This is a genomic window from Bradyrhizobium sp. UFLA06-24 (assembly GCF_054967145.1).
The window spans coordinates 1-46,155 of record NZ_JADFUE010000051.1 but is presented as its reverse complement, the minus strand read 5'-3'; the positions used below and the strand labels follow the sequence as shown (position 1 = coordinate 46,155).

General features: G+C 61.2%; 39 protein-coding genes and 1 pseudogene. 18 read left to right on the top strand and 22 right to left on the bottom strand.

Annotated elements, in window-relative coordinates:
• Window position 1: 1 nt before the first annotated feature.
• A complete protein-coding gene (locus tag IF809_RS29455) occupies window positions 2-841 on the bottom strand; it encodes a universal stress protein (RefSeq protein WP_462839311.1) in 840 nt (279 codons plus the stop codon).
• A 173-nt stretch (window positions 842-1,014) separates the two neighbouring features.
• On the opposite strand from IF809_RS29455, the gene IF809_RS29450 reads away from it, so the two are divergent.
• From IF809_RS29450 to IF809_RS29440, 3 genes are read left to right on the top strand one after another with little or no spacing between them, the layout of a single operon-like run.
• Window positions 1,015-1,998 (top strand): zinc-dependent alcohol dehydrogenase family protein, encoded by a 984-nt coding sequence (locus IF809_RS29450; protein WP_462839310.1) that lies wholly within the window; start codon window positions 1,015-1,017, stop codon window positions 1,996-1,998.
• Window positions 1,999-2,009: 11 nt separating this feature from the next.
• Entirely contained in the window at window positions 2,010-3,542 is a 1,533-nt protein-coding gene (locus IF809_RS29445) for a bifunctional aminoglycoside phosphotransferase/ATP-binding protein (RefSeq protein ID WP_462839309.1), read from the top strand.
• A 25-nt stretch (window positions 3,543-3,567) separates the two neighbouring features.
• Window positions 3,568-4,527, top strand: a complete 960-nt coding sequence (locus tag IF809_RS29440) for a CHAD domain-containing protein (protein WP_462839308.1) — start codon at window positions 3,568-3,570, stop codon at window positions 4,525-4,527.
• Here IF809_RS29440 and IF809_RS29435 read toward each other — a convergent pair.
• Window positions 4,524-6,359 carry a PHA/PHB synthase family protein gene (locus IF809_RS29435; RefSeq protein WP_462839307.1) on the bottom strand — a complete coding sequence of 612 codons (1,836 nt, stop codon included), beginning with the start codon at window positions 6,357-6,359 and terminating at the stop codon, window positions 4,524-4,526. The genes IF809_RS29440 and IF809_RS29435 overlap by 4 nt on opposite strands.
• A gap of 204 nt (window positions 6,360-6,563) precedes the next feature.
• Here IF809_RS29435 and IF809_RS29430 point away from each other — a divergent pair, with 204 nt between their 5' ends.
• Window positions 6,564-7,292 (top strand): CBS domain-containing protein, encoded by a 729-nt coding sequence (locus tag IF809_RS29430; RefSeq protein WP_128965064.1) that lies wholly within the window; start codon window positions 6,564-6,566, stop codon window positions 7,290-7,292.
• 14 nt (window positions 7,293-7,306) lie between these two features.
• Here IF809_RS29430 and IF809_RS29425 read toward each other — a convergent pair whose 3' ends face one another.
• The 3 genes from IF809_RS29425 to IF809_RS29415 form a co-directional block, all read right to left on the bottom strand.
• Window positions 7,307-7,771 carry a RidA family protein gene (locus tag IF809_RS29425; protein ID WP_128965063.1) on the bottom strand — a complete coding sequence of 155 codons (465 nt, stop codon included), beginning with the start codon at window positions 7,769-7,771 and terminating at the stop codon, window positions 7,307-7,309.
• A 15-nt stretch (window positions 7,772-7,786) separates the two neighbouring features.
• On the bottom strand, window positions 7,787-9,478 hold the full coding sequence (locus IF809_RS29420; protein WP_462839306.1) for a benzoate-CoA ligase family protein: 1,692 nt from the start codon (window positions 9,476-9,478) through the stop codon (window positions 7,787-7,789).
• Window positions 9,479-9,613: 135 nt separating this feature from the next.
• A complete protein-coding gene (locus tag IF809_RS29415; RefSeq protein ID WP_164938539.1) occupies window positions 9,614-10,132 on the bottom strand; it encodes a MarR family winged helix-turn-helix transcriptional regulator in 519 nt (172 codons plus the stop codon).
• Window positions 10,133-10,380: 248 nt separating this feature from the next.
• On the opposite strand from IF809_RS29415, the gene IF809_RS29410 reads away from it, so the two are divergent.
• Complete coding sequence (locus IF809_RS29410; protein ID WP_462839305.1) at window positions 10,381-11,553, top strand: ABC transporter substrate-binding protein; 1,173 nt, start codon at window positions 10,381-10,383, stop codon at window positions 11,551-11,553.
• Between the two features lie 30 nt (window positions 11,554-11,583).
• On the top strand, window positions 11,584-12,042 hold the full coding sequence (locus IF809_RS29405) for a cupin domain-containing protein (protein WP_128965060.1): 459 nt from the start codon (window positions 11,584-11,586) through the stop codon (window positions 12,040-12,042).
• 9 nt (window positions 12,043-12,051) lie between these two features.
• On the opposite strand, the gene IF809_RS29400 is transcribed toward IF809_RS29405, so the two are convergent.
• From IF809_RS29400 to IF809_RS29385, 4 genes are all read right to left on the bottom strand, one after another.
• The gene (locus IF809_RS29400; RefSeq protein ID WP_462839304.1) at window positions 12,052-13,302 is read right to left on the bottom strand and encodes a flavin-dependent oxidoreductase; all 1,251 of its coding nucleotides are present in this window, start codon (window positions 13,300-13,302) and stop codon (window positions 12,052-12,054) included.
• A 55-nt stretch (window positions 13,303-13,357) separates the two neighbouring features.
• A complete protein-coding gene (locus IF809_RS29395) occupies window positions 13,358-15,709 on the bottom strand; it encodes a bifunctional salicylyl-CoA 5-hydroxylase/oxidoreductase (protein ID WP_462839303.1) in 2,352 nt (783 codons plus the stop codon).
• 98 nt (window positions 15,710-15,807) lie between these two features.
• Window positions 15,808-16,644: an enoyl-CoA hydratase family protein gene (locus IF809_RS29390; RefSeq protein WP_462839302.1), complete on the bottom strand. Its 837-nt coding sequence runs from the start codon at window positions 16,642-16,644 to the stop codon at window positions 15,808-15,810.
• 41 nt (window positions 16,645-16,685) lie between these two features.
• Window positions 16,686-17,447: an SDR family NAD(P)-dependent oxidoreductase gene (locus tag IF809_RS29385; protein WP_462839313.1), complete on the bottom strand. Its 762-nt coding sequence runs from the start codon at window positions 17,445-17,447 to the stop codon at window positions 16,686-16,688.
• A gap of 212 nt (window positions 17,448-17,659) precedes the next feature.
• Here IF809_RS29385 and IF809_RS29380 point away from each other — a divergent pair, with 212 nt between their 5' ends.
• Genes IF809_RS29380 through IF809_RS29360 form a run of 5 tightly spaced genes read left to right on the top strand, consistent with a single transcriptional unit; the run spans window position 17,660 to window position 23,367 of the window.
• Window positions 17,660-18,460, top strand: coding sequence for an alpha/beta fold hydrolase (locus tag IF809_RS29380; protein ID WP_462839301.1), 801 nt, complete (start codon window positions 17,660-17,662; stop codon window positions 18,458-18,460).
• Between the two features lie 7 nt (window positions 18,461-18,467).
• The gene (locus IF809_RS29375) at window positions 18,468-19,757 is read left to right on the top strand and encodes an acyl-CoA dehydrogenase family protein (protein ID WP_462839300.1); all 1,290 of its coding nucleotides are present in this window, start codon (window positions 18,468-18,470) and stop codon (window positions 19,755-19,757) included.
• Between the two features lie 2 nt (window positions 19,758-19,759).
• Window positions 19,760-21,286 (top strand): class I adenylate-forming enzyme family protein, encoded by a 1,527-nt coding sequence (locus IF809_RS29370; RefSeq protein ID WP_462839299.1) that lies wholly within the window; start codon window positions 19,760-19,762, stop codon window positions 21,284-21,286.
• Window positions 21,283-22,371 (top strand): NAD/NADP octopine/nopaline dehydrogenase family protein, encoded by a 1,089-nt coding sequence (locus IF809_RS29365; protein ID WP_462839298.1) that lies wholly within the window; start codon window positions 21,283-21,285, stop codon window positions 22,369-22,371. Before IF809_RS29370 ends, IF809_RS29365 begins: the two co-directional genes overlap by 4 nt.
• A gap of 3 nt (window positions 22,372-22,374) precedes the next feature.
• The gene (locus IF809_RS29360) at window positions 22,375-23,367 is read left to right on the top strand and encodes a 3-hydroxybutyryl-CoA dehydrogenase (RefSeq protein ID WP_462839297.1); all 993 of its coding nucleotides are present in this window, start codon (window positions 22,375-22,377) and stop codon (window positions 23,365-23,367) included.
• Here IF809_RS29360 and IF809_RS29355 read toward each other — a convergent pair.
• The 6 genes from IF809_RS29355 to IF809_RS29330 form a co-directional block, all read right to left on the bottom strand.
• Entirely contained in the window at window positions 23,364-24,410 is a 1,047-nt protein-coding gene (locus tag IF809_RS29355; RefSeq protein WP_462839296.1) for a M29 family metallopeptidase, read from the bottom strand. The two genes, IF809_RS29360 and IF809_RS29355, sit on opposite strands and share 4 nt — an antisense overlap.
• Before the next feature lie 38 nt (window positions 24,411-24,448).
• Window positions 24,449-25,216, bottom strand: a complete 768-nt coding sequence (locus IF809_RS29350) for an ABC transporter permease (RefSeq protein WP_128965049.1) — start codon at window positions 25,214-25,216, stop codon at window positions 24,449-24,451.
• Entirely contained in the window at window positions 25,213-25,980 is a 768-nt protein-coding gene (locus IF809_RS29345; RefSeq protein ID WP_462839295.1) for an ABC transporter permease, read from the bottom strand. Before IF809_RS29345 ends, IF809_RS29350 begins: the two co-directional genes overlap by 4 nt.
• A 14-nt stretch (window positions 25,981-25,994) precedes the next feature.
• Window positions 25,995-26,840 carry an ABC transporter ATP-binding protein gene (locus IF809_RS29340; protein WP_453982718.1) on the bottom strand — a complete coding sequence of 282 codons (846 nt, stop codon included), beginning with the start codon at window positions 26,838-26,840 and terminating at the stop codon, window positions 25,995-25,997.
• 125 nt (window positions 26,841-26,965) lie between these two features.
• Complete coding sequence (gene ilvD, locus IF809_RS29335; protein ID WP_462839294.1) at window positions 26,966-28,660, bottom strand: dihydroxy-acid dehydratase; 1,695 nt, start codon at window positions 28,658-28,660, stop codon at window positions 26,966-26,968.
• Between the two features lie 77 nt (window positions 28,661-28,737).
• Window positions 28,738-29,721: an ABC transporter substrate-binding protein gene (locus IF809_RS29330; protein ID WP_164938997.1), complete on the bottom strand. Its 984-nt coding sequence runs from the start codon at window positions 29,719-29,721 to the stop codon at window positions 28,738-28,740.
• Window positions 29,722-29,898: 177 nt separating this feature from the next.
• On the opposite strand from IF809_RS29330, the gene IF809_RS29325 reads away from it, so the two are divergent.
• Window positions 29,899-30,807: an NAD(P)-dependent oxidoreductase gene (locus IF809_RS29325; protein ID WP_462839312.1), complete on the top strand. Its 909-nt coding sequence runs from the start codon at window positions 29,899-29,901 to the stop codon at window positions 30,805-30,807.
• A gap of 31 nt (window positions 30,808-30,838) precedes the next feature.
• On the opposite strand, the gene IF809_RS29320 is transcribed toward IF809_RS29325, so the two are convergent.
• The 4 genes from IF809_RS29320 to IF809_RS29305 all read right to left on the bottom strand — a co-directional run bounded on the left by IF809_RS29320 (window position 30,839) and on the right by IF809_RS29305 (window position 34,792).
• Complete coding sequence (locus IF809_RS29320) at window positions 30,839-31,396, bottom strand: flavin reductase family protein (protein WP_453982716.1); 558 nt, start codon at window positions 31,394-31,396, stop codon at window positions 30,839-30,841.
• Between the two features lie 9 nt (window positions 31,397-31,405).
• Complete coding sequence (locus tag IF809_RS29315; protein ID WP_453997599.1) at window positions 31,406-32,635, bottom strand: acyl-CoA dehydrogenase family protein; 1,230 nt, start codon at window positions 32,633-32,635, stop codon at window positions 31,406-31,408.
• A 64-nt stretch (window positions 32,636-32,699) separates the two neighbouring features.
• The gene (locus tag IF809_RS29310) at window positions 32,700-33,968 is read right to left on the bottom strand and encodes a CaiB/BaiF CoA transferase family protein (RefSeq protein ID WP_462839293.1); all 1,269 of its coding nucleotides are present in this window, start codon (window positions 33,966-33,968) and stop codon (window positions 32,700-32,702) included.
• Between the two features lie 524 nt (window positions 33,969-34,492).
• On the bottom strand, window positions 34,493-34,792 hold the full coding sequence (locus tag IF809_RS29305; RefSeq protein ID WP_453982714.1) for a hypothetical protein: 300 nt from the start codon (window positions 34,790-34,792) through the stop codon (window positions 34,493-34,495).
• 757 nt (window positions 34,793-35,549) lie between these two features.
• Here IF809_RS29305 and IF809_RS29300 point away from each other — a divergent pair.
• Window positions 35,550-35,735, top strand: coding sequence for a hypothetical protein (locus IF809_RS29300; protein ID WP_462839292.1), 186 nt, complete (start codon window positions 35,550-35,552; stop codon window positions 35,733-35,735).
• A gap of 1,323 nt (window positions 35,736-37,058) precedes the next feature.
• On the opposite strand, the gene IF809_RS29295 is transcribed toward IF809_RS29300, so the two are convergent.
• Window positions 37,059-37,673 carry a PEPxxWA-CTERM sorting domain-containing protein gene (locus IF809_RS29295; protein WP_462839291.1) on the bottom strand — a complete coding sequence of 205 codons (615 nt, stop codon included), beginning with the start codon at window positions 37,671-37,673 and terminating at the stop codon, window positions 37,059-37,061.
• A 194-nt stretch (window positions 37,674-37,867) separates the two neighbouring features.
• Here IF809_RS29295 and IF809_RS29290 point away from each other — a divergent pair, with 194 nt between their 5' ends.
• Entirely contained in the window at window positions 37,868-38,467 is a 600-nt protein-coding gene (locus IF809_RS29290) for a response regulator transcription factor (protein ID WP_462839290.1), read from the top strand.
• 146 nt (window positions 38,468-38,613) lie between these two features.
• Window positions 38,614-40,242: an ATP-binding response regulator gene (locus IF809_RS29285; RefSeq protein ID WP_462839289.1), complete on the top strand. Its 1,629-nt coding sequence runs from the start codon at window positions 38,614-38,616 to the stop codon at window positions 40,240-40,242.
• 271 nt (window positions 40,243-40,513) lie between these two features.
• Here the strand turns inward: IF809_RS29285 and IF809_RS29280 are convergent, their stop codons facing one another.
• Window positions 40,514-41,326: a PEP-CTERM sorting domain-containing protein gene (locus IF809_RS29280; RefSeq protein ID WP_462839288.1), complete on the bottom strand. Its 813-nt coding sequence runs from the start codon at window positions 41,324-41,326 to the stop codon at window positions 40,514-40,516.
• A gap of 848 nt (window positions 41,327-42,174) precedes the next feature.
• On the opposite strand from IF809_RS29280, the gene IF809_RS29275 reads away from it, so the two are divergent.
• Window positions 42,175-42,702 (top strand): hypothetical protein, encoded by a 528-nt coding sequence (locus IF809_RS29275; protein ID WP_462839287.1) that lies wholly within the window; start codon window positions 42,175-42,177, stop codon window positions 42,700-42,702.
• A 383-nt stretch (window positions 42,703-43,085) separates the two neighbouring features.
• The gene (locus IF809_RS29270; RefSeq protein WP_453982708.1) at window positions 43,086-43,391 is read left to right on the top strand and encodes a hypothetical protein; all 306 of its coding nucleotides are present in this window, start codon (window positions 43,086-43,088) and stop codon (window positions 43,389-43,391) included.
• Window positions 43,392-44,342: 951 nt separating this feature from the next.
• Here the strand turns inward: IF809_RS29270 and IF809_RS29265 are convergent.
• Window positions 44,343-44,469: pseudogene (locus IF809_RS29265) on the bottom strand (transposase); the annotation flags it as partial.
• 365 nt (window positions 44,470-44,834) lie between these two features.
• Between IF809_RS29265 and IF809_RS29260 the strand changes: the two are divergent.
• Window positions 44,835-45,911, top strand: a complete 1,077-nt coding sequence (locus tag IF809_RS29260) for a sensor histidine kinase (protein WP_462839286.1) — start codon at window positions 44,835-44,837, stop codon at window positions 45,909-45,911.
• Window positions 45,912-46,155: the final 244 nt, after the last annotated feature.

Here is a 46,155-nt window from a genome sequence, read left to right as displayed (position 1 = left end):
CCTAGTGCGACATCATCACCCAGCACGGTGGCTGGCCGATGACAGTCTTGGTCACACCGCCCCAGACCGTCTCATTCAGACGCGAATGGTGATAAGCGCCCATGACGATGGCGTCGATGGCGTGGGACTGCGCCCAAGCCCCTAGCACCTTGCCGATCGAGCTTCCGCCGCTCTTCACAGTTTCGAAGGACGCATAGACCCCATGCTCTCTGAGGTGGTGGACAAGACTGAGGCCCGACTGCGCGATCGCTTCGGTCTTGTCCTCCGCCACGGTCACCACCCGGACGGAAGCCGCTGCCTGAATAATCGGCAAAGCGTCGCCAACCGCGCGCGCGGCGCGCGCCGAGTGGTCCCAGGCGATGACGACATGCTCGAATTCCGGCCGCAGCGAGCCCGCGTGCTGCTCGGGACAGAGCAGCAGCGGCCTGCCGGATTCAAACAGGAACGATTCTACGATGTTTTCGGTTCGGCTATCGTGGGCCTTTACGGGGATTAGGCTGAGATCGCTGAAACGTGCATGCTCCGCGAGGGTCGATGCGATCTGGTCAGCCGGCACCCTGCCCGATCGGCTCTGGGCACGCGTACCAGTGCGCGCGGCCGCCTCGGTGAATGCATTCAGGAGCTGCTGCATATCGCCCGCCTCGCACACAACGCTGAGTTCGGCGGACTCCGGGCCATCAGGAAACACCACCTTCGGGCGCACGAAAACATCGTCCTCCAGCGCAAGCCCGGTGATTCTGGCACCGAGGTCAGCGGCAACGGCGACGCATTTCTCAATTGCGGCGAGCGCAGGCCCACTCGGCTGACCGACAATCGGCAAAAAGACGTCCTTGATGGCCATCGGGATTCTCCTTGCCAGCCAAAATAGGCCGCTTTTCGTCAGCTCCCTTGATTCTCGTCAAGGCGCCGAACGCCCTCCGACGCAAGCGATGAGGGGCGTTGAGCAAAGTCAAGGACTGGCCGCTCGGTCATTCTATGGGTATTCAGTCGGAGCGGTTCGCCCCGGAGAGACTTATGCGTGCGATGGTGTTACCGGCCCCACGAGCGCGGCTTCGAATGGAGGAGCGGCCAGACCCGGTCCCCGGCGATGGCCAGATCCGGGTGAAGATAGGAGCCTGCGGGGTATGCCGGACCGACCTGCATGTCGTCGACGCCGAGCTACCCGATATTCGCTATCCGATCGTGCCCGGCCATGAGATCATTGGGCGGATCGACCTCGTCGGTCCTCATGTTGCAACCCACGCGCTTGGTGACCGGGTCGGCATTCCCTGGCTTGGCTTCACATGCGGAAAATGCCGATACTGCCGGGAAGGCATGGAAAATCTGTGCGACGCACCGCTGTTCACCGGCTATACGCGTGACGGCGGCTACGCAACGCACACCATCGCCGATGCCCGCTATGCATTTCCGCTCGGCGAAGGCGACAATGACGTGGAGATTGCGCCTTTGCTGTGTGCAGGTCTGATCGGCTGGCGCTCGCTGGTGCTGGCTGGTCCCGCAGAGCGACTAGGCCTTTACGGCTTCGGCGCGGCCGGCCATATCGTTGCACAAGTCGCAATCTGGCAGCGGCGATCCGTCTACGCGTTCACGCGGCGCGGCGATGCCCCCGCTCAGGCCCTGGCGCGACGTCTTGGTGCCGTCTGGGCGGGAGCTTCCGACGAAATGCCCGCCGAGCCGCTCGATGCCGCTATTATCTTCGCACCGGCGGGGGAACTCGTTCCGGCTGCGTTGCGCGCCGTCCGAAAAGGCGGCCGCGTGGTGTGCGCCGGCATCCATATGTCCGACATCCCGAGCTTTCCATATGATTTGCTCTGGGAGGAACGGCAATTGGTTTCGGTCGCCAATCTGACCCGGCAGGACGGACTGGATTTTCTCAAGGTCGCACCACAAGCCGGTGTGCGCACCGAGACGACGGCATTTCCGCTGGATCAAGCCAACGAGGTTCTAAGCATGCTGAGGAACGGCCAGATTCTGGGCGCAGCCGTCCTGACGCCCTGACGGTGCTTGGAATGTCTGCTTCGCTGGACAATCAAACGACGATCCAGGAACGGATCTTCCAGACACTGGCTGGACATCAGGGCGTGACGCGGATCGATACGCACGGCGCCTCCGTCTTTCTCGATGGCGATCGCGCTTTGAAGATCAAGCGGGCCGTGCTGTTTCCTTTCCTCGACTATTCCAGCCTTGAGAAGCGCAAGGCGGCCTGCGAGGAGGAAATCCGGATCAACCGGCCACTGGCGCCGCAGATTTACCACGGTGTTGTCGCGATCACCGAGGAGCCGGACGGATCGGTAAAGGTCAATGGCCGCGGCCGAGCGATCGAATACGCCGTCGACATGTCTCGTTTCGACGAGAACCAGACGCTGGACCATCTGGCGAAGGCGCGAACGTTCGACGCGGATCTTGCATCAGCCATTGCCGGCGCAATCGTGGCATCGCACGCGGCGGCGACGCCTGCCGACGGCAAGGCTTGGATGTCCTCGATTCCTGTCCTGATCGACGGCAACAGCGCGGGCTTGCGAGTTGGCAATGACCTTCAGGGCGCGGACATCGAACAGCTCGCGCGGGCCTCGCACGATGCATTCCTGCGCACCCATCCTTTGCTTGAAGAACGCGGCCGCCGAGGCTTCGTGCGCCGTTGCCACGGCGATCTGCACCTCGCCAATATCGTGCTGATTGATCAGCGGCCGGTGCTGTTCGATGCCATCGAGTTCGATGCACAGATGGCGACGGTCGACGTGCTCTACGATCTCGCCTTCACGCTGATGGACCTGCTGCGCCACGATCAGTCGCTCGCCGCAAACGTTGTCCTGAACCGGTATCTTGCCGCGACGCCGTCCGAAAACCTCGATGCGCTCGGCGCGCTGCCCCTGTTCATGTCCATTCGCGCCGCGATCCGCGCCCAAGTGGCCCTGGCACGGCTGAAGTCACATTCCGATGATGTCCGCATCCTTGACGAGGCGCGGCGCTATTTTGACCTTGCCCGAACGCTGATCCAGCCGCCCGCTCCCCGTCTGATCGCGGTCGGCGGGCTGTCGGGCACCGGCAAAACGGTTTTGGCAGCGGCGCTCGCGCCCACGGTGGCGCCGCAGCCGGGGGCCGTCGTGTTGCGCAGCGATGTCATTCGCAAGCAGATGTTCGGGGTGGCCGACACGGACCGGCTGCCACCATCGGCCTACACGCCCGAACTTGCAGAGCGGGTTTACGCAACATTGGCCGAGCGCGCCCACCATGTGCTGGCCCAGGGCCATTCGGTGATCATCGATGGCGTGTTCGCCCGCGATGTCGAGCGAGAGGCCATCGCCGCACTGGCCCGAGATTGCAACGTGCCTCTCACCGGACTCTTCCTCGTCGCGGATCTGGCAACCCGGCAGGCGCGCATCGGCAGCCGGCGCGGCGATGCCTCCGATGCCACGCAAGAGGTTGCCGCATTGCAAGAGCGCTATAAGATCGGGCATGTCGGGTGGGCGAGCATCGATGCATCCGGAACACAAGCGCAGACGCTCCAAAGCTGCCGGGATGCGATCGCTAAAGGCAAATAAGGCAATCTGATAGGCGCGAGCTAGGATGGCGCGACCCACCACGAGTTCGACGGCCACCGGCCATGCCAAGCCGCCGGCGGGCCGCGTTCGGCGGCCGGGCCGCCTCAGCCCCGCTATGGCCTGCGATACGGCCTTTCGGATCATTGCCCGCCGTCATCTCGCCGCCGTGCTCGCCCAGCACGACCGCACATGCCGTGGCGATCCGGACGCGTTGCACCAGATCCGGATCGCCCTGACCCATCTGCGGACTGCGATCCGCTTCTTTTCGCCCATGGTCGACGATGCGCTACGCCCCAAAGTCTGGGCCGAATTGAAATGGTTGAACAGCCAGCTCGGCATGGTGCGGGACCTCGATGTTGCGATCGAACGCATGGCCTCCGGCGGCAAGCTCGCCGAACTCCAGCACTGGGACGACAAGCGCGCCGAAAGTCATCGCCTGCTGGCCCGCGCGCTGCAATCGGCAAGATATCGCCGTCTGGTCGAACAGACATCGGGCTGGATCGAGGGCGGCCCCTGGTCAACCAGGCGGAGCAAGGAGGCCATCAGACTTCGCCGCTGTCCGCTCGCCAACCACGCCATGGTGCAACTGACCGATTGGGAAAGGACGCTGCTGAGGAAGGCCCGGAAGCTGCGCAAGCTCGACGTCGAGAAACGGCACAAGCTGCGCATTCTCAACAAGCGATTGACTTATTCGATCGAGTCGCTGGAGGATCTGTTCACCGACAAGTCGCTGAAGAAGCAAAAGGCGATCCTTAAGCAATTGCGCAAGGCGCAAAAAGCCCTTGGACAGCTCAACGATGATGCGCGCGGTCAGGCGCTGGCCGCCTCATTGAGGGAGGCCGTTCCGGAAGCAGCGATTCGTTTTCTCGACTACGAGCGCGAAAAGAAGTTGCTGCGAACAGCCTCAATGGCGTATCGGAAACTCGACAAGGCCAAACCCTTGCGCCCCTCCGACATCACTCCGGATGCCGAGCCCAAGCCTTAAGTGCGGACGTAGTCGCCCGGTGCATCGGGAAGGCCATCAATCTCGCCATTTCCGATCGGTGGCGGATCGCAAAACTCGCCGGATTTCGCGCTGAGCCAGCGGGTCCATTCCGGCCACCACGACCCCTCGACATGCGGTGCCAGCTTCAGCCATTCATCCGGGCCGATATAGGGCGCGTCCGCGGCCTTGGTCATCACCTGATAGCTGTGCCCAGCCTCGTCGGGCGGCGCCACGATGCCGGCATTGTGGCCTCCGCTGGTCAACAGGAAGGTCAGATCGGCATCGACCTGATAGTGGAGCTTGTGGACGGATCGCCACGGCGCCACGTGATCGGTGAGCGTGCCGACCACGAACATCGGGATGTGAATGTCGGACAGAGAAATGTTTCCGCCGCCGACGCGATAACGTCCCTCAGCAAGATCATTGTTGAGGAAGAGCTTTCGCAGGTATTCCGAATGCATCCGATAGGGCAGCCGCGTCGCGTCGGCATTCCAGGCCATCAGATCGCTCGGCGCCGAAGCTTCGCCCATCAGGTAGTCACGCGACAACCGCGACCAGATCAGATCGTTCGAACGCAGCAGCGCGAACGCGCCCGCCATCTGCGCCGTATCGAGGTAGCCTCGTTGCCACATCACGTCTTCGAGAAAGGTAACCTGGCTTTCGTTGATGAAGAGCGTCAGCTCGCCGGCCTCGGTGAAATCAGTTTGCGCGGCCAGGAGAGTGATGGTGCCGAGGCGATCGTCGCCGTCGCGCGCCATTGCGGCGGCAGCGATCGACAGCAAGGTGCCGCCGAGACAATAACCGAGCGCGTGAATCTTCTGTGCCGGCACGATCCGGCCAATCACATCCAGTGCGGCCATCACACCCAGCTTGCGGTAATCGTCGAACGCAACATCCCGATCTCTTGCGTCCGGATTGCGCCAGGAGATCGCGAAGACCGTGAAGCCCTGTTCGGTGAGGTATTTGACCAGCGAGTTCTGCGGCGACAGATCGAGGATATAGTATTTCATGATCCAGGCGGGCACGATCAGGATCGGCTCGGGCCGCACCTGCGCCGTGGTGGGATGATACTGGATCAGTTCGATCAGCTCGTTACGGTAGACAACCTTGCCGGGCGACACCGCAACGGTCTTGCCGACGACGAACTGTTCGTCTCCGCCCGGCTTCGCGGACGACAGCAACCGCATCAGGTCGCCGCACCAGTTCTGTCCGCCGAACACGAAATTCTCCCCGCCGCTCTGGAACGCCTTCTCCAGCACCTGCGGATTGGTCATTGCGAAATTCGACGGTGCCAGCATGTCGAGCATCTGGCGCACAGAGAATTCGACGATAGCCTCGTTCGCCCGCGAGACGCCGCGCACGCCAGTCGTTGCATCGTGCCACCAGCGCTCTCCGAGCAGAAAGGCCTGCGCAACAATATTGAACGGCGCGGCCTCCCATTGCGGCGCCCTGAAGCGGCGATCCCGTCCGTCCGGCCGGATCACCGACCAGGGCTCTTGCGCGGGTGAGGTCGCGTGCGCGGCAGCTTCCAACAAACGGCCGGTGTCACGAACCACCCGCTCAGCGATCTCCATTCGACGCTGTGGAGCTCCTGCAAGATGGCAGCCCCAGTCAAGCCAGGCGAGCAGCAAGGCTGTCGGCGAAATTCCGCCCGTGAACCGCGCGAGCAAGGCGTGGAACGTGCGGTCGAGCAGGTAGGGCTCCGGCACCGGCTGGACGGTCGATCTCTCCGCGTTTGGCTCGGCTTTCGTGACTGAGCGGGCGACGTCCACAACAGGCTCGGTGGAGGCCGCCGGCTGATCGGGCAGAGGAAGGATTTGCACAACGTTCATGGGATTCCCGTGCGCTGCTGATCGCATGTGGGGGCAGGATATGGCCGCCTGCTTTGGGGGCGTTGAGCTGCATCAATTCTGAGGCCGATCACAATCGCTTAAATCCGCAACAACCGGCTTCGTGCTCTTGACCTGCGTCAAACGCTCTCTCGGCGCCCCATCTAGACTTAACCATCGAAATTCGAAAAGCCAGCGGAGCTTCCCATGCGCGCCCACCAGATCATGACCAGGTCGGTTATCTCGGTCACGCCCGACACCAGCATCGTCGAGGCCGCGAACATCATGCTGAAGCGTCACGTCAGCGGCCTCACCGTAGTCGACGACCGAGGCAAGCTGGTCGGCGTCGTCTCGGAAGGCGACTTCATCCGCCGAAGCGAGATCGGCACCGGACGCAAGCGCGGCCGCTGGCTGAGCTTCATCCTCGGCCCCGGCACGTCCGCCAGCGACTTCGTCCACGAGCACGGTCGCAAGGTTTCCGAGGTGATGACCACATCGCCTGTGACCATCACGGAGGATACCGCGCTCGCCGAGATCGTCGAGCTCATGGAGCGGAATAACGTCAAACGCTTGCCGGTGGTTCGCGGCGACAAGGTCGTCGGCATCGTGTCACGCGCCAACTTGCTGCAGGCAGTGGCGGGCCTCGCGCGCGAGGTGCCCGACCCGACCGCCGACGATGATCACATCCGCAGCCGCATCATTGATGCCATGGAGAAGCACGACTGGTGCCCGTTCGGGCTGAACGTCATCGTGCGCGACGGCATTGTTCACCTGAGCGGTGTCATTACGGAAGAACGCTCGCGTCAAGCCGCGGTCGTCGCAGCGGAGAATGTGGAGGGCGTGAAGAAGGTGCACGACCATCTTTGCTGGGTCGATACCATGTCGGGCGTCTATTTGAACTCGCCCGAGGACGATGAGCTCGCCAAAGCAAGCTGAGCGCCAGAAACGGCTCAGAGAGGGATGACGGCGGTGGCTTCAATTTCGACGCGCGCCGCCCTCTCGACCAGACGGACGACCTGCACCAGCGCCATCGCGGGATAGTGCGCACCGAAGATGGCGCGGTAGATCTGGCCGAGTTCCTTCAGATTCGCCAGGTATTCGTCCATGTCGACGACATACCAGGTCAGACGCACCAAATGTTCGGGCCGCGCACCCCCCTCGGCCAAAATCTCGGCGATATTGCTGAGGGCCTGGCGCACCTGGGCGACAAAGCCGTCCGCGAGACGCTCTTGGGCATCCCAGCCGATCACACCACCCGTGACGACGAGGCGGCCCTCTGCGGCCATACCGTTGGCATAGCCCTTCGGCATCGGCCAGCCCGAGGGCTGCAGCACCTGAGACTTGGGGCTGGAATCATCCCCGGTGGCGGCTGGCAGCACCGCAAGTTGGGGGCCTTTCGGCGTCGTTACTGACAACTTTCGATCCTCATCTCATTCCGCCGCGACGCCCGAGGACGCCGCAGCTGCCTGCGCCAATTGACGCAAGGCAAAGCGCTTCAATTTTCCGGTCTCGGTCTTCGGTAGCTGCGTCACGAACTCGATCGCCCGCGGATATTTGTACGGCGCGATCTCGCGTTTGACGTGCTCCTGCAGCTCGGCTGCAAGCTTTGCGTCCGGTATCACCCCGGGTGCGGCAACGACATAGGCCTTCACGATCATCCCGCGCGCCTCGTCGGGAGCACCGACGACGCCACATTCGACAACGGAGGGGTGCGTGAGCAGCGCCGCCTCGACGTCAGTGCCTGCAATGTTGTAGCCGGCGGAAACGATCATGTCGTCGGAGCGCGACTGGTACCAGAAATAGCCATCGCTATCCATCAGATAGGTATCGCCCGTAATATTCCAGCCATTTTGAACGTACTTGCGCTGACGTTCGTCGGCGAGATAGCGGCAACCGGTCGGTCCGCGCACCGCGAGCTTCCCCATCGTGCCAGGCGGCAAATCGTTGCCGTCGTCATCGACGATCTTGGCCTCATAGCCCGGCACCGGCTTGCCCGTCGCGCCGGGACGAATTTCCTCCTCAGTCGCGCTGATGAAGATGTGCAGGAGCTCCGTCGAGCCAATGCCGTCCATCAGCTTGATGCCCGTGGCCTTTAGCCAGGCATCGAAGGTCGCCTTGGGCAACGTCTCACCGGCGGAGACGCACTTTCGCAGCGATGAAATGTCGCGGCCGGAGAGCTTGCTGATCATGGCGCGATACGCGGTCGGAGCTGTGAAGCAGACGGTGGTCTTGTATTGTTCGATTGCCGCCAGGATCTCATCGGGCGTCGTCTTCTCGAGCACGACGAAGGAGGCGCCGATGTGCATTGGAAACAGCACGCCGCCGAAGCCGAACGTGAAAGCAAGCGGCGCGGAGCCAACGAAACGATCGTTCTGCTCGGCCCGCAGGATGTTCCGCGCGTAAGCATCGCACACCGCCAGCATGTCGCGGTGGAAATGCATGGTGCCCTTGGGATCGCCGGTTGTTCCGGATGTGAATGCGATCAGGCAGATGTCGTCGGAAGCCGTATCGACCGCCCTAAACTCCGGGCTCGCATCGGCGATCAAAGCCTCGAGCGAGTCGGGAGCACCATTGCCCCAATAGACCACGCGCTTCAGTCCAGGCGCAGCCTGCTTCGCCTTCTCCATTTCCTCGGAGAGCTTGCCGTCGCAGAGGGCAAGCGCAATCTCCGCCTTCTGGATCGGATAGGACAGCTCCTTGGCGCGCAGCAGCGGCATCGTCGCCACGCAAATGCCGCCGGCTTTGATCACCGCAAGATAAGTTGCGACCATCATCGGATTGTTGGCCGAGCGCAGCAGCACGCGCCCTCCGGTTACAAGGCCGAGCTTGCTGACCAGGACATTGGCGATGCGGTTCACCAGCGCTTGCAGTTCGCGATAGGTATAGCTGACGGCGGGACTGATGACGCACGGCTCCTCCCCGCGCCCCTGCTCGACCCACCGGTCGAGAAAGTAGCTGACGCAGTTCAATCGGGATGGATATTGCAACTCCGGCCGCGTGAAGATGAACTCCGGCCAGAGCTCGGGCGGCGGCAGATGCTGCCGCGCGAATGTGTCGACATGGGCGGTCGCAGCGTTTGCGTCATGCGAGCCCGAGACTTGAACCTTGGCGGCGTTGGCCATCGCACGCTCCTTTGCGCATGGAAAGCACCCGGCAGCACTTACTGGAAAACATTTTAGGCTTAAAACAATTTCGCGCAATAGCGGATTTTGGGCATCCCATGCATTTTCGTACGGCAAAGTGGGATTGAGGGGCGCCTAGGGCCGGCGGCGCGCGGCCGATTTCTGCGCCGAGGCCTTGGTCTTGGCCAGCAGCCGCATGAGCTCGCGCACGTCTTTTGGCGTCAGATCGGCGAACAGATCGGCGATCCAGGTTTCATGTTCCGCAGCCATCCGGCGAAATTCGGCGCGACCGAGTTTTGTGAGGCGGATCACCTGGACGCGGCGGTCCGTCTCCGAGGTGCGGCGGTCGAGATGGCCGGATTCCACGAGGCGTTCGACGAGCCCGGTGACGTTGCCGTTGGACACCATCATGCGCTTGGAGACGTCCGACAGCGTCATGCCATCGGGGGCCTTGTCGAGCTGCGCCATCAGGTCAAAGCGGGGCAACGTGACGTCGAAGCGTTGCCGCAAGCGACCGCGAACTTCGCCCTCGATCAGGGTCGTGCAGGTCAGCAGACGCAACCACAGCCGGAGCTCGTCGGCGTGGTCCTCGGGCGTTTCGACGGCCTTGGTCTCGGAATCGAGCATCTCGATGCGATCATTCCCCGCTGGCATGGGCGCCGGCAGGCTTCCCAACGTTTTGAGCTTCAAATAAATCAGCGCCGGCCGCAAGCCCAAAGCTGCAACAATCGATCGCAGGCGAATTTGTTTAGGCTTCAAGTAATTGGCGCGGGGCTTGCATGCGCCGCGCCCATACGATGGCGACCTCCCAAGCTTGCTTGCCGCGGCAGCCGTCATCGGCATAAGCTCGGATCGACGTACGCGGCTTGCAGCGCAAGCCCGATATTACGGGGGGACAGATCATGAAGACGCAACTGACCTTGGCCGCGGCCGCGTTTCTGCTCGGCACCGCCATGCGCCCTGCCCTCGCCGAGGACAAGATCAAGCTCGGCGTGATCGTGACACTATCGGGCCCTGCCGCTGCGCTCGGTCAGCAGGTTCGCGACGGCTTTGCGCTTGCGGTCAAGGATCTCGGCGGCAAGATGGGCAGCCGCGATGTCGACGTGGTCGTTGTCGATGACGAGTTGAAACCCGACGCGGCCGTGACCAAAGTCAAGGGGCTGCTTGAGCGCGAGAAGGTCGACTTCGTCGTCGGTCCGATCTTCTCCAACATCCTGCAGGCGATCCACCGTCCGGTCACCGAATCCAAGACATTCCTGATTAGCCCCAATGCCGGCCCGTCGACCTTCGCTGGCAAGGACTGCAACCCGTTCTTCTATGTGACCTCCTACCAGAATGACCAAGTGCACGAAATCCTCGGCAAAGTCGCGCAGGATCGCGGCTACAAGCGGATGTACGTGATGGTGCCGAACTATCAGGCCGGCAAGGATTCGGTCGCGGGCTTCAAGCTGGACTACAAGGGCGAGATCGTCGAAGAGTCCTACATGCCGCTGAACACGCTTGATTTCCAGCCGGAGCTTTCCAAGATCGCCTCGCAGAAGCCCGACGCGCTGTTCACGTTCATGCCGGGCGGCCTCGGCGTCAATCTCGTCAAGCAGTACAAGCAGGCAGGTCTGGCCGACAGCATTCCGGTGCTGTCAGCCTTCACGGTGGATGAATCGACCTTGCCGGCACAGCAGGATGCGGCCGTTGGCATGTTCGGCGGCGCGAACTGGGCGCCCAATCTCGACAATCCTCAGAACAAGAAGTTCGTCGCGGCCTATGAGGCCGCCTACAACAGCGTGCCAGGCACCTATGCCTTCCAGGCCTACGATGCTGCCATGCTGATCGATAGCGCGGTCAAGAGCGTAAAGGGCGATCTCTCAAACAAGGAGGCGATTGCGGCTGCACTGAAGAAGGCGGACTTCACCTCGCTACGCGGGTCGTTCAAGTTCAACACCAACGGCTATCCGATTCAGGACTTCTACCTGACCAAGGTCGCCAAGCGTCCGGACGGCAAATTCCAGACGGAGATTGTCCAGAAGGTTTTTGAGAATTATGGCGACCGTTACGCCAAGGACTGCAAGGCAAACTAGGAGCGCGGGTCGCGTTCAGGGAGGACTGCAATGAAGAGCGAAATCACCGGCATCACGCGGGCCAATGAGGGAATCCAGGGCATTTCCTGGAACATCCTCGGCCAGACCTATGTGCCCAAGAGCTGCGCCGAAAACAGCTTCTCCTGGCATGCGACGTTGCCACCGGGCACGTTCGTGCCGCCGCACATCCATCCCGATCAAGATGAGTACCTCTACATGCTGGAGGGGAAGCTCGACTTCGTGCTCGGCAATTCAGAGGCACAGGCAACCCCCGGCGATCTGATCCGGCTCGGGATGGGCGTCCCACATGGCATCTTCAACAAGTCGGACCAGACCGCAAAAGTGTTGTTCTGGGTGTCGCCGACCAAAAAGCTGTTCGACCTGTTCTGGGGCCTTCACAATATGAAGGAACAGAAGCCGGAGGACGTGGTGGCGATGGCCGCTGAATTCAACATCCATTTCCTGCCGCCGCCGCCCGGGGCCAGCTAAACCCTGGCGTCAGGCGCGCACCGCTGCGAGGCCTGGCACCGCCGCGAACCCGGCCTTGGTGGCATAGCCGCGCACGATCGCCTCGCGCTGCGAATAGCTCAGAACGTTGTCGACGTTGTCAAAGCCGTCAGGCGCGAGCTGCTCGACGGCGTCGATGACGCCCTCCGGGCCGCCGCGCCTGTTGGAGCGGACGATCTCCGCGGTCATCGGCAGCCGCTTCTTCTCGTATTCCATGAGCGCCTGTCGTGGATGTTCGGCGCGCACCAAAGCATCCGCGAGGCAGCGCGCGTCGAGGATCGCCTGCGAGGCGCCATTGGATCCCACCGGATACATGGGATGCGCGGCATCGCCGAGCAGCGTGACGCGACCTGATGACCAATAGGGCAAGGGGTCGCGGTCGCAGGTCGGGTATTCGTAGAATTCGGGCGTTGCCGAGATCAGGCTCTTCACGTCGATATAAGGAACGGAGAAGCGCGTCACATGCGGCATCAGCTCCTCGCGCCGGCCCGGGCGCGACCAGTCTTCTTTGCGTGGAGGCGGCGCGTTGCCCTCGCCCACTTTCACCAGCACTGCCCAATTGGTGAGACGGCTGACCGAGCTTGAACCCTCCGCGATCGGATAGATCACCACCTTGGCATTGAGCCCCCCGGCCACAATCATCGACTTGCCCGTCAGGAACAGCGGCCAGTCACGCGCACCCCGCCAGAGCATCAGGCCGTTCCAGCACGGCGGCCCCTCGTTCGGAAACAGCGTGTCGCGGACCCGCGAGTGAATGCCGTCGGCGCCAATTAGGATATCACCGCGCGCGGTGTGGATGTGCGCGCCGGTGCGGTCGAAGAAATAGGCGGTGACGCCAGCCTCATCTTGCGTGAAAGCACCGAGCCGGCAACCAGTGTGGATGGCCTCCGCGCCAAGCCGCTCCTCGACGGCGTGATGGATGACGCCCTGGAGGCGGCCTCGGTGGATCGAGAATTGCGGCACGTCGTGACCGGCGTCGATGCCGCGGGCTTCGCGCCAGACCTCCTGGCCATGGCGGTTGAGGTAATAGAGCTGGTCGGTCCGGATCGCGACCTCATCGAGCTTTTCCAGCAGGCCAAGGCTGGCGAGCTCGCGCATGGCGTGCGGAAGCGTGTTGATGCCAACGCCAAGCTCGCGGATCGTATCGGACTGCTCGAAAATCTCGCAACCGATGCCGCGAGCCCGCAGCATCAAGGCCGTGGTGAGACCACCAATACCACCACCGACGATAATCGCCTTCATCGCCCTCAACTCCACTCGAATACGCCAGGCAATGGGGTTAAGGTCGCACGGGCGGTCACTCCGCTGCAAGCGGCTTTGTCGCCTCCGCCTTGAGCTCGGCCCGCGTCTTTGGCTTAGCCTTAATCCTAAGCTCCTCGAGATCCTGCCGGTCGCGGACGCTATTGCGGAAAATCTGCTCCTTTCCTGGCAGATATTGCGGTGGGCAGAACGCCTCGTTTGCGCCATACCAGGCCGCCGCCTTCATGGTGAAGAAGGGGTCGACGAGATGTGGCCGACCAAGGGCAACCAGGTCGGCCCGGCCGGCCGCCAAAATGGTATTGGCCTGATCCGCAGTCGTGATATTGCCGACACACATGGTGGCCACCCGCGCCTCGTTGCGGACCTGATCCGAGAACGGTGTCTGGAACATCCGCCCGTAGACCGGCTGCGCATCGCACACGGTCTGGCCGGTCGACACGTCGACGAGATCGACGCCGGCCTCAGCGAAGGCCCGGGCAATAGCCACCGCATCGTCGCCCGTGATGCCGCCATCGGCCCAATCGGTTGCGGAAATACGCACCGACATCGGCTTGTGCTTCGGCCACACCGCCCGCAGAGCCTCGAAAATCTCAAGCGGGAAACGCAGGCGATTTTCGAGGGAGCCGCCATACTCGTCGGTACGCGCGTTCGTCAGCGGCGAGATGAAGCTCGCGAGCAGATAGCCGTGAGCGCAATGCAGCTCGAGCATGTCGAAGCCGCAGCGCTCGCCGCGCTCGGCCGCCGCGACGAAAGAATCTCGCACCGCAACCATCCCGGCGCGGTCAAGTTCGCGCGGCACCCGGCTGTCGGGGAAATAGGGCAGCGGCGATGCTGAGACCACGTCCCAGCCGCCTTCATCCAGCGGGCGATCGATGCCGTCCCACATCAGCTTGGTCGCGCCCTTGCGCCCCGCGTGCCCGAGTTGCAGGCAGATCTTCGCCGCGGAGTTGGCATGGACGAAATCCACGACCCGGCGCCACGCTCTCTCCTGCTCGTCGTTCCACAACCCGGCGCAGCCCGGCGTGATCCGGGCATCATGACTGACGCAGGTCATCTCGGTGAAGATCAGGCCTGCGCCGCCAATCGCGCGGGATCCGTAATGCACCAGATGGAAGTCGGTCGGCACCCCCTCCTTGGCCGAGTACATACACATCGGCGACATCACCGCCCTGTTGGCGACCTCCATCTCGCGGAACCGGAATGGCTGAAACAGCGGCACCGCTGGCGTCTCGATGTCGACGTCGAAGCCGCTGCTCCGCACTTGTCTGGCAAAGGATTTATCGACTTCGGCCACAAAATCCGGCGCGCGGAGCTTCAGATTGTCATATGTGATCGCCTTCGAGCGCGTCATCACGCCGAAGGCGAATTGCACGGGATCGAAATCCCAGAACCGGTCGACGTGCTCGAACCAAACCAAAGAGACGTCGGCGGCGTGCTGGGTCTTCTCGACCTCCTCGCGGCGGCCGTGCTCATAAACCTCGAGGGCGGCGTCGATGCCAGGCGCCTTGGCCATCGCCTCTGCCAGCGCGATCGCATCTTCCATTGCCAGCTTGGTCCCGGAACCGATCGAGAAATGCGCGCTCGCCTTGGCGTCGCCCAGCAGGACCATGTTGTCCTTGACCCAGCGTTTGCTGCGGATCATCGGGAAGTTGCGCCACATCGAGCGGTTGGTGAGCAGCTTGTGCCCATCGAGAAACCACCCGAAAATATCGGCCATCCGCGCGGCGGACTGAGTCTCATTGAGCCCCGTCAGGCCGGCGCGCGCAAACGTGTCCGGATCGGTTTCAAAGATCCAGGTCGAATGCCCGGCTTCGTATTGATAGGCGTGGGCGATAAAGGGCCCCCACTCCGTCTCCTGGAAGATGAAGGTGAAGGCATCAAGCGGCCTGGTCGAGCCCATCCATGCGAACTTGTTGGCGCGGAGGTCGACTCCCGGCTGGAAGTGCTCGGCATATTTCTCGCGAAAACGGCTGTTGACGCCGTCGGCGAGCAAGACGAGATCGGCATCAGCAAAGCGAGCCTCGTCGTCGATATCCACTTCGAAATGCAGGCTGACACCGAGCTCGCGCGCGCGCTCCTGGAGGATCAGGAGCAGCTTTTGCCGGGAGCAGCCGCAAAAGCCGTTGCCGCCGACGCGGTGTACCGTGCCGCGAAAATGCACGGCGATATCGTCCCAATAGGCAAATTCCTGGGTGATGCGGCGGTAGCTCGGCAGGTCATGCTTTTCGAAATTGTCCAGCGTTGCGTCCGAGAACACCACGCCGAAGCCGAAGGTATCGTCGGCCCGGTTGCGCTCATACACGCTGATGTCGGCGCTCGGGCGCTGCTTCTTGAGCAGGATCGCAGCGTAAAGACCTGCAGGTCCACCACCGATGATCGCAACTTTCATGGGAGCCTCGCCAGTTTACCCGGGCAGGAAACTATTTTAAGCCTAAAATAATTTCTGGCAAGTCCCCGTTTCAGGCAGCGGTGCTCAAGGGCCGCCGCTCAATCGCCCCTGAAGACCGGCTTGACCTTGTTGGCGAAAGCCTCGAAAGCGCGCTCGAAATCGGCCGTCGTCATGCACAAGGCCTGAGCAACAGCCTCCGCCTCGATCGCCTCCTCGACCGACATCGCCCATTCCATCGCCAGCATCCGCTTGGTCATGGTGTTGGCAAAGGTCGGCCCTTCCGCGACCTGCTTGGCCAGCAACTGCGCCTGGGGCAGCACCTGCTCCGGCGTGACGATGCGGCTGAAAAAGCCCCAGCGCTCGCCCTCCTCCGCCGTCATGAACCGACCCGTGTACAGGAGCTCGGAGGCGCGGGACTGGCCGATGATCCGCGGCAGGATCGCGCAGGCCCCCATGTCGCAGCCGGCAAGTCCCACCTTGTTGAACAGAAATGCCACCTTGGCTCCGCTCGCCGCGAGCCGCATATCGGACGCCATGGCAATGATCGCGCCAGCCCCGGCGCAGATGCCCTCGACGGCGGCGACGACCGGCTGTGGGCAGGCCCTCATCGCCTTGACGAGATCACCGGTCATCCGCGTGAACGCCGTCAGCCCCTTGGTGTCCATTTTCACCAGCGGGCCGATGATCTCGAACACATCGCCGCCGGACGAAAAATTGCCGCCGGCACCGGTCACCACGATCGACTTGACCGCATCGTCGAAGGCGCAAGCGCGGAAGAAGTCCGTTAGCTCGCGATAGCTCTCGAACGTCAGGGGATTCTTCCGTTCCGGACGATTGAGCGTTACCGTGGCAACTCCCTCAACCACGGCCAGGAGGAAGTGCTGCGGCGAATAATCCGCGAGCGGCACGGTGACGGGATTGGCTGGTCTGCTCATACGATCTCCTTAGCTTCCTTGGTCCACGCCCGGGCAACGCGCTAGATTTCGCCACCGGCGACCGCAATCGCCTGTCCAGTGATCGCTCCAGCGTCCTCGCTGCACAGCCAGAGGACTGCATTGGCGACCTCTCGCGGCGTGATCAGGCGCCCCTGCGGATTGTGCTTGGCGAGCTCGGCGATCGCCTGCTCCCGACTTCGTCCGGTCTTCTTCACGATGTTGTCGATACTGCCGGCAACCAGATCAGTGTCCGTGAAGCCGGGGCACACCGCATTCACAGTAACGTTGCTCCCCGCCATTTCGAGCGCCAGCGAACGCACAAGACCGAGTACGGCGTGTTTCGCCGCCGCGTACGCACTCACATACGCATAGCCCTTGAGGCCTGCCGTTGACGCAATGGCGACGATGCGCCCATAGGGGCGATCCTTCATCCCCGGCAGTACGGCACGAATGGCATGGACAACACCCAGGAAATTGACGTCCATCATGCGCGCAAAAAGGGCACTGTCCGATTTCGCAAAGGGCGCGGATTCGGCGCTGCCGGCGTTGGCAATCAGGATGTCGATCGGCTTCCGCGCCTGGGCTTCCGCGAGGGCTGCGTTCAGAGAGATTTCGTCTGAAACATCAGCAACTGCCGCAAAATGCGCGGCACCTGCGTTGACCGCTTCGTCGAGGGTTGCCGCATTCCGGCCAAGCACCGTCACTGTGGCGCCTGCGCCAACAAGGGCCGCCGCGATCGCGCGGCCAATGCCGCGCCCCCCACCGGTCACCAGCGCATGCGGCGAATGCGGCAATCCGGACATGCGCTTGCTCCTCAAGATCTGCTGACCGTCTCCCCGATATATTTTAACCTTCAAATTTTTGCAACGAAAGCGCGGACCGATGCCGCGAACCATCTGGCGAGAGACCGGTCCGAAAATTGCTTTAAGCATAAAATTATCGCTTCCCATCCCCCTCAAGGCTGTTAGCATCGGCCGGCCCAGCAAAAGGATGTCGCGTGTCGCAGCTAGCGCCAATGATAACAAGGGACGGACGTTTCGCTTATGAAGCCACGGGCAATCCGGGCGCGACACCCCTGATTTTCCTGCATGGCATTGGCGGCGCAGCGCGGGCCTGGCGGCAGCAGCTTGCGACATTCGGCGGTCGTTTTCGCGCGATCGCATGGGACATGCCGGGCTATGGCGGCTCGGCCCCGCTCGCCAGCGTCAGTATCGCTGCCCTGGCTGGTGCACTCCAGCAATTCATTGATCAGATCGGCGCTGCTAAGCCCATTCTGGTCGGCCATTCCATAGGGGGCATGATCGTCCAGAAATGGCTGACGCAATCGCCGAAACTCGCCCGCGCCGTTGTCCTCGCGCAAACCAGCCCGGCATTCGGCAAGGCCGATGGCGACTGGCAGAAATCGTTCCTTGAGGCACGGCTGGGCCCGCTCAATCGCGGCGAGACCATGAGGTCGCTGGCGCCTTCTCTGGTGAGGGAGCTCGTCGGCGATGATCCCGATCCCAAGGGAATGGAGCTTGCGCGCGAGTGCATGGCAAGTGTGCCCGAAGCAAGCTATCGCGCCATGATGCTCGCCTTGATCGGGTTCGATCAGCGCAGCACGCTCAAGGACATTACCGTACCGACCCTGCTGCTGTCCGGCTCCAAGGACAACAATGCGCCCGCCCCGATGATGGCGAAGATGGCGACCTACATTCCCGCGGCCGAATATGCCGAACTGCCCGGCGTCGGCCATCTCGCCAACCTTGAACGACCAGATGCCTTCGACAAAGCGCTCAGCAGCTTCGTCGATCCGATTGCCACAAAACAGGGGTGACTGCGTCATGACCATGCAAGTCAGCAAGACCATCGGCACCACCGACAAGGTCGCGCTGGATGCGCCGATCTTCGATCCCGTGGCCTTCCGCCTGAGCGAGGAGCAAGCCGCCATCGTTGCGCGGGCGCGTGAGATCGGCCAGAGCGTCTTCGCCGGCCGCGCCGCCGCATACGATCGTGAGGCCGTATTCCCGACTGAGAACTATCGCGACCTGCATCGCGCCGGCCTGCTCGGCATCGCTGTCCCCAAAAAACACGGCGGGCTGGGCGCCGATTATCAGACTTACGCACTGGCTGCCGCGGAGATCGGCCGCTATTGCGGCGCGACCGCGCTGACATGGAACATGCATGTCTGTTCGACGCTGTGGTCCGGGCCCCTGGCTGATGACCTCGATATGGACGCAGAGACCCGCGCCGAGCATGAGCGGCGGCGTGCGATCCATTACAAGCGCATCGTCGAAGATGGCGCCATCTACTCGCAACCCTTTTCTGAGGGCGGCGCGGCAGCGGCTGGCGGCGTTGCCTTCGGCACGGAGGCAAAGCCTGTCGATGGCGGCTGGATCGTCAACGGCAAGAAGATCTTTGCATCGCTGTCGGGCCATGCGGACTATTACGGCGTGCTCTGTACGGAGATCGAGGAAGGCGAAAAGGCCTCACGTCGCAATACGCTCTACCTCGCGATATCGGCCAAGTCGCAAGGCGTTTCCGTCGTCGGCGATTGGGATCCGCTCGGCATGCGCGGAACGGTCTCGCGAACGCTATTGTTCAAGGACGTGTTTGTACCTGAGGATTCCGCGCTGATGCCGCGCGGGGTCTATTTCCAGGCCGCAATGCGCTGGCCACACATGTTCCTGACCCTGTCACCAACCTATATGGGCCTTGCGCAAGCCGCTTACGACTTTACGGTGCGTTATCTGCGAGGCGAGGTGCCGGGCATGCCGCCGGCCAAGCGCCGGATGTACCCGACCAAGCAGATCGCGGTCGCGCAGATGCAGATCAAGCTCGAGCAGATCAAGGCGATCTGGTTCCAGGCCGTCACCGAGGCGCGTGCCAATCCGAGCAAGGAGCAGGTGCTGCGCGCCTATGCCGCGCAATATTCGGTGATGGAAGGCGCCAATGAGCTCGCCGCGCTCGCGATCCGCACCTGCGGCGGGCAGGCGATGCTCCGCTCGCTACCGCTGGAGCGCATTTATCGCGACAGCCGCTGCGGCTCGCTGATGCTGCCCTGGACGGCTGAGCTCTGCGTCGACCGGATCGGTCGCGAGGCGCTGTATGAGGCCGGCGAAACGGATGATTGACGGTGGATCTCTGTAGTCTGATCGATCGCAACGCGGCGTTTTCGCCGACCAAGACAGCCATTGCCTTCGAAAGCGAACGGCTGAGCTATGCCGCGTTTGCCGAGCGCATCGAGCGGACTGCCACAGCCCTGAAGCAGGAGTTTGGTGTCGGTCGCGGTGACCGCGTCGCGATCTTGAGCCTGAACCGGCCGGACTATTTGGTCCTGCTCTATGCCTGCGCACGGCTTGGCGCGATGCTGGTACCCCTGAACTGGCGGCTGGCGGTCGCCGAGCAGCTCTTCATCCTCAGCGATGCGGGCGCCAAGGTGCTTGTGCTCGAGCAGGCCTTTGAGGGCGTTCTTCCCGAACTCTCGCGGGGCACTGCCGTCGTCGGCTTCGATTTTGCGCCACCGGAGGGCATACCGTTCGAACGTCTTCTGATGCGCAACGAAGGCAGTGGACGCAACCCGCACACCGATCTCTCCTGCCCGTTGCTCATCGTTTACACGTCAGGCACGACCGGTCGGCCAAAAGGCGCGGTGCTGCGTCAGGAGGCGCTGTTCTGGAACGGCGTCATGAGCCAGCACATGCACAACATGACCTCTGACGATCACGTGCTGACGGTGCTGCCGTTCTTCCATGTCGGCGGGCTCAACATCCAGACGACCGCGGCGCTTCAGCTTGGCGCCACCGTTACTATTCATGCCCGTTTTGCGCCCGATACAGCGCTCGCCGCGATCGAACGGGAACGGCCGAGCTTGACGGTGATGGTGCCAGCAATCATCCAAGCCGTCAGCGAGCACCCCGCCTGGGCAGCGACTGATCTGTCGTCACTGAAAGCCGTCGCCACCGGCTCCACCATTGTGCCGCCGCACCTGATCGACCGCTTCGTCGCGCGCGGCGTGCCCGTGCTCCAGGTTTACGGCTCGACCGAAACCTGCCCGATCGCGGTCTACACGCGTCTGGGCGGTGACTTGTCGCGCGCGGGATCGACCGGACTCGCCGGCCTGTGCTGCGAAGCCAGGGTGATCGATCAGGCCGGCAGTGACGTGCCGGCAGGAACGCCCGGCGAAATAGCGGTACGCGGTCCCAACGTATTCTTCGAATATTGGGGCAACGCGGACGCAACGCGCGAGGCACTACACGACGGCTGGTATCGCACGGGGGATATCGGGCTGTGTGACCCCGACGGCTTTTTCTGGGTTCGCGATCGCAAGAAGAACATGATCATTTCCGGCGGCGAGAACGTCTACCCCGCCGAGGTTGAGCGTGTCCTGCTGGAACATCCAGATGTCAGCGAGTGCGCCGTAATCGGAAGGCCAGACCCGCGCTGGGACGAAGTCCCAGTCGCGTATGTCATCCGACGATCCGGCTGCCGCCTTGAAGCAGAGGAGCTGAGAATGCATCTTGAGGCTCAGCTCGCCCGCTACAAAGTTCCGCGTGACATCATTTTCGTCGCTGATCTGCCGCGCACTGCGCTGGGCAAGGTTCAGCACTTCCTGCTCAAGCAGCTTGATGCGCAATCGCGCGCGCAAGGAGAAGCATCTTGAAGATCGCGGTTCTAGGTGGGGGAAACGGCTCTTTCGCGGCCGCCGGCGATTTTGCGCTGTCGGGGCATGAGGTCAGGCTCTGGCGCCGCGACACAGAGCAGGTCGAGGCACACCGGGCCGCCGGCTCGCGGATCGTTGTGAAGGACCACACGGGGCGTCACGACGTCCAGCTGGCGGTCGTAACCACCGACATCGCCGAAGCCGTAAGCGGAGTCGAATTGGTCCTGTGTCCCGCTCCTGCCTTTGCTCAGCCAGATATCGCCCGCCTGCTTGCCCCTCACCTGCGAGACGGCCAAGTCGTGTTTCTGCCGCCCGCCACATTCGGCTCGATGATCTTCGCGCAAGCTGTGCGCGAGGTCGGCAATCCGGCCGAAGCGAGTTTCGCTGAAACCGGCACGCTGCCATGGCTGACCCGCAAGCATGGCCCATTCGAGGTCGCGATTACCATCCGCGCCAAGCGCCTGCCCGTCGGCGTTTTCCCGCTCCACCAGGCCCCCTACGCGCTGGAGGTGATCGGACGCGCCTTCCCCGATGCGATCGAGCCCTGCGGTGACGCGCTGTCCGGCGCGCTGATGAATGCGGGCCCCATCATCCACCCACCGCTGATCGTGATGAACGCGGGTCCGATCGAGCATTTCGAGCGATGGGACATCCACAAGGAGGGAACGCAGGCCGCGATCCGGCGGGTGACGGATGCGCTCGACGCCGAGCGGATTGCCGTGCGCGAGGCGCTTGGATATGGCGCGCCGCATTTTCCGCTCGCCCATCACTACGCCAAGAAAGGCGAGATCTGGATGTACGGCCGCGGTTCGCATGATCGCCTGACGGATTCCGGAGACTGGCGCGAGCGGATCGTGCTGACCGAGCACCGCTACATGCGCGAGGATCTGCGGCTCGGGCTGTCGCTGCTGGTGTCCGTCGCCGGCCTGGCGGAGGTGGCCACGCCGCTCGCCAAGGCGTTCCTAGCGATCGGTGGCGCGATCTGCGGCGAGAATTTTGCACAAGGCGGCCGCACGTTGGAGACCTTGGGACTTGGCAAGCTACACAAGGCCGAGCTGCAGACACTCCTTCGAGAAGGATTCTGACCGATGGCCCGACGCGCCTCCATTGCCTGCCTCGGAGCCGGCCGGATGGGCCGCGGCATTGCTGTCGCATTCGCTTATGCCGGGCATCAGGTCACAATGATTGACGTCAAAGCGCGCACGGAGGATGATTTCGCCAGACTGGAGGCGGACGCGCTCGGCGAAGTCAGAAAGACGTTTACTAGCCTCTCAAAGTTGGGGCTGCTGACCGAGGCAGACATCGAACCGCTCGCTGCGCGGGTTTCGGTGGTACCGGCGCGCCAGAGCGACGCCGCGCTATCAGAAGCAGGAATGGTGTTCGAGGGCGTTCCTGAGATCGTCGAGCTCAAGCGCGAGGTGCTGGCGACCGCTTCACGACAGGTCGGCCTAGATACGATCATTGCATCGACCACGTCGACCATCCTCGTCGACGATCTCTCCGGGGTCATCGTGAACCCTCGTCGCTTCCTCAACGTGCACTGGCTCAACCCGGCCTATCTGATCCCGCTGGTGGAAGTGTCACCCGGCAAGGCCACAGATCCAGCCATCATCGATGAGGTGAAGGCCCTGCTCGAAGGCATCGGCAAGGTGCCGGTGATCTGCGCAGCGACGCCCGGCTTCATTGTTCCGCGTATCCAGGCTCTCGCCATGAATGAGGCCGCGCGCATGGTCGAGGAAGGCGTCGCCAGCGCGGAAGAGATCGACAAAGCGATCCGCTACGGATTCGGGTTCCGCTATGCCGTGCTCGGACTACTCGAGTTCATCGATTGGGGCGGCGGGGATATTCTGTACTACGCCAGCCGCTATCTCGAGGACGCACTGGGCAGCGACCGCTATCGTGCACCGGAGGTCATTTCTCGCAACATGCACGAAGGTCGGATCGGCTTGCGCACAGGCGCAGGCTTCCTCGACTACTCAGGCATGGACGTCGACGCTTATCGTGCCAAACGGCTTCAGGCCATGGTTGACCTGCTTCGCCATTTCGGTCTCGCTCGCCCGCCCGTCATCGACCGCAGCTAACCGAAGACGTCCTGGAGGACACCTTCCCGTACCACCGCGACGCCATCGAGCTCGATTGTCGTTCCCATCATCGGCAGGTCGAAATGGCCGGCAGTGTAGCGGCCCGCGAATTCATTGGCGCCGGTCGAGAACAGGAAGTTGCCGGAAACGGCGCGGATTTCAGTGCCGTTGGTGTCGCGCTGGTCATACATCGACAGCGCCTCATAGCGGGCACCCGGGTTCATGCCGAAGCCGACATGCGACACGGCATAAGCCTCGCGGTCGCCCCAGGCGGCCAAATAAGCGCGCATCATCGCCGCATCCGTGCCCTCGCCCTCCAATTCGACGACGTAATCGTCCTTCAGGGTCATCTTCACCGGTGAGGTCAGGTAGCGCTTGAAGGTGAGATTAATATCGCCCGGCGCCATCACCAGCGTGCCGTTGATCGTTCCGCTTTTCGGAAAGCTGACGACGATGCCACCCGGCCAATGGGCCAGCGTGCCCGGCTTGTCGGTCCAGCCCCACACTCCCACCGTCGAAGCCCCGACCATATCCACATCCAGCGCTGTGCCGGCCTTAGAAGTGACCCGCATCCGCTTGGTGCCGCGCAGCATCTTCGCCGCGGCGCGCACGCGCTTTTCCAGCGCCGGATCCGGCACCATCCGTTCCAACGCCTCGGGATGCTCGTTGGAGATTACCAGGATGCGCGCGCCGGCCTTCAGGATCTCGGGTGTCTCCACCGCATGCATCAGACCCTCGATGGTGCAATCCACCACGAACCCGGCCTGCTGAAGCGCGCTGATCACCGGACCGAGCTTTTGTATCGCTTCGCTGGCCCCCGTCGAGCGAACCGGGACGATATTGCGATTGCGTGGCGTCGGCATGATGACGTGGAACGGCCGGGCGCCCATGCGGAGCAGCGCGAGCTCCGCCAGATGTACGTTGAGCGCGCGCGACTGGGTCTCCGAAAGGATCGCCGCAGTATCGCCGGCCTTGACGGCACATCGCTCAAAGATTTCGCAAAACGCGTCAATCCATTTTGCCTCGATGCGATCAGCCAGCATGGTTCACTCCCGGTCTTATGGTTTCTTGCTTGGTTCGTTCAAGCCTCAGGGAAGCCCCGCAGGAGGTACGATCGCACGGCGCCTAGCGAGGCATTCAGGACCAACCCCAGCAGCGAGATCGTAATCAGCGGCACGAACATGTCGACAGCCTGGAAAGTGCGGGCCGCCGTTACGAGGGCATGGCCCAAGCCGTCCGTCGACGTAATCATTTCCGCCAGAAACACCACGATGCAGGAAATGACAAGGCCGATGCGACATCCGGTCAGGATCGATGGCATCGCTGCAGGCAAGACGACCTTGAACAGAACATCATACCGCGGCGTTCCGGCTGCCATGGCCGACCAGATCAGCTTCTGCTCAACCATCGAAGCTCCGTAATAGGTAGAGAGCAGGATGGGAAAGAGCGCATCCGCGCTTACCAGAGTGATCTTCGATCCATGGCCAAAGCCAAGCAACAGCAGCAACGCCGGATAGAGGGCGACCTTCGGCAATGGCGCCAGCACCCGTACGATCGGCCGAACCACGGCATTGATCGCAGGGCTGGCAGCGGCCGCAATGCCGAGACTGACGCCAAGCACGACTGCAATCGCGAAGCCCGCAAACAGCCGGATCAGCGTCGCCGCGATTTCCTGCTGGAAGGTCCAAGTCATAAGTTGCTGAAGCAGCCGGCCGAAGACAACGCCCGGCGGCGGCAGCAGGACGACTGGCGCGAAGCCGAACGAGACGAGGCCCTGCCACAGCGCGATCACCAATACGATAGGTGCCAGCCCAAACATGACGTTTGCTGAGAGAAGACGCCGCATCATGAAAAGCTCAGCGGCAAGTCGAACTGCGGCTCAGACCAGCGCACGAGCCTTGCACGAATGCCCTCGAACGCCGCATCCAGGCAAATGCCCATTGCACCGACAATGATGATCATGGCGTAGACCGTGTCGTACTGGCCCATATCCAGTGCGTTGAACAGAATATTCCCCGCGCCCGACTGGCGCGCAATCATCTCGCTCGTGATCATCGTAATCAGTGCCAACACCAGCCCGGTGCGGCACCCGGTCATGATTTCCGGAAGCGCGGCAGGCAATACGATCCGTGTCAGGCGCTGCAAGGGCGAAAGCCCCATCGCCGCGCCCGACCACACCATCTTCTCCTCGACGGCCTTGGCCCCCTCAAAGCTGTGGTAAATCACGGGGAGGCTCACGCCGAGGAAGATCACCAGCGTCTTGGTGATATCGCCGACCCCGAGCCACAGCATGATAATCGGCATTAACGCCGCCTTCGGCACCGGGTAGATTACCATCAGCAACGGGTTGAAGAAGGCCGCGACAGCCTGGCTGCGGCCCATCAACAGGCCGAGCGGAATCGAAACCAGTACCGCGATGCCGAACCCGATCGTCATGCGGCGGAGCGAGGCCAGGATATTGATCAGAGATTCCTTGTCGCTAAGGATATCCGGGATGGTTCGGACCGCTTCTAGCGCGGTCGGGAAACTATCGCTCTTGAGCGCGAGGGACGCGATCTGCCACACTGCCAGTAGGCCGATGCAAGCCAGCACGGGCGCAGCGCGTCTGGTCATAGCAGCTCGCGAGATCAAGACGGCGACCCGACTTCGTCGCTCTCATCGAACATGCGTTCGATGTCGACGACGTACTTCTGGTATCGCGGGTCCAGCAACAACTCGTTGCGGCGCCGCGGTCGCGGCAGATCGATATCGATAACTTCCCGGATGCGACCGGGGGATGTCGACATCATGACGACCTTGTCCGAAAGGAAGACGGCTTCATCAACTGAGTGGGTGACGAACAACACCGTCTTGCGGTCACGCTCCCAGATATTCAAGAGATCGTTCTGAAGACGCGTCCGGGTATGAGCATCAAGCGCCCCGAACGGTTCGTCCATCAGCAGGACTTCGGGATGATAGGCAAGCGTCCGGGCCAGCGCGACGCGCTGCTTCATGCCGCCCGACAGTTCCTTCGGATAGAAATTCTCGTAGCCCTTGAGGCCGACCATCTCGATCAGCATGCGGCTCTGCGCTTCTGCTTGCGTTGCTCGCACGCCTTGCTGGCGAGGCCCATACATCACATTGCCCAGCACGGTCTTCCATGGAAACAGCGCGAACTCCTGGAACACCGGCCCGCGATCCGGGCCCGGCCCCGTGATCGGCTGTCCCTTTATCTTCGCCGTGCCGCTGGTTGGGCTGACAAATCCCCCGACGATGTAAAGAAGCGTCGACTTGCCACAGCCAGACGGGCCGAGGATGGAGACGAACGCGCCCTCCTCGATCGTCAGGGAGATATCTGACAGGGCCAAGTGGTCCTTGCGCGTCGAGGTCTGGAAGACCTGCGAGACGCGATCGATATCGATGATCGTAGAAGCCGGCCTTTGTGATGTCACCGGTCTCACCCATTCACTCGATCTCGAAGGCACTACCTTCATCCCGTCTCCCGCGTCACCTACGGCTGAATGTCTTGGAACGGCTCAGCTGAACGTCCTCTCTCAGAGCTACGATGCTAGCAAGAAACTTGCCAATCACTTCGTCATCTTCGCACGCGCACGGTGCCTCAATCAAACCACGGCCACTCCGCGGGCCCCTCGTGCGTGACAGCTCCGCCAGGTGCTTGACCGACCAGACGCGCATATTTCGCCAACGCGCCGGCTCGATGCCGCGGCGGGCGCTGCTTCCAAGCGCGGCGGCGTGCGGCGAGTTCCTGCTCGTCGACCTGCAGATCCATGCGGCGGCCGGCGGCATCAATCCGGATCCTGTCGCCATCGCGGACGAGCGCCAGTGGACCGCCGACGAACGCCTCGGGAGAAACATAGCCAATGCACATGCCGCGCGTGGCACCCGAGAACCGCCCATCGGTAATAAGGGCGACCTTCTCACCCATTCCTTGGCCGTAGATCAGCGCGGTGACGCCGAGCATCTCGCGCATGCCGGGGCCGCCGACGGGCCCTTCATTGCGGATCACCAAGACTTCGCCGGCCTTGTAGCTGCGGTCGCGAACAGCCGCGACGCAGGCCTCCTCGTCCTCGAACACCCGGGCCACGCCCTCGAAGAGCTGGCTCTTCAGCCCAGCAACCTTGATGACCGCCCCGTCGGGACAAAGATTTCCCTTCAGGACCGCAACACCACCGTCAGCCATGATCGGCGTAGAGGCAGCGTAAACGACCTCACCATCGGGGGCATTGGCCGCGCCGTATTCTTCCGCAAGCGTACGGCCCGTGATCGTGAGGCAGCTGCCGTCGATATGCCCGCTCTTGATCAGCTCTCTGATCACGACAGCCGCGCCGCCAATATCATAGACGTCTTTCGCCGTGTACTTCCCTCCGGGCCGCAAGTTACCGATCAACGGTGTCCGGGCGAAGACCTCGCCGACATCGTCGATCGTGAATGCAATGCCCGCCTCGTTGGCAATCGCCGGCAGGTGCAGCGCCGCGTTTGTCGAGCCGCCGGTCGCAGCTACAATCGCCGCACCATTTTCCAATGATTTTCGCGTCACGACATCGCGTGGCAGCGGTCCGCCACGCGTCAGCATCTCCATGATCAGCCGTCCGGCGCGCCGCGATATCTGCGCGCGCTCAGCGTAAACGCCGGGCACCATGGACACGTTGGGAATGGTGAGGCCCATCGCCTCCGACACCATCCCCATCGTGTTCGCCGTGAACTGACCGGCGCAGGCGCCGATGGTCGGCAGGCAGGCGCGCTCGATCCGCTCGAGTGTCACGGCATCGACCTCTCCCGTCATGAAGCTGCCGACAGCCTCGTAGGAGTCGAGCACCGTCAGCGTCCGCCCGTCGACGCGGCCAGGCAGCGAACTTCCGCCGTAGATGAAAATCGAGGGCACGTTACAACGAACCATGCCCATCATCACGCCCGGAAGCGTCTTGTCGCACCCGCCGTATCCGATCAAGGCATCATAGGCGAGGCCGTGAACGACGGCTTCGATGGAGTCGGCGATCAGCTCACGCGAGAACAGGGAGAACTTCATCCCCTCGTGATTCATGCTGATGCCGTCGGAGACCGAGATAGTCGAGAATTCGCGCGGCGTGCCGCCGGCCTCCTCGATTCCGGTCTTGGCCGCGGCCACCTGGAAGTCATGGGTCATGTTGCAGGGCGTCTGTTCGCCCTTCATGCTGACAATACCCACCATCGGCTTGGCGATGGCCGCATCATCCAGACCCATGGCACGCATGAAGGCACGGTGCGGGGCCCGGTCCAGGCCGTCAGTCGTTATCCGTGATCGCAACTTCTTCATGCCTTTATCATCTTCATGCCATGTCCCGCACCCTGCGAGACATGCCGCCCCATTGATCCTTCGAGCTGCCCGATCGCCTATTGCAGAGGCGCGACGATCGTCGGATGTTTGAACTGCGCGACATCCAGCTTCGGCAGCATCCCCGTCTCCGCATAAATGTCGAGCATCTTCTGGATTGCCGGGAAATTCGGGGCAGCACCGGGATCGCGGCCGAAATCATTGTCCTTGAGCAGGTAGGTGTCGAGCACGGGAATGGGTGCTTTCAGTACTTCATTGACCACCTTCAGCGTCTCTTCACGGTTCGCCAACGCCTTCTTCATGCCCGACGTGATGTCACGGACATAGGCCTTGACCAGCTCAGGATTCTTGTCGACGAAATCGGCGCGGCAGGCTTCCAGAATGTGCACGATGTTCGGCATGGCCTGCGACAGCGAGAACAATTTGCGCGTGCCGCCCTTGGCTTCCGCCCGAGCCGCAAAGGGCTGGTTCATGTTGACCGCATCGACTCGGCCCTGGCGCAGCGCATCCTCTGAGACGGCAAAGCCGACCTCAACCAACTTGATGTCTTTCGCCGGATCGACGCCGTTCTGCTTCAGCAGCAGGTTGAAGGGACCTTGCGTGCCGCCGCCGATCACGGAAATGCCGACGGTCTTGCCCTTGAGATCGGCAATGGTTTTGATTGGGGAGTCATCCATCACCGCCCAGTAGACTGAGAAGCCGCCCGGCTTCTCGAAGACGTGCTGCGCCACAATGTAGGCCTTGAGATTGCCGCCGACCACGCCGTTGGCAAGCGAGAGCGGCGCCTGCGTCGCGCAATCCAGGGCGCCGGCCGCCAAAGCCTGCGTCATCGGCGCGGTGCCCTGAAATTGAGTCCATTCGATGTTGTAGGTCTTGCCGATATCGGGAAATTCGGCCGGCCTGCGCATCATCCAGTATTTGGATTCCTCGGCCGGGATAGTCCAGCCCACACGGATGGTCTGCTGCGCCCGCGAGGGGCCTGCGCCCACGACCATGGCCGCCATGGCCCCTATTGCCAGCATCCAGCCCGAAACTGCCCGCATCATGCCCACTCCGTTGTTCCGGCGCCGACTGACGCCACCAACCCGAACCGGCCCAAATGTTTCATGGTTCAAACAATCAGGCAAGCCATGCAAGCTGGTCTAGTATCGCGGTGGGATGCGTTAGGTATGGTGCGAAGCGGCCGCGCGGCGCTGCGCCGCGACAGAAGGAGGCAACCCATGGCTGATGCAAGCAAGACAAACCCGCAAGGCGGCGAGAGGCTGGGTTACCTCGGTCTGGGGCTGATGGGCACGCCGATGACCCGGCGCTTGCTCAAGGCAGGTTATCACGTCAGCGTCTGGAACCGCTCGAAGAGCAAGGTCGCCCCGCTCGTCGAGGCCGGCGCCAAGCGCGCGGCTACGCCGTGCGACCTGTTGACGAGCTCAGACATCGTTTTCATGTGCGTGACAGATGCCGCCGCCGTCGAAGAAGTGTTGTTCGGGCCCGAAGGCCTTGCGGCAGCTCCCGGCGCGAGCAAGCTCGTAGTCGATTTCTCGTCGATCCACCCCGACGCCGCGCGCGAGCTTGCGGGACGTTTGAAAGCTGCGAACGGCGCAAGCTGGATCGATGCGCCTGTGTCCGGCGGCACCAAGGGCGCCGAAGAAGGCACCTTGGCCATCATGGCGGGCGGAGAAGCTGCTGACATCGAGAGGGCCCGGCCTTATGTGCTGGCCATGGCGCGCCGGTTTACGCACATGGGTCCAACTGGCGCGGGTCAAACCACAAAGCTCTGCAACCAGGTGATCGTTGGGTGCGCAATGGCCGTGCTTGCTGAGGCGACGCGCCTTGCCTCGAATGCAGGTATTGACGCAAGCCGGCTGCCCGAGGCGCTCGCCGGGGGCTTTGCGGATTCGATCCCGCTTCAGCTCTTCGTCCCGCGCATGGTCCAGGGCATCCACTCCCCGCCCCTCGGCCATATCGCGACGATGCTCAAGGACCTCGATACGGTTGCCGACGTGGCCCGGGCGACGTCGACGCCCGTGCCCATGGCAACGCTTGCGGGCCAGATCTTCAGGTTGGCCAAGGCCGCGCGCGGCGCAGACGCGGACGCGTTGGAGATCTACAAGCTCTCCGCCTCCGATCGCTGAACTGACGAGCGCACTCGAATTGTCCCTACGGCTACTTCGTGCGCGCGTCGTCGGCCAGAAAGCGGCCATACGTCCCTCGCGCAAACAGCAGAGGCTCTTTTGCACTATAGGCATAGGCCTCGACCGCACCGAGAAAAATCACATGATCGCCACCATAATAGCGATTGACCGATCGGCACTGAAAATTCGCTACGCTCTCGGTGAGAACCGGCGCGTTGCCGAGGCCAGGCGTCCAGTCCACACCCGCAAACTTGTCATCGGATGACTTTGCAAACTTGTTTGCAAGCGCCTGTTGTGAGGTGCCCAGCACGTGGACGGTGAAATGGCTGGCGTTCTGAAACACGGTCAGACTCGATGAATAGACTCCGAGGCTCCAGAGGACCAGGGGCGGATTCAACGAGACGGACGCAAACGAATTGCAAGTGATTCCATACGGCTTTCCATCAACAGCCGCAGCTGTGATGATCGTTACACCCGTGCCGTAGGTGCCGAGTGCATTGCGAAAATCACGCGGGTCGATTTGCGAACTGTCGCTCGCGAACTCATTGGCTGGATCAAGAGCAGCGGGCTGCTTTGGCAGGTCATTCATCGGCCGGCCTCACAGCGTGAGATTCTCGGACGGCAGGCCGAGCGCCACGCGTCCATAATTGGTTCCGGCCGCATCGAAATTGAATGCGAGGTGGGAATTGATCGCGTGCGCATCGCGGAACTGCCGCTGCAGGACGCCTGTGGTAAACAGACCTCGCGCTCCGCTCGCCGCAAATAGCATCGAGACGGCATCCGTGCACAGATTGACCGAAAATGCTCCGTCGCGTCGATATCTGGTCTTGGTCGCCATGTCGGGTGTGTGGCCGCGCCGGGCGTCCTCCATCGCCGCGATGCAGGCCGAGCGCATGATCAGGCGCGCAGCATCGATCTTGGCAGAGGCCTCAGCGATCTTGATTTGCGTGCTTTGGAAATCACTGAGCTTGGCGCGATTGTACGTCGATATGCGGTGTCGGACGACCTCCACATAATCGTTCAGGCATGCCTGCGCATTTCCGAGCGCGACGCCGGAGAGAACATAGGGAAACAACGAGAACACGGGCAGAGCATACAGAGGATTGGGGTTGACCTTGCTGCCGGGCGTCGCGCCACCTGCAAGTTCCCCGACCGCGACAGTCATATGCTCGGGCACGAAGGCATCCCTGACCTCGACATCCGACGAGCCCGTGCCGCGAAGTCCCGCGACGTTCCAGGTATCGAGAATCTTGTAGTCGGCTTTCGGCAACAGGAAGATGCGGTACTCGATACCGTCAGCCTCATCATCGGAGGAGACGACGCTCGCGAGCATATTCCACGCACAGGAGCCGACGCCCGACGAAAATGGCCAGCTTCCGTGTAGCCGGTATCCACCCTCCACCTTGCTGGCGCGGCCCGCCGGAAAAATGAAAGATGAGGCAATCAGCACGTCCGGATCTCGGCCCCAGACCGCATCCTGTGCACTCGGCTCAAACATGCCGAGCATCCAGTGATGGCTTGCCAGATTGGCTAGATTCCATGCCACCGACGCGTCGGCTCGTCCCAGCAGTTCGGCGCAATCAACCAGAGCGACGTAATCGAGCTCGGCGCCGCCGATGCGTTTCGGCTGAAGCATCCGGAACAGCCCGGCCTCATGCAGATCCCGCTCGGTCTCCGGTGGCAGGTGCCGCAATTCCTCGGTGCGAGCCGCCCGCTCCCGCAATTGCGGCACGAGAGATCGGGTTTTCGCGATCATCGCCGCATAGGCTGGATCGCCGGCGACTGGTCCCGCCGATTGCCCCCTGCTCGACTGTTCACCAAGCGCCATTCGCGTCCCTCGCTCTCGTGCATTTATGCGGCGGGAACCTTGCCAAATCAAGCTGGAGCGGCGCTCAGTCCGACCTGGGGGTCTTGCCCAGCCCAAATGCGCCTTTTTCGGCCAAGGCCGCGATCCGCTTGTCATCGTAACCAAGCGTCTCGCGCATGACACGTTCTGTATGCTCTCCCAATAGCGGCGCGGCCATGGGATCAACGGTCGCGGTCAGGCTCATGGTGATCGGTGGCTCGATGTTCGGTACCCATCGCGCCGTGCGATGCGGGATCCGGCTCAGACGCGCGCGTTCCCGGGCTTCGGGCGCATTGAAGCCCTCTTCGACGGTTCGGAGGTAACCGACCGGGATATTGGCCAGCTTCATCTTCGTCATCCAGTTCTCGAGAGTGTCGCTCGCGAACACCTCGGCGATAGCCGCACGCAGGAGCTCCTTGTTCTCCGACCGGGCCTTTCGGGTTGCAAATTTTGGATCGGTGATGAGATCAGGACGGTTCAGCACCTCGACCGCCAGCCGTCGATACAACCGGTCATTGGCGCAAGCCATGTAAAGCGGACCGTCGGACGCCTCATAGACACCCACGGTGGGAGAGCCGCTCGGCGAGTTGCCGAATCGGCCGGGGTTCTCGCCGTTGATCAAATAGGCCATGCCGTAGAAGCCGGTCATCCCCATGGCAACGTCGAACAGCGCGACTTCGACATGCTGTCCGCGACCGAGCCGATCCCGCGCCAGCAGCGCCAGCAGGATGGCATTGCAGGCCGACATTCCGGTCGCCATGTCGACAATTGGCGGCCCCGTACGAACCGCCGGACCATCGGCGAAGCCGTTGAGCGACATGAAGCCGCTTTCAGCCTGCGTGATGGGATCAAAGCCCGGGCGCGAGGCGAACGGTCCAGTGCGCCCGTATGCGGAGATAGAGCAATAAACCAGCCGCGCGTTGAGCGGCGCCACGGCCTCGTAATCGAGGCCGAACTTCTTCATGACCCCGCTGGAAAAGTTTTCGACGACCACGTCAGCCTTACGGATCAGATCCAAGGCGATCTCCCGCGCCTCCGGAACCGCGAGATCGAGCGCGATGCCGCTTTTGTTGCGGTTCAAGCTGAGATAGGCCGCGCTTTCCCCGCCTATCTCGGCATGTTCATAGGCGCGGGTATCGTCGCCGCCATCGGGGTTTTCGATCTTGATGACGCGCGCGCCAAAATCAGCGAGCGTCTGGGTGCAGGCGGGTCCCGCCACAACGCGCGTGAAATCAATCACCAAGAGACCGTCAAGTGCGGTTGGCCCTCCCGCCGCCCGCGACGGCCGCTCCGGCAATTGAGGCTTGGTGGACATCCCTGGTGCTCCCTTACATCGGCTTGTGCTCGCCGAATTCGCTGTAAGCAAACTTAAAGCCGTACGCAGCCAACTTCGCAAGTGATTCAATCAGAGCGCTTCACGAACCCGGCAGCGGCCAAGCTGCCGGGTCCTTACTGGATTTCGGAGGCACGAGGCCGACACCTGCAAGGCGCGAAAAAGCACCTTCCGCAACGCGGAAATCTCCAGTCAATGAAGCAAGCTTCGCTAACCTGGAGCTGAAATCCCTTGCCCGATGCCGCTGCATGGCTCCTACGCTGGCGAAGTAGCGTATTCCGAACTTGGTTGGACGGCACGACACCGACGGACCCCATCGTCGGCATGATAAGCGAGCCACCAGGCCCCGAGCTCGAACTGCGACATCGCTGCATCATCGAAGAAGGTTAGCCGAAATAGATCAGCCAAGGTCTCCAGAGCGTCTCGTCGGACGTATAGACCGCAGGAATTCCGCACATGGGACCACTCAAAGGAAAGGAACGGTAAATTGACGCTGCGGCGGGCTCTCACTTACCCAGCAACACCTTCACGCCCAGCCAAACGGCCCCCATCAGGCCGGTGGCAATTATTGTGATCACGATCTTGAGGGTGTAACTCTGCGCCTGCGCCAGGGTCGTTCGCCACCGCCGCAAGTGCTGGAAATCCGCCCTCACCTCCTTTCGGTCATCATCCTCGATGCCAAACGAAGCGAGCACCGACCCCACCGTCTTCAGCACGATCGCATCGACGCTGTCATGCTGAAGCCTCTGCTGCTCCGCCAGCATCTTGGCAACGATGACCCTGATTTCGTCGTCCGGCATCTTCATGGCTGGATGATCCTTTTTGTAACCTTCTCCAATCCGCCCTCGGCGAAGCAGAAGGAACGACGAGATTGCCGCTGATCTCTGCAGATCAGGCCATAGGATCCCTTGATCCAGGGCCCAGGACCGTGTCTCAGACTAGCAATTTGGCGACTGATGAAACATGCCTGGAATATCTAGGCATTGGCAGACTGCAAAGCAGAGGAACTGATCAGACGTAAGCGCAGCTTGCTCTGATCTAGCGAGCCCTACCGCTAAGGGTCACGAGCGTTCCATGTAAGATGCGTTCACAAGTTCCACATAGATGCGTGTTTGGCGTTTGACCGTTGCCGTGAGCCAACGAGTTCAACCAAAAAGTGCGATTTTTGCCACCTCACGACTGCATGAGTCAGAGGAGCCTTTAACGGCGTTTGATCGCGCAGGCGCGAAATCGAGAACTAGCCACTCCAGTTCTGCAAGCTCGCGCTCTCCTGCCACGACTTCGCTCACAGCACGGCTCAACCCATCATAGGTCGCGAGTCCGCATCGAAGCGCTCCACCGTCCTCAACCAAGCCGGCACTCGTTTAACCGCTCCGATCTCCTTGCTTTTCCCATCCGTTAGAGCGGTACCGCAGGGGTGACTGCCCCGCCATCGTGCATCCAGGCAACATTCTGGTCGCCGGTCCCCAACAAAGAACCCGCCGATCGCTCGGTGTGCGGGCCAGCTCCTCCTTTCCCACAATGCCATTCTGCCGGTGTTTTGCCCGACGGGTCAAGGTCCCAATGTTGAAAAACCGAAACGACCGCCGATTGCGCGGCACGCGACGCTTCCCGGCCCTATCGGCAGTATTCGAACTTCCTGTTCTCTTTTGCGCCCAAACTCTGCGCTCGAGCTTCTTGCGGTTGTTGCTGACCTTCTTCTCCGCCTTCTTCACGGCCGACGCCAACGTGCCCCTCTTCTTCGCCTGATAGGCGACTTGAATTTCTTTCCGACGGCGAAGCGGACCGCGGCCCCGCTTTCGGCCAAGGCGGTTTGCTTCTTTTACTTCCAGAGGGCACCTTCTTGGCCACAGAACAGACAGGAGATTTCGGCCGGAGTCTGGGTCGAGCGGGAGCTGCTCGCCCAGTTCGAGTATCGCGCCAAGCCTGCCGAAGAAAGGTTCGGCATCCTTCGGCCTTGGCTCGGTAATAGCGCCTGCACCTGCAGTGGCGCCGGTGAACCTGCCCGCCCTGCAATCATGTCGGCGAGTCCAATTACCTGAGATGCCGCGCTCTATTGCGCTGTGAGGATGTGAGCGACTGAACGCCCGAAGTGGGCTTATAGGGAAGCGGAGGTTTGTGACGCGACCAAAGTTTCGCGCCGAGGGGGACGCCAGCGAGCGAGGAGGATTGTACCGATCTGCCGACCTCGCTTGAGCGGATCGGACCTCGCGATCTTGCCCAGTGCTGGAGCTTGTCCATGGGGCGGCCGAAGAGGAAACGGCCCGGCACTAGGCCCGTTTCGCGGCGCAGGACGGCCGCCCAATCTACCGCGCTCACGATCGGGGCGAACGGTTCTTCACTGGGATCAACAATGTCCCCTCTGGAGACGCCTATGACAGGCTTCGGCCAACATCTTCCATTCAGCCCGCGTCAAGTAGCTCTGGTCGCGCCTCAATGAATCAGCGTCCTCGAACTTCAGAAAAATTCTAAGGAAGGCTCATGCTGCGATGGGTATTTGACAGGCAAAAAACGCTGAATGCCGACAAGATGGCGAGAGACGATTTGCCCAGGGAGCACACGCACGTCCCTGTCGAACGGAGCGATCAGCCTTCTTCAATCCCAATGACATGATCGCTTGATGATGACGTTGGCCGAGATCTTTCCGCCGATGCAAGTCATCTTGCGCCCGCATGGGTGCACGCCGGTGCGTACCTCTCCTGTCCGAAACTCGCCCCAATTCCAGATCGTCTTAGATGCTAAGAACGGGTCCGCGGGGCACTGCTTTGCCTCGGCAGACCAGGCAAGGCCGGCCAACATACCTACAATGATCAACCCAATTGCGCGCATCGAGGAGCTCCAACGAAGTGGAAGCGAAATAGCTCGGCTTGTGTGAAGCCTCCAGCCGTAGTTCCGCATTATCGACGGCGTGGCCCACCTCGGGAAAAGAGTGAGCCTTGTTCGTTAGAGCGCCGATCCGGCCAATGACTGTGTTGCAGCGCTTCCAATAGCCATCGTCTGCGCGAACATCGTTGTGCCGCACGGGAGTGCACAACCGGCATGCAAAGGCAGGCAAGCGTTGAAGTAGCAACCCTAAGCCAGCTGCGATCGCGATTTTCGCCGATTAGCTAGACCGACGAGACCTAGAAAACCCACCATCAACATCGCCCACGTCGAGGGCTCCGGTACAGCGCTCGTCATCGGAGTGACGTCAAGAGACACTCCTCCCGTGTTGTCGTTATAGGGAAAGTCCGCCACGCCAAAAGTCACCGGAGTTGCCGCGGCGAGGGAAAACGTTATTGGATTGGGGGCGGGCGTTGATGGACCTCCATTAATCTGCTGATCCAGCGGGCTAGTCGTATACGCCGTGAGCGCTTGGGTCGCCGAGGAAAAGTACGAGCTGCTGGGCAACAGGTATTGCGTTGTATTACCGTTGAAGGACATCGTGAATCGTTCGGTCCACCCTTGAACGCAGTTTGCGCCAGTACCGTCACAACCTGACACAGTCCCACCTGACCAGGGATCCCAAGCATCGTAGGCGCCTCCTGCGGCAGTGCCGATCAGCTGAACCTGGTAGGTTCCCGCAGCAAGTATGATGGTGGTGCCAGCAGGGTTTGTTGCGTCGTAATTGACAATCGAAGCGTGAGCAGAGGAAGCCATGGCCGCTCCACCAAAACCGATACAAAAGAAAATCGCTGAGAGCCTCATGGAAATTTCTCCTGCTCCATGTTTTCGTGCAAGCGGTCTACCTGCGCCGATCGCCAGGGCTGGCTATTTATGCCTTCCTAAGGCACGGTACCCCAGCAGGGTGCAATTGATTGTTGCCGCCGTCTATCTATCGATATCGACAGATGCAGTCGCAAATTCTGCGTTTGGTTTTTCATAAGAGATAGGTAAGTTCCATGCGGACGATGCTGTTTGTAGACGACCACCCGATCTATCGGGAGGGGCTAAAACGCGCTCTCTTCGAGCTGGTCCATGATCTTGATGTTGTTGTCGCTTCAGGCACCCAAGAGGCGCTGCAACTCGTAGACGCAAGGGCCGATATCGATCTTATCCTAGCCGACTACCGGCTAGCCGATGGAGACGGCATATCGATTTTGCGTACGCTCGCTCCTAGCCATTGCGATGTGGGTCTCGGCATCCTGTGTGCAGACGTCACCTCGGACCTCATTGCGCGTGTTAAGAAGCTAGGCGGTGTTGCGTGCTTGTCCAAAACTCGAGATGTTACTCAATTGGCATCTGCAATCGAAACGTTGTTCGCCGGCGGAATGGTCTTTGACGAGAAGGAATTTACCAGCGCGCGTGACGGCTCGCTTTCAATTCGCAGACAGGAGATTGTTCTTCTCGCAGCAGGTGGGTACCTTGATAAGGAAATTAGTGAACGGCTGAACATTTCAGAGAGCACGGTGAGAAACCATTGGCAGCACATTTTCGCGCAGCTTGGCGCAAGCAACCGAACGGAAGCGGTATTCAAAGCGACCCGTCTCGGGCTGATCTAGTTCATACTAAATTCGATGCGGTCGCTGCTGAGCGAATCCGCGCACTGTATCGTCCACACACCAGCCGATTCTTCTTTTTGGGATTCTCAACACTGGGAGCTATTCTTGTCGCGCTCCTATGCCTCCATATTGGTCGAGCCGATTGGATGCGCGTGTTGCTTTGGCTTGGCGGAATCGCCGGCGCCGACATTTGCCTTTCATTGCTTGACCGCAGTTTTCGCCACAACGCGCCGAAAGACAACCAACTATTGAGTTGGGCTTGGGCAAGAGCAATTGCGTCAGGAGCAAGGGCTCTTGCCTGGAGTTCGGGTCCCATTCTGATGTATCAGCATGGCGATATCGTCTCGCTGATAGTTCCTCTATGGGGGATCATTAATCTCACGGCTGCGTCTGCCTATACGGCGGCGCCTTTCCTACCTTCGCTGATCGCAACTGGGCTTGCTGGTATACTACCGGCGGCTTGCTGGCTGCTGGCCCAAGGCACGGATGTTACACGTCTGGGAGCTGCTTTGCTTCTCCTCGCACTTCCCTTCGTTGGGTTTCTTGGTGTGTTAGGACGCCGCAATATTACCGCGCTGATCGAGGGCCGATTGGAGCTCGCTGGATTGCTCGAGCGACAGCAATTACAGACTAGGCTAGTCGAAGACGCTATGACTGAGCGCACTCGGTTCTTCACCTCTGTCAGTCATGATCTGAAGCAGCCCCTGCAGGCGCTGAGTTTATATGCTCCTCTTCTACTGAGCGCGAAAGATGACGGCTCGCGTCGCGATATCGCCACGCGAGTGATCGAATGTGTAACGACCCTTGAGCGCCAGTTTAGCGCGATATTGAAGGTCGCCGACATAGACGCGAGTTTACGTCAGGCGCGCCCCGCCCCTATTTCACTACAAGCATTGTTCGTCCGGTTGGCGGACCAATTCCGCCCTGATGCAGAGGCGAAAGGATTGCGTCTGAAGACCGTCCCGACCAGCCTGTGGTGCTGGGCGCCTTCAGACCTGCTCGAGCGAGTTCTGCTCAACCTGCTTTCGAACGCTGTGAAATATACCCGCCAAGGAACGATATTGCTGGGCGCGCGCAAGATCGGCCGTGCCGTCCGGATATGCGTCGTCGATACTGGGATCGGGATCTCGCAAGAGGAACAGCTGAAGATATTCGATGAGTTTTATCAAGTCGGCAACAGCGGCAGGGCACGTGAGCTTGGGTATGGGCTTGGCCTCTCGATCGTCCGGCGTCTATGCACAGGCATGCAGTGGCCGGTCGCGTGCAAATCAGCTGTTGGTCGCGGAAGCTTATTCAGCGTCGAGGTGCCCCGCGCAGAGAGGGCTCCTCGAACTCCAACCGGACTTGATGCATCAACTGATCTTCAGAGCACTATGACTCAGAAGGTGGTCATTGTTGAAGACGATGCGCTGGTGGAGGATGCGCTGACTAGATTGCTTACCAATTGGGGCATTTCAGTTCTGAGCTGTCGTAACGAGATGGAATTGCTTGAAGTTCTGCAGTCCTCGCCTCCAGATGCGCTGCCCCATGTCCTACTGGACCATCGTCTCGGAAATGGGGCGACGGGACTCGACCTCGCCGATCAGGTCGGAAAATCCTTTGGCAATCGAGTTCAGCTCACTCTGATGACGGCAGAGACCGATAAAGCGGTGATGGACGGAGCAGCTCGCCGCAATATCGTCGTTTTGCGCAAGCCGATCAAGCCGATTCGCTTGCGTGCCATTCTGCGCGCGCACATTGCCGGAGCAAACATAAAGCGCTGCGACCCATCGTAGGCGTTGCCGCTGGCGCAGCTACTTAACCTATGCCGCCTCTCCATTACTCCGTTGACGTTGGCATTTGTGCTTCAGCGTGAAGGCCGCAAGGCTCGACGACCACCCATAAACGCGATCTTCGCGACTGGGAATAACTCAGCCGGAAGCAGGCAACTTCATCGACCGCGTCGACAATGCCATCGGGTTCAGCTCCGTCGCAGTTAGATCAAGTCGCTCAGCAACAACCTGCTAGGTGTTGGACTGGCGCCAGTGGCAAGTCTTTACCGGCCGCTTACACACTTCTCCGTGCATAGCCACCGCCCGAGCGACAATAACCGAAATAGCCAAGGCCGGCCAATCCGAGAAGCATCATTGCCCAGGTCGAAGGCTCCGGCACGCTGGAAATCGACCACGAAAAGGCGCCGTTCATATAGCCGGAATAGTTTGCATCCTGGATAGCGACGCCTCCATTGCGGAGGATGAAATCCTCGTCGCCCTGGATAGCTATCGTATAGAACCGACCGGCGCGGACGGCTCCTTCGAAAATTCCCGACTCGGTAGGATTGAAAAGGTCGGGTTGCGTGTATCCGGTGGCGCCGGCACCAGTCCAACTGATAGTCCAGCCCTTGAGCCCCAAACCATTCCCGCTGACCAGCCTGATGTCCCAATTCATCGCAAAGATGCCGTCGCTTGTGGCTCTGAACGTATACGACCAATCGTTCACCTCGAGCTTGTGCGACAGATCCGCGACGGCGGCGTGCTGCGGATTCATGAAATGCCAACCGTAATTGCGGAAGAAAACCGAACCGTTGTCCGCGGAATTCCAAGTCGCAACCGCGTTTCCCGAAGCTGTGACGAATTCGGGCCCGAAAGTCGCCCGGGCAAGAACATTCGTAGCCAGCGTTTTCGGGGTGCCGGTCCAATGCTCTCGCTGAAGATCCCTTGCTCTATCTCCGTTAATGGATGCGTCTGCGACGGCGTTCAACACCCCATCGAGCGCGATCGTCGCGCCAGCTGGAACATCGGACGACATCCAAAGCAGCAGCGCGGCAGCTGCGCACACATATGATCTGATCCGCACGATCGTTAGTCTCTTCACTTGCACGACAGTCTCTCCAATTCGCGATGTCATCCATGAAACCCATCGGCACGGTAGTGAGCCCGCACCTTGGAGTGGCTACACAACCGTCAAGCCTGACCCAATTAGAAATTGCGCTCCAGATCATGAGGATCCTACAAAGCAGGCGCTGCGGGCCGAAAAGGCAGAACCAGCGAGCGAGGCCAAGGCCGCCGCTCTTGCCCGCACGGAAAAACGCGCTACCAATGCTTGGCAGCGCGATTTAGTTGACTGGCTGGAGCGCTTCAATGGAACAAACCTGCACAGGGGCGGAGCAAGCCGCAACGTCGGTTCATCTGCGTGCGGCAGCTTTGGTCGCGGAACTCCACTTCCGCCCACGGCCTGTACGGGATTACCGCCGCAGCGCGAGATGAGCTGCGTCTTTCCGGACCTCGCGGATATCTCAGGCGAAGCTGAGCGTCGCGTCGAACACCCGAATTTCGACAAAGCTATGCTCGCCTTCTGCCGCGGCCTAGCCGACTTCCACTCCGTTGCGCTGAGCCGGCGGGCCGGCATCGTCGATACCGTGACTTGGGCTGTCGCACTGCTGGTCCTCTATCTCGACGAGCACGCCCGCGAGAGCGCCCACGCGAGGAGGCTGGTTGCGATTTGCGCGGAAGGACAGCTTGCTGGAGCCACGGCCGTCCGCAACGCGATTGCGTTGCTGCGGCAGGGTGGCATGTTTGTTTACGACGAACCGGTCACGCCCGGACCGGCGCATCGGTTGCGTCCGGCGGCGGCCCTCATTGAGACGATGCAGGACAATCTCTCGATCCGCTTTTCCGCCCTCGAGCCCGTGATCGCCTGGCCGAAAGCTCCCGCCGAATGGGCCTGGCGTGCTGTCGCGTTTCGTCCGAGGCAATGTCGAGGCCTACCGGCGCGAGCATCACATTCTGTTCGAGCCCTTCCCGGAGGTGCGCATCTTCATGGACCGCCATTGCGGGTACCACATCTTCATGGAGATCCTCAGTCACCTGGAGATTACAAGGCTGGGGGCAGCCGGCGTCGTTTCCCTGTCAGATGTGAGCGACAAGTTCGCAGTCTCGCGTGCCCATATTCGCAAACTGTTGCGGGCGGCGGCCGACCGAAACTGGCTGAGGTATGAACTCGGCGGACGGGTGACGATCGGCGCTCAGTCGCTTGCGCGATACCGCCTCTGGTTCGGCCACGAATTCACCTGGATCTATCGCGTCGCCGGCAGCGACTTCGCGGCCAACCAGAGCACCAAGATGGCAAGCTCAGTCGATCACCAACAGATCGCAGCGGAAAACGTACAAGCCGGTCAACGCGGCGTCGGTTCGGCGCTTCGACGGGGCACCGATGAAGGGCGCGAAAGTGCTCAGGGCGAAGTCGGGGAAACGTGAGGAGCCAGGCCCATGATGCTGCTCGCGCGAGCGAGCTGACCTGGCTGGGAGCCAGATCCAAACTCAAGGCATTGCAAGCTCGTCGAGCAGGTAAATTTCGTAGAAGATCGTGATCCCTCGCTCGCCAAAACCTACATACGCTTGGAATTGCCAGAATTTCCCGGCAATCATCAAATTCTTGTTGGCAGAAGCGAATTATCTTGGCATGCTTCTGTGAGCGGGGCTCGCACGCTCCATTCACCTCTGTTTAAAACTCGGTTCTGAAGTAACGGCAACGCTGCGGCGGGCGTTTCAACGCCAGATATTAGATCATTCTATTGAACTCCTGAGGTCGCCTTTAGGTGGCCTCTTCTTTGAGCATTCCATTCCGCGGGGACATTGCAATGGCAAAACCACCCGTTTCCCGAGATGCTTTTCGTGGATTATTCGCTTTCTACGCAGCGAAAGCTCATCACGACCACAAAGCCGAAGGCGAGGAGTGCCTTTTAAGGTTGTTCGGGTCTGCGGAATACATTCCTGATCGACTGCTGCAGCAATGGTCTGAGGCAGCTGATCTAGTCGGTCCAGAAATCCTCGGTACTGTAGTGGAGCCGCGCGCCCATGAACTCGCGAGCGGTGGGACGCGGTACGACCATGCGAGTGATTTCCTGCACGCGATCTTAAGAGACCTCGGGCGAAAACTGCAATGATCCGATGCAAGTTTCGGCGGCCCTTGGCGCTCCTCTGATCAAATTGCCCCCAACAGGACACCTTCAGCGCCTCACCTAGATTTGGTAGCCCACGCACCCCGGTGGCGTCGGCTTGCAGCCCTTCGAATGTCAGCGCAAACCGCTCGATGAGCTGCGCCGAACGCTCTGACCGTGCCCATAGATCTGAGGCTTCAGCTAGGCGATCTGAATTGCTGCGCGGAAAACATCATCGTCGCAGGACCGACCGGGCTCGGTCGCGCGCGCTATCTTATCCGAATGATTTCTTTGACACAGTGACACGCACCCACGCACCTGTGGTCAATCAAAAAAGAAACCCGCCCGCGCTAGCGAGCGAGTCTCCTCATGCCCATGCGAATGCGCCAGTCCGGTGGCGCAATAAAGGTTAGACCTGATTGATTTCTTTCCGGTTACCGTCGAGGCGCCGCAACCGAAGGCTCACTCCACTCCTTTTGATGCAGAGAGCCCGAAGGAGGCTTCAACTCCTCCAGTCCCGCGTTAATCAGACCTATTTCATCCTGTACGACAGATATAGCATTTGCCGGGTTGATGCCGGATAGCTTGCAGTTTGGCCAGCACCTGGCGGGGATGGGCTAATTCGTCTTCCAACGCGCGTCGATCCCGCACCTCAACATAGCCAGCCACGATCATCTGCATTGCGTTTGACATGGGCACCAAACCTATGAGGGCTAAGTCTCATCGTCTTTCTTGCAGCGTCAGCCTTATCGTGTACGAAGCGACCAAGGCTTTCGGGATTTCGCCACGCGTGCATCCACTTCCCTAGAGAACGAATGCCAGTATTTCCAATGACGCGACCGTGGGCGGATACTCCTTGCTTTAGGAAGCTCAGCAATTAATCGAACAAGCGCTAAGCGAGCGCGGCTTGATTGCTGCCCAAACTCCCGTGCAGTCACCGCTATTGAATAGCGAGTCTGATCGCAGGACCCAGAAGATACTATTGAGGACTCGTCGGTCGTTTACCCGCGGAGCGCCACGCGGCTTATTCGGCAGCATCGGCCTTGTGGCAGCCCATTCCATAGTCGGCGAGTTCGTAGCGCATGATTCGAGCCCCCAGTTTGGGAGTTTTGAATCACAGGAGTCCGGCCAAGCGCAACGCTTCTGGCTCGGCCGCGGTCCGGCGCTTATGGGCAGAAGCGGACATCAACCTGCCGACGATCCCCGATGAGACCGTCGAAAATGACCCCAACCGGACTCGTACAACCCTTGACGTTGGCGACATTTTCTAGATCAATATTCACTCCACCTCTGGGCGTTGAGATATTCACATAAGTTAATAGCGCGCATCGGGTACTTGGTTGCATCAGGGGGCGAAGGATGGAGCCTGAACTTGCATCCGTCTTCATAACAGATGAACTTGCCCGAAGAGGGCAGCTCCGGCCACGGCTTTTCCAAGAGCGACTACCCATGCGCGATCTGGCCCGCGCGATGATCGACGACCCACAGCGGGTGCTTCCCGTCCTCGTCGAATGCGCGATGGAGCAGTGTGGAGCCGTATCGGGCGGCATCAGTCTTTACGAGGCTGAGCCGGCCCCCGGAATTTTCCGTTGGCACTATGTCAGAGGAGAGTTGGCTAGTTTTGCGGGCGCAACCATCCCGAGGTTTGACAGCCCGTGTGGGATCACACTGGACCAGCGGAAGCCGATCCTCGTGGAACGACCGGAGCGCGCGTATAGTTGGATTCGGGAAGCAGACCTCTCCGTACCGGAAGCTTTGCTAGTACCTTTGTACATGGGGGCCGACGAACCGTTGGGAACCCTGTGGTTGGTCTCCGAGAACGAAGGTCATTTCGACGCGAACCATGCCGAAATCGCAAGTGAGATGGCCTCTTTCGCGGGGTTGGCGCTTCGCGTAGCAGACCAGGACAAGCAAATGGAAACGGCGCTCGAAAGGCAGGAGTTGCTCGCCCGTGAGATGGAGCATCGCCTGAAAAACGAATTAGCCGTGGTGCAGGCTCTCCTGAACATGGCCGCGGAGCAGGAGTGCACGGCTCAAGAGCTCGCCCACGCAATGCGCGGTAGACTGCAGGCGCTATCGGCCGCATATGATCTGGTCCATTTGAGGTCAGAGGATCATCCCGGGGAATCGAGAGCATGCCTGATCGATCTTTTGCAGACAATTCTCCGCCCGTACCAATCTTACAATACCCGGCTCGAAGGTCCTGACATCCACCTTGGGCGGGATGCGACCAGGACGTTGGCCTTGGTGTTGCACGAACTCGCGACTAATTCCGCAAAGTATGGCGCTCTCTCCTGCTTTGGGGGAAGCCTTGAAGTGCTCTGGCGCGTCGAGGACAACAGCCTTCAGCTCCGATGGGCTGAGAGTGGAGGTCCTGTGAACCAGACCACCCCGAGATCGAGCGGTTTTGGCTCGGTGCTCACAGCAACCAGCATCCGATCGCTAAAAGGCTCCATATCTTACGCTTGGCCAAAGAAGGGCTTGATCGCAACGATTGAGCTGGCGATTGACCGGCTGACGCTCTGAGGCTCTTAGAGCGCCAAGTCTGAACTTGGCCCATCGTGTCGCTTCGTCGGCACGCCAACACGTCCGAACCTAAGGGTAGACCGGACCCCGCCCGCGCTGGACCAAACCGTCGCGGGTGACCCTATGTATGGTCCGGCCGCGCGTCGCAAGAAGGAATTCGTCGGGTCGGTGGTGAGCGGTCTTGCATCAATGTATCCGGCCTCCGATTGGAGCATATGCTCCGGGCCATCATGGATATCAGCGC

Excerpts from the sequence above, each read along its gene's own strand:
- IF809_RS29455 (WP_462839311.1), bottom strand. The coding sequence starts at position 841 with ATGGCCATCAAGGACGTCTTTTTGCCGATTGTCGGTCAGCCGAGTGGG.
- IF809_RS29450 (WP_462839310.1), top strand. The coding sequence starts at position 1,015 with ATGCGTGCGATGGTGTTACCGGCCCCACGAGCGCGGCTTCGAATGGAG.
- IF809_RS29445 (WP_462839309.1), top strand. The coding sequence starts at position 2,010 with ATGTCTGCTTCGCTGGACAATCAAACGACGATCCAGGAACGGATCTTC.
- IF809_RS29440 (WP_462839308.1), top strand. The coding sequence starts at position 3,568 with ATGGCGCGACCCACCACGAGTTCGACGGCCACCGGCCATGCCAAGCCG.
- IF809_RS29435 (WP_462839307.1), bottom strand. The coding sequence starts at position 6,359 with ATGAACGTTGTGCAAATCCTTCCTCTGCCCGATCAGCCGGCGGCCTCC.
- IF809_RS29430 (WP_128965064.1), top strand. The coding sequence starts at position 6,564 with ATGCGCGCCCACCAGATCATGACCAGGTCGGTTATCTCGGTCACGCCC.
- IF809_RS29420 (WP_462839306.1), bottom strand. The coding sequence starts at position 9,478 with ATGGCCAACGCCGCCAAGGTTCAAGTCTCGGGCTCGCATGACGCAAAC.
- IF809_RS29415 (WP_164938539.1), bottom strand. The coding sequence starts at position 10,132 with ATGCCAGCGGGGAATGATCGCATCGAGATGCTCGATTCCGAGACCAAG.
- IF809_RS29410 (WP_462839305.1), top strand. The coding sequence starts at position 10,381 with ATGAAGACGCAACTGACCTTGGCCGCGGCCGCGTTTCTGCTCGGCACC.
- IF809_RS29405 (WP_128965060.1), top strand. The coding sequence starts at position 11,584 with ATGAAGAGCGAAATCACCGGCATCACGCGGGCCAATGAGGGAATCCAG.
- IF809_RS29400 (WP_462839304.1), bottom strand. The coding sequence starts at position 13,302 with ATGAAGGCGATTATCGTCGGTGGTGGTATTGGTGGTCTCACCACGGCC.
- IF809_RS29395 (WP_462839303.1), bottom strand. The coding sequence starts at position 15,709 with ATGAAAGTTGCGATCATCGGTGGTGGACCTGCAGGTCTTTACGCTGCG.
- IF809_RS29390 (WP_462839302.1), bottom strand. The coding sequence starts at position 16,644 with ATGAGCAGACCAGCCAATCCCGTCACCGTGCCGCTCGCGGATTATTCG.
- IF809_RS29385 (WP_462839313.1), bottom strand. The coding sequence starts at position 17,447 with ATGTCCGGATTGCCGCATTCGCCGCATGCGCTGGTGACCGGTGGGGGG.
- IF809_RS29380 (WP_462839301.1), top strand. The coding sequence starts at position 17,660 with ATGATAACAAGGGACGGACGTTTCGCTTATGAAGCCACGGGCAATCCG.
- IF809_RS29375 (WP_462839300.1), top strand. The coding sequence starts at position 18,468 with ATGACCATGCAAGTCAGCAAGACCATCGGCACCACCGACAAGGTCGCG.
- IF809_RS29360 (WP_462839297.1), top strand. The coding sequence starts at position 22,375 with ATGGCCCGACGCGCCTCCATTGCCTGCCTCGGAGCCGGCCGGATGGGC.
- IF809_RS29355 (WP_462839296.1), bottom strand. The coding sequence starts at position 24,410 with ATGCTGGCTGATCGCATCGAGGCAAAATGGATTGACGCGTTTTGCGAA.
- IF809_RS29350 (WP_128965049.1), bottom strand. The coding sequence starts at position 25,216 with ATGATGCGGCGTCTTCTCTCAGCAAACGTCATGTTTGGGCTGGCACCT.
- IF809_RS29345 (WP_462839295.1), bottom strand. The coding sequence starts at position 25,980 with ATGACCAGACGCGCTGCGCCCGTGCTGGCTTGCATCGGCCTACTGGCA.
- IF809_RS29340 (WP_453982718.1), bottom strand. The coding sequence starts at position 26,840 with ATGAAGGTAGTGCCTTCGAGATCGAGTGAATGGGTGAGACCGGTGACA.
- ilvD (WP_462839294.1), bottom strand. The coding sequence starts at position 28,660 with ATGAAGAAGTTGCGATCACGGATAACGACTGACGGCCTGGACCGGGCC.
- IF809_RS29330 (WP_164938997.1), bottom strand. The coding sequence starts at position 29,721 with ATGCGGGCAGTTTCGGGCTGGATGCTGGCAATAGGGGCCATGGCGGCC.
- IF809_RS29325 (WP_462839312.1), top strand. The coding sequence starts at position 29,899 with ATGGCTGATGCAAGCAAGACAAACCCGCAAGGCGGCGAGAGGCTGGGT.
- IF809_RS29320 (WP_453982716.1), bottom strand. The coding sequence starts at position 31,396 with ATGAATGACCTGCCAAAGCAGCCCGCTGCTCTTGATCCAGCCAATGAG.
- IF809_RS29315 (WP_453997599.1), bottom strand. The coding sequence starts at position 32,635 with ATGGCGCTTGGTGAACAGTCGAGCAGGGGGCAATCGGCGGGACCAGTC.
- IF809_RS29310 (WP_462839293.1), bottom strand. The coding sequence starts at position 33,968 with ATGTCCACCAAGCCTCAATTGCCGGAGCGGCCGTCGCGGGCGGCGGGA.
- IF809_RS29305 (WP_453982714.1), bottom strand. The coding sequence starts at position 34,792 with ATGAAGATGCCGGACGACGAAATCAGGGTCATCGTTGCCAAGATGCTG.
- IF809_RS29300 (WP_462839292.1), top strand. The coding sequence starts at position 35,550 with ATGTTGAAAAACCGAAACGACCGCCGATTGCGCGGCACGCGACGCTTC.
- IF809_RS29295 (WP_462839291.1), bottom strand. The coding sequence starts at position 37,673 with ATGAGGCTCTCAGCGATTTTCTTTTGTATCGGTTTTGGTGGAGCGGCC.
- IF809_RS29290 (WP_462839290.1), top strand. The coding sequence starts at position 37,868 with ATGCGGACGATGCTGTTTGTAGACGACCACCCGATCTATCGGGAGGGG.
- IF809_RS29285 (WP_462839289.1), top strand. The coding sequence starts at position 38,614 with ATGCGCGTGTTGCTTTGGCTTGGCGGAATCGCCGGCGCCGACATTTGC.
- IF809_RS29270 (WP_453982708.1), top strand. The coding sequence starts at position 43,086 with ATGGCAAAACCACCCGTTTCCCGAGATGCTTTTCGTGGATTATTCGCT.
- IF809_RS29260 (WP_462839286.1), top strand. The coding sequence starts at position 44,835 with ATGCGCGATCTGGCCCGCGCGATGATCGACGACCCACAGCGGGTGCTT.